Annotated in this window: 58 protein-coding genes (2 of these 58 running past the window's edge); 33 read left to right on the top strand and 25 right to left on the bottom strand. The window is 70.7% G+C overall.

Translation table 11 applies throughout. The annotated features are described in order from the left end of the window. The 3 genes in view from zwf to tkt are tightly spaced (at most 34 nt apart) and all read right to left on the bottom strand, a layout consistent with a single transcriptional unit that may run on beyond the window. On the bottom strand, window positions 1-402 hold the 5' end (the start) of the coding sequence (zwf, locus tag OG293_RS28015) for a glucose-6-phosphate dehydrogenase (RefSeq protein ID WP_406001548.1). 1,131 nt of this gene lie to the left of the window's left edge; 402 of the gene's 1,533 nt are visible here — the first part of the coding sequence; its start codon is at window positions 400-402; the stop codon falls past the left edge of the window. A gap of 5 nt (window positions 403-407) precedes the next feature. Continuing rightward, entirely contained in the window at window positions 408-1,526 is a 1,119-nt protein-coding gene (tal, locus tag OG293_RS28020; protein ID WP_406001549.1) for a transaldolase, read from the bottom strand. 34 nt (window positions 1,527-1,560) lie between these two features. Continuing rightward, window positions 1,561-3,648: a transketolase gene (gene tkt / locus OG293_RS28025; RefSeq protein WP_406001550.1), complete on the bottom strand. Its 2,088-nt coding sequence runs from the start codon at window positions 3,646-3,648 to the stop codon at window positions 1,561-1,563. A gap of 360 nt (window positions 3,649-4,008) precedes the next feature. Here tkt and OG293_RS28030 point away from each other — a divergent pair, with 360 nt between their 5' ends. From OG293_RS28030 to OG293_RS28040, 3 genes are all read left to right on the top strand, one after another. Continuing rightward, complete coding sequence (locus OG293_RS28030; RefSeq protein ID WP_406001551.1) at window positions 4,009-4,956, top strand: heme o synthase; 948 nt, start codon at window positions 4,009-4,011, stop codon at window positions 4,954-4,956. 115 nt (window positions 4,957-5,071) lie between these two features. After that, window positions 5,072-5,401, top strand: a complete 330-nt coding sequence (locus tag OG293_RS28035; RefSeq protein ID WP_406001552.1) for a hypothetical protein — start codon at window positions 5,072-5,074, stop codon at window positions 5,399-5,401. A 65-nt stretch (window positions 5,402-5,466) separates the two neighbouring features. Continuing rightward, entirely contained in the window at window positions 5,467-6,552 is a 1,086-nt protein-coding gene (locus tag OG293_RS28040) for an amidohydrolase family protein (protein ID WP_406001553.1), read from the top strand. Between the two features lie 33 nt (window positions 6,553-6,585). Here the strand turns inward: OG293_RS28040 and OG293_RS28045 are convergent, their stop codons facing one another. The 4 genes from OG293_RS28045 to OG293_RS28060 all read right to left on the bottom strand — a co-directional run bounded on the left by OG293_RS28045 (window position 6,586) and on the right by OG293_RS28060 (window position 10,473). After that, window positions 6,586-7,575: a COX15/CtaA family protein gene (locus OG293_RS28045; RefSeq protein ID WP_406001554.1), complete on the bottom strand. Its 990-nt coding sequence runs from the start codon at window positions 7,573-7,575 to the stop codon at window positions 6,586-6,588. 23 nt (window positions 7,576-7,598) lie between these two features. Further along, a complete protein-coding gene (locus OG293_RS28050; protein WP_406001555.1) occupies window positions 7,599-8,708 on the bottom strand; it encodes a hypothetical protein in 1,110 nt (369 codons plus the stop codon). A gap of 74 nt (window positions 8,709-8,782) precedes the next feature. Further along, window positions 8,783-9,550, bottom strand: a complete 768-nt coding sequence (locus OG293_RS28055) for an ABC transporter permease (RefSeq protein ID WP_406001556.1) — start codon at window positions 9,548-9,550, stop codon at window positions 8,783-8,785. Beyond that, window positions 9,550-10,473, bottom strand: a complete 924-nt coding sequence (locus OG293_RS28060; protein WP_406001557.1) for an ABC transporter ATP-binding protein — start codon at window positions 10,471-10,473, stop codon at window positions 9,550-9,552. Before OG293_RS28060 ends, OG293_RS28055 begins: the two co-directional genes overlap by 1 nt. 422 nt (window positions 10,474-10,895) lie before the next feature. Here OG293_RS28060 and OG293_RS28065 point away from each other — a divergent pair, with 422 nt between their 5' ends. The 8 genes from OG293_RS28065 to OG293_RS28100 all read left to right on the top strand — a co-directional run bounded on the left by OG293_RS28065 (window position 10,896) and on the right by OG293_RS28100 (window position 17,462). Next, complete coding sequence (locus tag OG293_RS28065) at window positions 10,896-11,636, top strand: helix-turn-helix transcriptional regulator (protein WP_406001558.1); 741 nt, start codon at window positions 10,896-10,898, stop codon at window positions 11,634-11,636. After that, window positions 11,633-13,054, top strand: a complete 1,422-nt coding sequence (sufB, locus tag OG293_RS28070; protein ID WP_406001559.1) for a Fe-S cluster assembly protein SufB — start codon at window positions 11,633-11,635, stop codon at window positions 13,052-13,054. The genes OG293_RS28065 and sufB overlap by 4 nt, the downstream gene beginning before the upstream one ends. Window positions 13,055-13,115: 61 nt before the next feature. Further along, window positions 13,116-14,297: a Fe-S cluster assembly protein SufD gene (gene sufD / locus OG293_RS28075; protein ID WP_406001560.1), complete on the top strand. Its 1,182-nt coding sequence runs from the start codon at window positions 13,116-13,118 to the stop codon at window positions 14,295-14,297. Next, window positions 14,297-14,614 carry a non-heme iron oxygenase ferredoxin subunit gene (locus OG293_RS28080; RefSeq protein ID WP_406001561.1) on the top strand — a complete coding sequence of 106 codons (318 nt, stop codon included), beginning with the start codon at window positions 14,297-14,299 and terminating at the stop codon, window positions 14,612-14,614. Before sufD ends, OG293_RS28080 begins: the two co-directional genes overlap by 1 nt. Before the next feature lie 7 nt (window positions 14,615-14,621). After that, on the top strand, window positions 14,622-15,386 hold the full coding sequence (gene sufC, locus OG293_RS28085; RefSeq protein WP_406001562.1) for a Fe-S cluster assembly ATPase SufC: 765 nt from the start codon (window positions 14,622-14,624) through the stop codon (window positions 15,384-15,386). After that, window positions 15,383-16,651: a cysteine desulfurase gene (locus OG293_RS28090; protein ID WP_406001563.1), complete on the top strand. Its 1,269-nt coding sequence runs from the start codon at window positions 15,383-15,385 to the stop codon at window positions 16,649-16,651. Before sufC ends, OG293_RS28090 begins: the two co-directional genes overlap by 4 nt. 11 nt (window positions 16,652-16,662) lie before the next feature. After that, on the top strand, window positions 16,663-17,127 hold the full coding sequence (gene sufU / locus OG293_RS28095) for a Fe-S cluster assembly sulfur transfer protein SufU (protein ID WP_406001564.1): 465 nt from the start codon (window positions 16,663-16,665) through the stop codon (window positions 17,125-17,127). Continuing rightward, the gene (locus OG293_RS28100) at window positions 17,124-17,462 is read left to right on the top strand and encodes a metal-sulfur cluster assembly factor (RefSeq protein ID WP_406001565.1); all 339 of its coding nucleotides are present in this window, start codon (window positions 17,124-17,126) and stop codon (window positions 17,460-17,462) included. The genes sufU and OG293_RS28100 overlap by 4 nt, the downstream gene beginning before the upstream one ends. A gap of 166 nt (window positions 17,463-17,628) precedes the next feature. Here the strand turns inward: OG293_RS28100 and OG293_RS28105 are convergent, their stop codons facing one another. Both OG293_RS28105 and OG293_RS28110 read right to left on the bottom strand, forming a co-directional pair. Further along, entirely contained in the window at window positions 17,629-18,648 is a 1,020-nt protein-coding gene (locus OG293_RS28105) for a hypothetical protein (RefSeq protein WP_406001566.1), read from the bottom strand. Window positions 18,649-18,800: 152 nt separating this feature from the next. Then, the gene (locus tag OG293_RS28110) at window positions 18,801-19,274 is read right to left on the bottom strand and encodes a MarR family winged helix-turn-helix transcriptional regulator (protein ID WP_406001567.1); all 474 of its coding nucleotides are present in this window, start codon (window positions 19,272-19,274) and stop codon (window positions 18,801-18,803) included. Window positions 19,275-19,384: 110 nt separating this feature from the next. Here OG293_RS28110 and OG293_RS28115 point away from each other — a divergent pair, with 110 nt between their 5' ends. The 4 genes from OG293_RS28115 (at window position 19,385) to dapD (ending at window position 21,575) form a co-directional block, all read left to right on the top strand. Beyond that, on the top strand, window positions 19,385-19,705 hold the full coding sequence (locus OG293_RS28115) for a DMT family transporter (RefSeq protein ID WP_406001568.1): 321 nt from the start codon (window positions 19,385-19,387) through the stop codon (window positions 19,703-19,705). Further along, window positions 19,705-20,256 (top strand): TetR/AcrR family transcriptional regulator, encoded by a 552-nt coding sequence (locus tag OG293_RS28120; RefSeq protein WP_406001569.1) that lies wholly within the window; start codon window positions 19,705-19,707, stop codon window positions 20,254-20,256. Before OG293_RS28115 ends, OG293_RS28120 begins: the two co-directional genes overlap by 1 nt. A gap of 80 nt (window positions 20,257-20,336) precedes the next feature. After that, on the top strand, window positions 20,337-20,564 hold the full coding sequence (locus OG293_RS28125; protein WP_406001570.1) for a hypothetical protein: 228 nt from the start codon (window positions 20,337-20,339) through the stop codon (window positions 20,562-20,564). A 9-nt stretch (window positions 20,565-20,573) separates the two neighbouring features. Continuing rightward, window positions 20,574-21,575, top strand: coding sequence for a 2,3,4,5-tetrahydropyridine-2,6-dicarboxylate N-succinyltransferase (gene dapD / locus OG293_RS28130; RefSeq protein WP_406001571.1), 1,002 nt, complete (start codon window positions 20,574-20,576; stop codon window positions 21,573-21,575). Window positions 21,576-21,652: 77 nt separating this feature from the next. Here the strand turns inward: dapD and dapA are convergent, their stop codons facing one another. After that, a complete protein-coding gene (gene dapA / locus OG293_RS28135) occupies window positions 21,653-22,546 on the bottom strand; it encodes a 4-hydroxy-tetrahydrodipicolinate synthase (RefSeq protein ID WP_406001572.1) in 894 nt (297 codons plus the stop codon). A 187-nt stretch (window positions 22,547-22,733) separates the two neighbouring features. On the opposite strand from dapA, the gene OG293_RS28140 reads away from it, so the two are divergent. Together OG293_RS28140 and OG293_RS28145 are read left to right on the top strand one after the other, a co-directional pair. Continuing rightward, window positions 22,734-22,910, top strand: a complete 177-nt coding sequence (locus tag OG293_RS28140; protein ID WP_406001573.1) for a hypothetical protein — start codon at window positions 22,734-22,736, stop codon at window positions 22,908-22,910. Further along, window positions 22,907-23,572, top strand: coding sequence for a hypothetical protein (locus OG293_RS28145; RefSeq protein WP_406001574.1), 666 nt, complete (start codon window positions 22,907-22,909; stop codon window positions 23,570-23,572). The genes OG293_RS28140 and OG293_RS28145 overlap by 4 nt, the downstream gene beginning before the upstream one ends. A gap of 104 nt (window positions 23,573-23,676) precedes the next feature. On the opposite strand, the gene OG293_RS28150 is transcribed toward OG293_RS28145, so the two are convergent. Beyond that, entirely contained in the window at window positions 23,677-25,518 is a 1,842-nt protein-coding gene (locus OG293_RS28150; RefSeq protein WP_406001575.1) for an endonuclease/exonuclease/phosphatase family protein, read from the bottom strand. Between the two features lie 345 nt (window positions 25,519-25,863). On the opposite strand from OG293_RS28150, the gene OG293_RS28155 reads away from it, so the two are divergent. The 6 genes from OG293_RS28155 to OG293_RS28180 all read left to right on the top strand — a co-directional run bounded on the left by OG293_RS28155 (window position 25,864) and on the right by OG293_RS28180 (window position 33,104). After that, on the top strand, window positions 25,864-27,312 hold the full coding sequence (locus OG293_RS28155) for a hypothetical protein (RefSeq protein WP_406001576.1): 1,449 nt from the start codon (window positions 25,864-25,866) through the stop codon (window positions 27,310-27,312). A 240-nt stretch (window positions 27,313-27,552) separates the two neighbouring features. Next, window positions 27,553-29,016, top strand: coding sequence for an alkaline phosphatase PhoX (locus OG293_RS28160; RefSeq protein ID WP_406001577.1), 1,464 nt, complete (start codon window positions 27,553-27,555; stop codon window positions 29,014-29,016). Window positions 29,017-29,429: 413 nt separating this feature from the next. Next, entirely contained in the window at window positions 29,430-31,007 is a 1,578-nt protein-coding gene (locus OG293_RS28165) for a TROVE domain-containing protein (protein WP_406001578.1), read from the top strand. 75 nt (window positions 31,008-31,082) lie between these two features. Further along, on the top strand, window positions 31,083-31,802 hold the full coding sequence (locus OG293_RS28170; protein ID WP_406001579.1) for a GntR family transcriptional regulator: 720 nt from the start codon (window positions 31,083-31,085) through the stop codon (window positions 31,800-31,802). A gap of 15 nt (window positions 31,803-31,817) precedes the next feature. Beyond that, window positions 31,818-32,834, top strand: a complete 1,017-nt coding sequence (locus OG293_RS28175; protein ID WP_406001580.1) for a 1-aminocyclopropane-1-carboxylate deaminase — start codon at window positions 31,818-31,820, stop codon at window positions 32,832-32,834. Between the two features lie 39 nt (window positions 32,835-32,873). Then, window positions 32,874-33,104 (top strand): hypothetical protein, encoded by a 231-nt coding sequence (locus OG293_RS28180; RefSeq protein ID WP_215093417.1) that lies wholly within the window; start codon window positions 32,874-32,876, stop codon window positions 33,102-33,104. A 58-nt stretch (window positions 33,105-33,162) separates the two neighbouring features. Here the strand turns inward: OG293_RS28180 and OG293_RS28185 are convergent, their stop codons facing one another. The 3 genes from OG293_RS28185 to OG293_RS28195 all read right to left on the bottom strand — a co-directional run bounded on the left by OG293_RS28185 (window position 33,163) and on the right by OG293_RS28195 (window position 35,601). After that, window positions 33,163-34,395, bottom strand: a complete 1,233-nt coding sequence (locus tag OG293_RS28185; protein WP_406001581.1) for a TerD family protein — start codon at window positions 34,393-34,395, stop codon at window positions 33,163-33,165. A 46-nt stretch (window positions 34,396-34,441) separates the two neighbouring features. Then, a complete protein-coding gene (locus OG293_RS28190) occupies window positions 34,442-34,660 on the bottom strand; it encodes a hypothetical protein (RefSeq protein ID WP_406001582.1) in 219 nt (72 codons plus the stop codon). Window positions 34,661-34,776: 116 nt separating this feature from the next. After that, entirely contained in the window at window positions 34,777-35,601 is an 825-nt protein-coding gene (locus tag OG293_RS28195) for an NAD-dependent epimerase/dehydratase family protein (RefSeq protein WP_406001583.1), read from the bottom strand. A 240-nt stretch (window positions 35,602-35,841) separates the two neighbouring features. Here OG293_RS28195 and OG293_RS28200 point away from each other — a divergent pair, with 240 nt between their 5' ends. Beyond that, window positions 35,842-36,786: a 5-dehydro-4-deoxyglucarate dehydratase gene (locus tag OG293_RS28200; protein WP_406001584.1), complete on the top strand. Its 945-nt coding sequence runs from the start codon at window positions 35,842-35,844 to the stop codon at window positions 36,784-36,786. Continuing rightward, a complete protein-coding gene (locus OG293_RS28205; protein WP_406001585.1) occupies window positions 36,783-36,971 on the top strand; it encodes a hypothetical protein in 189 nt (62 codons plus the stop codon). The genes OG293_RS28200 and OG293_RS28205 overlap by 4 nt, the downstream gene beginning before the upstream one ends. Before the next feature lie 79 nt (window positions 36,972-37,050). Here OG293_RS28205 and OG293_RS28210 read toward each other — a convergent pair whose 3' ends face one another. Next, window positions 37,051-37,527: a GNAT family N-acetyltransferase gene (locus OG293_RS28210; protein WP_406001586.1), complete on the bottom strand. Its 477-nt coding sequence runs from the start codon at window positions 37,525-37,527 to the stop codon at window positions 37,051-37,053. Continuing rightward, complete coding sequence (locus OG293_RS28215) at window positions 37,527-38,297, bottom strand: IclR family transcriptional regulator (protein WP_406001587.1); 771 nt, start codon at window positions 38,295-38,297, stop codon at window positions 37,527-37,529. The genes OG293_RS28210 and OG293_RS28215 overlap by 1 nt, the downstream gene beginning before the upstream one ends. A gap of 130 nt (window positions 38,298-38,427) precedes the next feature. Between OG293_RS28215 and OG293_RS28220 the strand changes: the two genes are divergently transcribed. The 4 genes from OG293_RS28220 (at window position 38,428) to OG293_RS28235 (ending at window position 42,498) form a co-directional block, all read left to right on the top strand. After that, entirely contained in the window at window positions 38,428-39,966 is a 1,539-nt protein-coding gene (locus tag OG293_RS28220; protein ID WP_406001588.1) for an aldehyde dehydrogenase (NADP(+)), read from the top strand. A gap of 14 nt (window positions 39,967-39,980) precedes the next feature. Then, window positions 39,981-40,586 (top strand): DUF1349 domain-containing protein, encoded by a 606-nt coding sequence (locus OG293_RS28225; RefSeq protein WP_406003738.1) that lies wholly within the window; start codon window positions 39,981-39,983, stop codon window positions 40,584-40,586. 113 nt (window positions 40,587-40,699) lie between these two features. Then, the gene (locus tag OG293_RS28230; protein ID WP_406001589.1) at window positions 40,700-41,176 is read left to right on the top strand and encodes a GNAT family N-acetyltransferase; all 477 of its coding nucleotides are present in this window, start codon (window positions 40,700-40,702) and stop codon (window positions 41,174-41,176) included. A gap of 275 nt (window positions 41,177-41,451) precedes the next feature. Next, window positions 41,452-42,498 carry an aminotransferase class V-fold PLP-dependent enzyme gene (locus OG293_RS28235; RefSeq protein ID WP_406001590.1) on the top strand — a complete coding sequence of 349 codons (1,047 nt, stop codon included), beginning with the start codon at window positions 41,452-41,454 and terminating at the stop codon, window positions 42,496-42,498. On the opposite strand, the gene OG293_RS28240 is transcribed toward OG293_RS28235, so the two are convergent. After that, window positions 42,447-42,995: a MarR family winged helix-turn-helix transcriptional regulator gene (locus OG293_RS28240; protein ID WP_406001591.1), complete on the bottom strand. Its 549-nt coding sequence runs from the start codon at window positions 42,993-42,995 to the stop codon at window positions 42,447-42,449. The two genes, OG293_RS28235 and OG293_RS28240, sit on opposite strands and share 52 nt — an antisense overlap. A 136-nt stretch (window positions 42,996-43,131) precedes the next feature. On the opposite strand from OG293_RS28240, the gene OG293_RS28245 reads away from it, so the two are divergent. Beyond that, the gene (locus OG293_RS28245; protein WP_406001592.1) at window positions 43,132-44,199 is read left to right on the top strand and encodes an alkene reductase; all 1,068 of its coding nucleotides are present in this window, start codon (window positions 43,132-43,134) and stop codon (window positions 44,197-44,199) included. Window positions 44,200-44,269: 70 nt separating this feature from the next. Here the strand turns inward: OG293_RS28245 and thpD are convergent, their stop codons facing one another. The 4 genes from thpD to ectA are packed head-to-tail and all read right to left on the bottom strand — an operon-like array spanning window position 44,270 to window position 47,430. Then, window positions 44,270-45,166, bottom strand: coding sequence for an ectoine hydroxylase (gene thpD / locus OG293_RS28250; RefSeq protein WP_406001593.1), 897 nt, complete (start codon window positions 45,164-45,166; stop codon window positions 44,270-44,272). A 3-nt stretch (window positions 45,167-45,169) separates the two neighbouring features. Then, window positions 45,170-45,568: an ectoine synthase gene (locus tag OG293_RS28255; RefSeq protein WP_406001594.1), complete on the bottom strand. Its 399-nt coding sequence runs from the start codon at window positions 45,566-45,568 to the stop codon at window positions 45,170-45,172. 35 nt (window positions 45,569-45,603) lie between these two features. Continuing rightward, entirely contained in the window at window positions 45,604-46,872 is a 1,269-nt protein-coding gene (gene ectB, locus OG293_RS28260; protein WP_406001595.1) for a diaminobutyrate--2-oxoglutarate transaminase, read from the bottom strand. Window positions 46,873-46,893: 21 nt separating this feature from the next. Beyond that, window positions 46,894-47,430 (bottom strand): diaminobutyrate acetyltransferase, encoded by a 537-nt coding sequence (gene ectA, locus OG293_RS28265; RefSeq protein WP_406001596.1) that lies wholly within the window; start codon window positions 47,428-47,430, stop codon window positions 46,894-46,896. Between the two features lie 602 nt (window positions 47,431-48,032). Between ectA and OG293_RS28270 the strand changes: the two genes are divergently transcribed. Next, on the top strand, window positions 48,033-49,118 hold the full coding sequence (locus OG293_RS28270; RefSeq protein WP_406001597.1) for an amidohydrolase family protein: 1,086 nt from the start codon (window positions 48,033-48,035) through the stop codon (window positions 49,116-49,118). A 319-nt stretch (window positions 49,119-49,437) separates the two neighbouring features. Next, window positions 49,438-50,349, top strand: coding sequence for an SCO1860 family LAETG-anchored protein (locus OG293_RS28275; protein ID WP_406001598.1), 912 nt, complete (start codon window positions 49,438-49,440; stop codon window positions 50,347-50,349). Between the two features lie 95 nt (window positions 50,350-50,444). Here OG293_RS28275 and cobC read toward each other — a convergent pair whose 3' ends face one another. Both cobC and OG293_RS28285 read right to left on the bottom strand, forming a co-directional pair. Then, a complete protein-coding gene (gene cobC, locus OG293_RS28280) occupies window positions 50,445-51,500 on the bottom strand; it encodes an Rv2231c family pyridoxal phosphate-dependent protein CobC (protein WP_406001599.1) in 1,056 nt (351 codons plus the stop codon). 69 nt (window positions 51,501-51,569) lie between these two features. Next, window positions 51,570-52,100, bottom strand: a complete 531-nt coding sequence (locus OG293_RS28285; protein ID WP_406001600.1) for a cobalamin biosynthesis protein — start codon at window positions 52,098-52,100, stop codon at window positions 51,570-51,572. A 117-nt stretch (window positions 52,101-52,217) separates the two neighbouring features. Between OG293_RS28285 and OG293_RS28290 the strand changes: the two genes are divergently transcribed. After that, window positions 52,218-52,937: a ZIP family metal transporter gene (locus OG293_RS28290; protein WP_406001601.1), complete on the top strand. Its 720-nt coding sequence runs from the start codon at window positions 52,218-52,220 to the stop codon at window positions 52,935-52,937. 5 nt (window positions 52,938-52,942) lie between these two features. Here the strand turns inward: OG293_RS28290 and OG293_RS28295 are convergent, their stop codons facing one another. Next, window positions 52,943-54,292: a cobyrinate a,c-diamide synthase gene (locus tag OG293_RS28295; protein WP_406001602.1), complete on the bottom strand. Its 1,350-nt coding sequence runs from the start codon at window positions 54,290-54,292 to the stop codon at window positions 52,943-52,945. After that, window positions 54,286-54,571, bottom strand: partial view of a cob(I)yrinic acid a,c-diamide adenosyltransferase gene (cobO, locus tag OG293_RS28300; RefSeq protein WP_406001603.1) — the end only. 323 nt of this gene lie beyond the right edge of the window; 286 of the gene's 609 nt are visible here — the last part of the coding sequence; its start codon lies beyond the right edge, outside the window; the stop codon is at window positions 54,286-54,288. The genes OG293_RS28295 and cobO overlap by 7 nt, the downstream gene beginning before the upstream one ends.

Consider the following 54,571-nt stretch of genomic DNA (forward strand, 5'->3'; position numbering starts at 1 on the left):
GAAGTTGCCGCCGGTGCCCTGCTTCTTGTCGAGGTCCTCGATGGTGTCCTTGAGCGTCTCGAACGCGTTGTCGTCGTCGAAGGTGCCCTGGACGAAGCGCATCCCCTGGATGAGCTGCTGCCACACCTCCTCGCGGAACGGCGTGCGGGAGTGGGCCTTGACGGCGTCGTGGACCTCCTGTGCGAAGTCCTCGTCCTTCCACTCGCGGCGGGCGAACCCGATGAGGGAGAAGCCCGGCGGCAGCAGACCGCGGTTGGCCAGGTCGTAGACCGCAGGCATCAACTTCTTACGTGACAAATCGCCTGTGACGCCAAAGATGACCAGGCCCGACGGCCCCGCGATACGCGGGAGCCGTCGGTCTGCGGGGTCACGAAGCGGATTGGATCCGCTAAGACCGGACAAGTTGGTCAGCCCTCCGAAGGAGCGAGGCGCTCAAGCTCGGCCTCGGTCGACTTGAGCAGATCGTTCCAGGACGCCTCGAACTTCTCGACGCCCTCGTCCTCGAGCAGCTGCACGACGTCGTCGTACGCGATACCGAGCTTCTCGACGGCTGCGAGCTCGGCGCGGGCCTGCTCGTACGTGCCGCGCACCGTGTCACCGGTGATCTGCCCGTGATCGCCGGTGGCCTCCAGGGTCGCCTCCGGCATGGTGTTCACCGTGCCGGGCGCGACCAGGTCGTCGACGTACAGCGTGTCCTTGTACGCCGGGTCCTTGACGCCGGTCGAGGCCCACAGCGGACGCTGCTTGTTGGCCTGCGCCTTGTCGAGGGCCGCCCAGCGGTCGCTGCCGAAGACCTCTTCGTACGCCTCGTATGCCAGCCGTGCGTTGGCCAGCGCCGCCTTGCCGCGCGCCTCCTTGGCCTCGGGGGTGCCCAGCGCGTCCAGGCGCTTGTCGATCTCGGTGTCCACGCGGGACACGAAGAAGGACGCCACGGACTGGATCTTGGAGAGGTCCAGGCCGGCGGCCTTCGCCTTCTCCAGACCGGCCAGGTAGGCGTCCATCACCTCGCGGTAGCGCTCCAGCGAGAAGATCAGCGTGACATTGACGCTGATGCCCTTGCCGATGACCTCGGTGATCGCCGGCAGGCCGGCCTTCGTCGCCGGGATCTTGATGAGCGTGTTCGGGCGGTCCACCAGCCAGGCCAGCTGCTTGGCCTCGGCGATGGTCGCCGTGGTGTTGTGCGCCAGGCGAGGGTCGACCTCGATGGAGACCCGGCCGTCCTGGCCGCCGGTCGCGTCGAAGACCGGACGCAGGATGTCGGCGGCGTCACGGACGTCCGCCGTCGTGATCATGCGGATCGCTTCCTCGACGGTCACCTTGCGGGCGGCGAGGTCGGCGAGCTGCTGCTCGTAGCCGTCGCCGCTGCTGATGGCCTTCTGGAAGATCGACGGGTTGGTGGTGACGCCCACGACGTGCTGCTGGTCGATCAGCTCGGCGAGGTTGCCGGAGGCGATCCGCTTGCGCGACAGGTCGTCCAGCCAGATCGCGACGCCTTCGTCGGAGAGGCGCTTGAGTGCGTCTGTCATGAGAATTGCATCTCCTACTTGTCGTATACCGGCGTCAGCGCGCGGCGGCTTCGAGAGATTCCCGGGCGGCGGCGGCCACGTTCTCGGCAGTGAAGCCGAACTCACGGAAGAGGACCTTGCCGTCGGCCGAAGCGCCGAAGTGCTCCAGAGAAACGATGCGTCCGGCGTCGCCGACGAAGCGGTGCCAGGTCAGACCGATACCGGCCTCGACCGCGACCCGCGCCTTCACCGACGGCGGCAGAACGCTGTCCTTGTACGCCTGGTCCTGCTCCTCGAACCACTCGACGGACGGCATCGAGACGACCCGGGTCGGGACACCCGAGGCCTGCAGCTGCTCACGCGCCTCGACGGCGAGCTGGACCTCGGAACCGGTGCCGATCAGGACGACCTCGGGCGCGCCGCCCTCGGCGTCGAACATCACGTAACCGCCCTTGGCGGCATCCTCGTTGCGCTCGTAGGTCGGCACGCCCTGGCGGGTCAGCGCGAGGCCGTGCGGGGCGCCCACGCCGAACTTCTTGGTGTAGCGGCGCATGATCTCGCGCCAGGCGATCGCCGTTTCGTTGGCGTCGGCCGGACGGACGATGTTCAGGCCCGGGATGGCGCGCAGCGAGGCCAGGTGCTCCACCGGCTGGTGGGTCGGGCCGTCCTCGCCGAGACCGACCGAGTCGTGCGTCCAGACGTACGTCACCGGCAGGTGCATCAGCGCCGAGAGCCGCACCGCGTTGCGCATGTAGTCGGAGAACACCAGGAAGGTGCCGCCGTAGACGCGGGTGTTGCCGTGCAGCGCGATGCCGTTCATGGTCGCGGCCATGGCGTGCTCGCGGATGCCGAAGTGGATCGTGCGGCCGTACTTGTCCGCACCGGGCAGCGGGTTGCCGTCGGGCAGGAACGACGACGTCTTGTCGATCGTGGTGTTGTTCGAGCCCGCGAGGTCGGCGGAGCCGCCCCACAGCTCGGGGATGACCGCGCCCAGCGCCTGGAGGATCTTGCCGGAGGCGGCGCGGGTGGCCACGCCCTTGCCCGTCTCGAACTCCGGCAGCTTGTCCTCCCAGCCCGCCGGCAGCTCGGTCGCGCGGATCCGGTCGAACTCGGCGGCGCGCCCGGGATTGGCGGTGCGCCAGGCGGCGAAGCGCTTCTCCCACTCGCCCTTGGCCTCGCGCCCGCGGTCGAGCGCCTCCCGGGTGTGCGCCAGGACGGCGTCGGAGACCTCGAAGCTCTGCTCCGGGTCGAAGCCGAGGACGCGCTTGGTGGCCGCGACCTCCTCGTCGCCGAGCGCCGAGCCGTGCGCGGCCTCGGTGTTCTGCGCGTTCGGGGCGGGCCAGGCGATGATCGAGCGGGCGGCGATGAAGGAGGGGCGCTCCGTCTCGGCCTGCGCCGCCTTGAAGGCCTGGCAGAGGCCCGCCGGGTCGAGGTCGCCGTTCGGCAGCTGCTCGACGCGCTGGACGTGCCAGCCGTACGCCTCGTACCGCTTGAGGGTGTCCTCGGAGACGGCCGTCTCCGTGTCGCCCTCGATGGAGATGTGGTTGTCGTCCCACAGCAGGACCAGGTTGCCCAGCTTCTGGTGCCCGGCCAGCGAGGACGCCTCGGCGGAGATGCCCTCCTGGAGGCAGCCGTCACCGGCGATGGCCCAGATCGTGTGGTCGAACGGGGAGGTACCGACGGGGGCGTCCGGGTCGAACAGACCCCGCTCGTAGCGGGAGGCCATGGCCATGCCCACCGCGTTGGCGACACCCTGGCCCAGCGGACCGGTCGTCGTCTCGACGCCCGCGGTGTGCCCGTACTCCGGGTGACCGGGGGTCTTGGAGCCCCAGGTCCGGAATGCCTTCAGGTCGTCGAGCTCCAGGCCGTACCCGGCCAGGTAGAGCTGGATGTAGAGGGTCAGCGACGAGTGGCCCGCGGACAGCACGAAGCGGTCGCGGCCGGTCCAGTCCGGGTCAGCCGGGTCGTGCTTCATCAGCTTCTGGAACAGGACGTACGCGGCGGGCGCGAGGCTCATGGCCGTACCGGGGTGGCCGTTGCCGACCTTCTGTACGGAATCCATGGCCAGGACGCGGGCGGTATCGACAGCCCGCTGGTCCAGATCGGTCCACTCGAGGTCTGTGGTCGTCGGCTTGGTGCTCACCCTGGGTCAGGGCTCCTCTCCACATGTTCGTATCCCGGTGACGACGGAAGCACCGGGCGTTGTCGAGCCTACCCCCGGAGCAGCACGCATCTTTTTTGAGTGCCCGCCTTTCCGCAAGGAGCCGAGTGCGGCCACAAGCGGTGTCGGGTCAGCCAAAAGATCCGACACTGCCAGGGTGCCGTCACAGCCGGGTGTCCGCCTGTCGGCCATGTATACGCGCCAGGTCCCGCTGTGGCTCAACACGAGCCCACCCCCGCGAAGATCGGTGTCTGGGCAACGTCTAGAGTGGCGTGGTACGCGCAAGTCTTTACCGGGTCTTCATGCCGGGAGCTTGCTGGGATTTCTCTGTCAGGGGTGTGCGTGACGGCCGTCGAGTCCCGACCCGCAGGGGTCGTCTTGACTCCCAGCCCGGGGGGCCACCGGCCGTTCGGGGCCCGCGTCAAGGCATTCGTGGCGCTGACGAAGCCGCGGATCATCGAGCTTCTGCTGATCACCACCGTCCCGGTGATGTTCCTTGCGGCGCAGGACGTCCCCGACCTCTGGCTCGTGCTCACGACGTGCGTCGGCGGCTACCTCTCCGCGGGCGGCGCCAACGCCCTCAACATGTACATCGACCGCGACATCGACGCCCTGATGGACCGTACGTCGCAGCGCCCCCTGGTCACCGGAATGGTGTCGCCGCGCGAGGGCCTGGTCTTCGGTCTCGTCCTGGCCGTCGTGTCCACCCTCTGGTTCGGGCTGCTCGTCAACTGGCTGTCCGCCGCGCTGTCGCTCGGTGCGCTGCTCTTCTACGTCGTGGTCTACACGATGATCCTCAAGCGCCGCACGGCGCAGAACATCGTCTGGGGCGGCATCGCCGGCTGCATGCCGGTGCTGATCGGCTGGTCGGCCGTCACCGACTCGATGTCCTGGGGCGCGGTCATCCTCTTCCTCGTCATCTTCTTCTGGACTCCGCCGCACTACTGGCCGCTGTCCATGAAGGTGAAGGAGGACTACGCGCGCGTGGGCGTGCCGATGCTCCCCGTAGTCGCCTCCAACAGGGTCGTCGCCCGCCAGATCGTCTTCTACAGCTGGGTGATGGTCGCCGTCTCGCTGCTGCTGACGCCGCTCGGCTACACCGGCTGGTTCTACACCGCGGTGGCGCTGGTGACGGGCGGCTGGTGGCTGTGGGAGGCGCACTCCCTGCAGAACCGCGCGAAGGCCGGCGAGACGGGCGGCAGGCTCAAGGAGATGCGGCTGTTCCACTGGTCCATCACCTATGTGTCGCTGCTCTTCGTGGCCGTCGCCGTGGACCCGTTCCTTCGCTAGGCCCCGTTCCTTCGCCAGGCCCGGATCTCCCCGTTCTCCCGCGCTCGGGCCAGTGGCCCACGCCACGCGAACCCGCCGTCGCGCCGGCGCTCTACCCACGAGTAGCATCGCCCGTATGGCAGACACCAAGCAGGCCAAGCAGGCAGAGCGCAAGGCGGCCAGGCTCGCCCAGCAGATCGGCGCCTTCGCCAAGGCGCACGGCGGCGCCGAGGGGCAGCTCGCGTACATCGGACAGATGGGTACGCGCATCGTGCTCGTCGGCGAGGACGGCGGCTGGGGCGACCTCGTCGCTCCGGACCACGCCACCGCCGAGGCCGCGGCCGAGAAGGCCGGGATCACACTGCACGAGTCGTTCGACGGCGAGTTCGCCGCGAAGGTCCGCACCGGCCCGTACGAATGGAGCCGTATGGCGGGCATCCAGGTCGGCGGCCCGTCGGGCGGCTGAGCAACACCTCGCCGGGGTGTGACCCGTTAGGACTGTGGAAGCACGGTCCATGACTGGGAGCCCGGATGATCGACACCCCGACCCTCGTGGACCAGTACTGCCACGGTGTGCTCCGCACGGAACTGGGTCTCGGCACTTTCGAGGCGCACCTGGGCAGGACGGCCCGCCCGCCCGCACCAGGCACCACCTTCTTCGACACCCAGACCGGCTTCGCCGTGCGGCGCTGGTGCCCGCCGCTGCTGGGGCTCGAGCCGCACTGCACGCCCGCCCGCTATCTCGCCCGCCGCCGTGAGCTCGGTGTACTGGAGGCGGGCAGACGGCTGCTGAGGGGCAGCGGCATTTCCACCTATCTGGTGGACACCGGGCTGCCCGGGGACCTCACCGGCCCGCCCGAGATCGCCGCCGCGGGCGATGCCGAAGCACGCGAGATCGTCCGGCTCGAACTGCTTGCCGAACAGGTCGCCGACACCTCGGGCACTGTCGAGAGCCTGCTGGCCAACCTCGCCGAGGCCGTGCACGGCGCCGCCGCGTCCGCCGTCGCGTTCACCTCGGTGGCCGCCGTGGGGCACGGTCTCGCGCTCGCCCCCGAGCCGCCGGGCCCGGGCGAGGTGCGCGGGGCAGCCGGGCGCTGGATGGCCGGACGGCAGGTCGGCGGCCGGCTCACCGATCCGGTGCTGGTACGGCATCTGCTGTGGATCGCCGTCGCGTCGGGACTGCCGATCCAACTGCACGTCGGCGTGGAGGACCCGATGCTGATCACCGGTTTCGCCGCCGCCACCGCCGGCCTCGGCATTGATCTGGTGCTGCTCCACGGCTATCCGTACCACCGCCACGCCGCCCATCTGGCGAGCGTGTTTCCGCATGTCTACGCCGACCTCGGACCCGCGCTCGTGCACACGGGGGCACGGGCGGCGGCCGTGCTCGCGGAGATCCTGGAACTCGCGCCGTTCGGGAAGCTGCTCTTCTCCAGCGGCGCCCGCGGGCTGCCCGAGCTGCACGTGGTGGGCGCGCGGATCTTCCGGGAGGCGCTGGCGCAGGTGCTCAGCGGCTGGGTACGCGACGGCGCCTGGTCCCGGGCCGACGCGGACCGGGTCGCCGGGATGATCGCGGCGGGCAATGCCCGCCGTGTCTATGCACTTCAGGCCGCCTGACCCGGCCGGACAGGCTTGCTCGGCAGCTCTCTCTCAGGCGTTCGACAGCGCGGGATCGCTCTGTGCCGGGATCCCGGCGCTCGCCCGCGGACGCTCCCGCAGGCTCAGGGCGAGCCGGACGACCGCGATCCACATCAGCGCGGAGCCGAGCATATGGACGGCGACCAGGAGCTCGGGGACGTGTGTGAAGAACTGGACGTAGCCGATCCCGCCCTGGGCGAGCAGCACGATCAACAGGTCGCGCGCGCGTGCCCGGGTGTCGTCGGGGGCGTCGACCACCCGTAGCACCAGCCACATCGCGACGGCCAGCGCGCACACGACCCAGGCGGCAGCCGCATGGACGTGCGCCGCGTCCACCCAGCTCCAGGGCATGCGGGGCACATCGCTGCTGTCGCCCGCGTGCTTGCCCGACCCGGTCACCGAGGTACCGAGGGCGATCAGGAGCGCTGAGCAGCCGACGATCGCCCAGCAGAGCTTGCGGACCGGGCGCGGGACACGCGGACGCGGTACGCCGTCGCCCTCGCGGGCGCGCTGCCAGGTGAGCACGGCGACCGTGAGCAGTGCGTTGGCCGCCAGGAAGTGGCCGGCCACGGTCCACGGGTTGAGGCCCGCCATGACGGTGATGCCGCCGATGACGGCGTTGCTGGCCACGATCCAGAACTGGGCCCAGCCGAGCCGGGTCAGCGAGCGCCGTACCGGCTCGGCCGCGCGCGCCGCGACGATCGTCCAGCCGACCGCGGCCGACAGGACGTACGTCAGCATCCGGTTGCCGAACTCGATCGCACCGTGGATGCCCTGTTCGGGTGTGGCGAAGAGGCTGTCGTCCGTGCACTTGGGCCAGGTGTCGCAGCCCAGTCCGGAGCTGGTCAGCCGGACCGCGCCGCCGGTGACGATGATGACCACGCTCATGACGACGGCACTGAGCGCGGCGCGCCGGACCGTCTCGGGGGCGGGCGTCCAGCGCTTGGCGATGTGGGCGAGGGGCGTTTGCACGGGCCTATGGTAGGCGGGGCCTTTGTGCATGTTTTCACGAGGGGTCGTTTCGGTCAGGACGGCTCGAACGTCCGTCGGAAGCGTGAGCCGTCGAGATGGTCCTCGTCCTCCCACCACACGGCGATCCGCCAGTGCGCGGACGGCGGCGGGCGGTCGGGCGAGTGCAGCAGCGCGTCGGCGAGCTCGGCCGCGACCGCCTCCGCGCTGCTGTCGGTCACCGCGTCATTGCCTCGCCAGGGGTACGTCATCGGCTTCCAGGACCCGTCGGTCGCGTCCCGTACGTCGAACCGCCACACCGCACGCCAGGACCTGGCCCGCAGAATCCGCCGCACCTCCTGGCCGTCCAGCCGCAGCCCCTCGGCGATCACGTCCGGTTCCACTCCCTCGATGCGGGCCGCGACCACCGCGAGGGGCAGCAGCCGCTCGGGCAGCAGATCCTGCGCGCGCAGCCGCGTCAGACCGCCGTCGAAAGGGCAGCGGCGCAACCTGCGTTCCAGCTGGTCGCCGAGGTGCTCCAGGGACGCCGTCCGGGTCGGCACGGGCACCTCGGGCGTCGACCACAGGGTATGGAACTCGCGCTCCGCCCGTACGGCCCAGGCCGCCGCGTCCGCCGGCCGCCCCAGCTCCTCCAGCCGGTCGCCCAGGAAGACATGGGCCTGGGCCAGGCCCTCACGGTTGCGCGGATCCGCCTGGTCGAGGCTCTCCCAGACCTCGATGGCCCGGTGGGTGGACGCGAGCGCGGCGAGCCCGTCCTCCAGATCGGCGGGCGGTGGCCGTTCGCCGTCCGGATGGAAGGCGTACCGCGGCATGCCCAGCTCGTCGCTGAGCGGCTCGGCGAGATAGACGGCCTGACTGATCAGGGCCCTGGCGTACCAGCGGGCGTGCTCGCCGTCGCGGCCGGCCGGCTCCGCACAGCGGCGGAGCGCCTCGCCCACGGCGTACAGCGCTTTGTCGCGCCGGCCGGTGTCGAAGTGGTGCCGCGCCAGATCCCCGTAGCGCAGGCCGAGCCGCGCGGTGAGCGCCGGATCGTCCTCCGCGTGCGGGGCCAGAGCGGCGATCAGCTCGGTCAGCACGCGCTCGCGTTCGCGGGGCGCGACACCGGCCCTGCCCGACCTGATCCTGGCCCATTCCGCGTCCAGGCGCAGTGCGGCAGTCCGCTCCATAGAGGCCTCCCACAAGGCGGATCTCGGCAGGCACATACTGGCCCGTGAGTCAGTCCCAGCGGAAGACGCGTGAGCTACTCCCAGCGGAAGAAACGGGTGGCCGCACCCAGTCCGAGCACCGCCCACACGGCGAGGACGCCGAGATCGCCCCACGGCACCGAGGCACCGGTGAGGAGCACATCGCGCAGTCCGTCGGAGAGCGCGGAGATCGGCAGCAGCTCAAGCACCGACCCTACGGCGTCCGGGAACCTGTCCAGCGGCACGATCACCCCGCCGCCCACCAGGAGCAGCAGAAACACCAGGTTGGCCGCGGCCAGTGTCGCCTCCGCCCTGAGCGTCCCCGCCATCAGCAGACCGAGGCCGGAGAAGGCGGCGGTCCCGAGGACCAGAAGCAGCAGTACGGACACAGGACTGCCCTGCGGCGACCAGCCGAGTGCGAACGCGATGCCCGTCAGAAGAACGATCTGCAGGACCTCGGTGACCAGCACGGAGAGTGTCTTGGCGGTCATCAGCGCCGAGCGGGGAAGCGGCGAGACGCCGAGCCGCTTCAGGACTCCGTAGCGGCGCTCGAAACCGGTCGCGATGGCCTGGCCGGTGAAGGCCGTGGACATCACGGCGAGTGCGAGGACGCCGGGAGCCAGGAAGCCGACGGGCTCGCCGCTGCCCGTGTCGATGATGTCGACCGTCGAGAACAGCACCAGGAGCAGTGACGGGATGACGACCGTGAGCAGCAGCTGTTCGCCGTTGCGCAGCAGCATCCTCGTCTCGAACACGGTCTGCGCCGCGACCATCCGCCCGACCGGAGCCGCACCGGGCTTCGGCGTGTATGTACCGGCGCTCATCAGCGCAGCTCCTTGCCGGTCAGTTCGAGGAAGACGTCCTCCAGCGTGTGGCGTTCGACGGAGATGCCGTCCGGCATCACCCCGTGCTGCGCACACCAGGACGTCACGGTCGCCAGCAGCTGCGGGTCGACCTGGCCGGTGATGCGGTACGCGCCGGTCGTGAGCTCCACCGCCTCCGTGCCGTCGGGCAGTGCCTTGAGAAGTGAGCCGACGTCGAGGCCGGGCCGTCCCGTGAACCGCAGGGTGTTCTCGGCGCCGCCCCGGCAGAGCTGCTCGGGGCTGCCCTGGGCGATGACCCGGCCCGCGTCGATGATCGCGACGTCGTCCGCGAGCTGTTCGGCCTCGTCCATGAAGTGGGTGGTCAGGACGGTGGAGACGCCGTCCCGGCGGAGTTCGCGCACCAGCTCCCAGGTGGAGCGGCGGGCCTGCGGGTCGAGGCCGGCGGTCGGCTCGTCGAGGAAGACCAGTTCGGGGCGGCCGACGACGGCCATGGCCAGGGCGAGCCGCTGCTGCTGGCCGCCGGAGAGCCGCCGGTAGGTCGTACGGCCGCAGCTGCCGAGGCCGAGGCGCTCGATCAGCGCGTCCACATCCAGTGGATGGGCGTGGAGCCTGGCGGTGTGGCGCAGCATCTCGTCGGCGCGGGCGCCGGAGTACACGCCGCCGGACTGGAGCATGACGCCGATTCTGGAGCGCAGCTTCGAGGCGTCGGCGACCGGGTCGAGACCGAGGACGCGCACGGTGCCGGCGTCGGCGCGGCGGTAGCCCTCGCAGGTCTCGACCGTGGTGGTCTTGCCGGCTCCATTGGGGCCGAGGACGGCGGTCACGGAGCCCCGGGGGACCTCCAGGTCGAGGCCGTCGACGGCCGTCCTGGATCCGTACCGCTTCACCAGGCCCCGGATCTGGACGACCGACTCGCTTCGCATGGCGGGAAGTCTAGGCGGGGAGCCTCGGGCTCCGAGGGGCGGGGCCGGGGCGCGTGGATGGCCGGGCGGCCCCCACCCGGTGCGCCCCCTCCGAGGCCACGCGCGAGTGCGCCGTCCACCGCTTGGCCCATGGTGAGCGCACCGAGCGGAAATAAACCGGTCCAAGGTCATGGACAGCCTGCTCAGCCACCAGTTTCGGGGCGAATTCCGTGCCGGGTCGCGTGCTGTGTGACCACCTGTGCCGCCCGCCCCGGAGGCGCCCGGCGATTTTCGGTGAATTCGCAGGTCGGAGCCTGTTCCGCAGAGGAAGGGCGAGCCCGGCTGCCCGCTCTGCTCTTAGGTAACCCTTAGTGATGAAGCGCACCGGCTCACGCCTCGGACGGCGGTTGTCAGGGCCAGAGGAATTACGCAACAATGGCGTTGTGAAAAACGTCGGCGAGGCTCCGCAGGAGGAACTCGCGACCGGTGAGCGCTCCACACGCAACCGTGTCGCGCGCTCCATCCTGGATCACGGCCCCTCGACCGTGGCCGAACTCGCCGGGCGCCTCGGCCTCACACAGGCCGCCGTCCGCAGACACCTGGACTCCCTGGTCTCCGAGAATGTCATCGAGCCCCGTGAGCAGCGGGTCTACGGTGCGCGTACGCGCGGGCGGCCCGCCAAGGTGTTCGTACTGACCGACTGCGGCCGGGATGCCTTCGACCAGTCGTACGACACGCTCGCCGCGGACGCGCTCCGCTGGATCGAGCGGACCGCGGGTGGAGGGACGGCGGGCGAGGCGGCCGTCGCCGCGTTCGCCCGCGACCGGATCGAGGCGCAGGCTGAGGCCTACCGCAAGGCGGTCGACGCCGCGCCCGCCGAGGAGCGCACCGAAGCGCTGGCCAAGGCCCTGAGTGTCGACGGGTACGCTGCTACGGCGCGTAGCGCACCGGTCGGCGAACAGCTCTGCCAGCACCACTGCCCGGTCGCCCATGTGGCCGAGCAGTACCCCCAGCTGTGCGAGGCGGAGACGGAAGTCTTCTCCCGTCTCTTGGGAACGCATGTGCAGCGTCTGGCCACCATCGCCCACGGCGACGGCGTCTGCACCACGTTCATCCCGCGCGGCGCACCACAGACCACCACACCATCAGCATCCACCAGCACGGCCGGGAGGAACCCCGCATGACTCTCCCCACGGAGACTGCCCACCCCGAACTCGAGGGCCTGGGTACGTACGAATTCGGCTGGGCCGACTCCGACGCGGCAGGCGCCGCGGCCAAGCGCGGTCTCTCCGAGGAAGTCGTCCGCGACATTTCGGCGAAGAAGAACGAGCCGGAGTGGATGCTGAAGCTGCGGCTGAAGGGCCTTCGTCTGTTCGGCAAGAAGCCGATGCCGAGCTGGGGATCCGACCTGTCGGGCATCGATTTCGACAACATCAAGTACTTCGTGCGGTCCACGGAGAAGCAGGCGGAGTCCTGGGAGGACCTGCCCGAGGACATCAAGAGCACCTACGACAAGCTCGGCATCCCCGAGGCGGAGAAGCAGCGCCTCGTCGCCGGTGTCGCCGCCCAGTACGAGTCCGAGGTCGTCTACCACCAGATCCGTGAGGACCTGGAGGAGCAGGGCGTCATCTTCCTCGACACGGACACCGCGCTGAAGCAGCACCCGGAGCTCTTCCAGGAGTACTTCGGCACCGTCATCCCGGTCGGCGACAACAAGTTCGCCTCGCTGAACAGCGCCGTGTGGTCGGGCGGATCGTTCATCTACGTGCCGAAGGGCGTGCACGTCGACATCCCGCTCCAGGCCTACTTCCGTATCAACACGGAGAACATGGGCCAGTTCGAGCGGACGCTGATCATCGTCGACGAGGACGCCTACGTCCACTACGTCGAGGGCTGCACCGCCCCGATCTACTCCTCGGACTCCCTGCACAGCGCCGTCGTCGAGATCATCGTCAAGAAGGGCGGCCGCTGCCGCTACACGACGATCCAGAACTGGTCGAACAACGTCTACAACCTGGTCACCAAGCGCGCCGTGGCGTACGAGGGCGCGACCATGGAGTGGGTCGACGGCAACATCGGCTCCAAGGTCACCATGAAGTACCCGGCCGTCTATCTGATGGGCGAGCACGCCAAGGGCGAGACCCTGTCCATCGCCTTCGCGGGCGAGGGCCAGCACCAGGACGCCGGCGCAAAGATGGTCCACATGGCCCCGAACACCTCGTCCAACATCGTCTCCAAGTCGGTGGCGCGAGGCGGCGGCCGTACCTCCTACCGGGGTCTGATCGAGATCGGCGAGGGCGCGCCGGGCGCGAAGTCCAACGTTCTCTGTGATGCGCTGCTGGTCGACACGATCTCCCGTTCCGACACGTACCCGTACGTGGACGTGCGTGAGGACGACGTCTCCATGGGGCACGAGGCCACCGTCTCCAAGGTCTCCGAGGACCAGCTCTTCTACCTGATGAGCCGCGGCATGACCGAGTTCGAGGCCATGGCGATGATCGTGCGCGGCTTCGTCGAGCCGATCGCCAAGGAACTCCCGATGGAGTACGCGCTGGAGCTCAACCGGCTGATCGAGCTGCAGATGGAGGGCTCGGTCGGCTGACGCCGCACCGGTCCCAGGCAGCGACAGATTTCTGACGTAGGAAGAGAGCAAGACGACAGCCATGGCTGAGGCTCAGAACATCCCGGCGGGATCCACCACTGCCGGCTCGATCGCGGTTGCCGCCGAGTCGACGGTCGCCACGCGCATGAGTGCGCCCCCGTCGTTCGACGTGGCGGACTTCCCGGTCCCGCACGGCCGCGAGGAGGAGTGGCGCTTCACTCCGCTGGAGCGCCTCGCCGGTCTGCACGACGGCACCGCCGTCGCGACCGGTACCGGCATCAAGGTCGAGATCGAGGCGCCCGAGGGCGTCGTCGTCGAGACCGTCGGCCGCGAGGACGCGCGGCTCGGCAAGGCCGGTACGCCCGTGGACCGGGTGGCCGCCCAGGCGTACTCCTCCTTCGAGAAGGCCTCGGTCGTCACCGTGCCCAAGGAGACCGTGCTCACCGAGCCGGTCCGGATCGCCGTCCACGGCGAGGGCGGCACCGCCTTCGCTCACCAGATCATCGAGCTCGGCGCGTTCGCCGAGGCGATCGTGGTCATCGACCACACCGGTGACGCGGTAGTCGCCGCCAACGTCGACTACCTGCTCGGCGACGGCGCCAAGCTCACCGTCGTCTCGGTCCAGGACTGGGACGACAAGGCCGTCCACGTCGCCCAGCACAATGCGCTGGTCGGCCGCGACGCCTCCTTCAAGTCGGTCGTGGTCACCTTCGGCGGCGACCTCGTACGCCTGCACCCCCGCGTCTCCTACGCGGGCACCGGCGGCGAGGCCGAGCTCCTCGGTCTGTACTTCACCGACCAGGGCCAGCACCAGGAGCACCGCCTTCTGGTCGACCACAACACCCCGCACTGCAAGTCCAACGCCGCCTACAAGGGCGCGCTGCAGGGCCAGGACGCGCACGCGGTGTGGATCGGTGACGTCCTCATCGAGGCGAAGGCCGAGGGCACGGACACATACGAGATGAACCGCAACCTCGTCCTCACGGACGGCGCGCGGGTCGACTCCGTGCCGAACCTGGAGATCGAGACCGGCGAGATCGTCGGCGCCGGGCACGCTTCGGCCACCGGTCGCTTCGACGACGAGCAGCTCTTCTATCTGCAGTCCCGCGGCATCCCCGCCGACGAGGCGCGCCGGCTCGTGGTCCGCGGTTTCTTCGCCGAGCTGGTCCAGCAGATCGGACTGCCGGACGTCGAAGAGCGTCTGCTCGCCAAGATCGACGCCGAGCTGGAGGCCTCCGTCTGATGGCCTTCGTCAAAGCCTGTGCGCTGAGCGAGCTGGACGAGGACACCCCGAAGCGGGTGGAACTCGACGGCACGCCGGTCTCGGTCGTCAGGACCGGGGGCGAGGTGTTCGCCATCCACGACATCTGCTCGCACGCGAATGTCTCGCTCTCCGAGGGCGAGGTGGAGGACTGCCAGATCGAGTGCTGGCTGCACGGCTCCAGCTTCGACCTCCGCACCGGCAAGCCGTCCGGCCTTCCCGCGACGCGCCCCGTCCCCGTATACCCCGTCAAGATCCAAGGGGACGATGTGCTCGTCTCCGTCACCCAGGAGTCCTGAGTCACCCATGGCAACGCTTGAAATCCGCGACCTGCACGTCTCCGTCGAGGCCGAGAACGGCCCCAGGGAGATCCTCAAGGGCGTCGACCTGACCGTGAAGCAGGGCGAGACCCACGCCATCATGGGCCCCAACGGCTCCGGCAAGTCGACCCTCGCGTACTCCATCGCGGGCCACCCCAAGTACACGATCACCTCCGGCACCGTGACGCTGGACGGCGAGGACGTGCTGGAGATGTCCGTCGACGAGCGCGCCCGCGCCGGCTTGTTCCTGGCCATGCAGTACCCGGTCGAGGTCCCCGGCGTGTCCGTCTCCAACTTCCTGCGGACGTCCGCGACGGCGATCCGCGGCGAGGCCCCCAAGCTGCGCACCTGGGTGAAGGAGGTCAAGTCCGCCATGGAGCAGCTCCAGATGGACCCGGCCTTCGCCGAGCGCAATGTGAACGAGGGCTTCTCCGGCGGTGAGAAGAAGCGCCACGAGATCCTTCAGCTGGAGCTCCTCAAGCCGAAGATCGCGATCCTCGACGAGACGGACTCCGGTCTGGACGTGGACGCGCTGCGTCAGGTCTCCGACGGCGTCAACCGCGTCCGGGAGACCGGCGAGGTCGGCACCCTGCTGATCACCCACTACACGCGCATCCTGCGCTACATCAAGCCCGACTTCGTTCACGTGTTCGCGAACGGCCGCATCGCCGAGTCCGGCGGCGCCGAGCTCGCCGACAAGCTTGAGGCCGAGGGCTACGAGGCATACACGAAGGGTGGCGTATCCGCGTGACTGTGGCCCGCCAGGGGCTCCCCGGCCTCCTCGACACCGAGGCGATCCGCAAGGACTTCCCGATCCTCGACCGGGTGCTCCACGACGGCAAGAAGCTCGTGTACCTGGACAACGCGGCGACGTCGCAGACTCCGCGCCAGGTGATCGATGTGCTGAGCGAGTACTACGAGCAGCACAACGCCAACGTCCACCGCGGTGTCCATGTGCTCGCCGAGGAGGCCACGGCGCTGTACGAGGGTGCCCGTGACAAGGTCGCCGCCTTCATCAACGCGCCGAGCCGCGACGAGGTGATCTTCACCAAGAACGCCTCGGAGTCGCTCAACCTCGTGGCCAACATGCTCGGCTGGGCGGACGAGCCCTACCGGGTCGACCGCGAGACCGAGATAGTCATCACCGAGATGGAGCACCACTCCAACATCGTCCCGTGGCAGCTGCTCTCGCAGCGCACCGGCGCGAAGCTGAAGTGGTTCGGCCTCACCGACGACGGCCGGCTCGACCTGTCCAATCTGGAAGAGATCATCACCGAGAAGACGAAGATCGTCTCCTTCACGCTGGTCTCCAACATCATGGGCACGGTCAACCCCGTCGACGCGATCGTCCGCCGTGCGCAGGACGTAGGCGCCCTGGTGCTGCTCGACGCCTCGCAGGCCGCGCCGCACATGCCGCTGGACGTCCAGGCGCTCGGCGCCGACTTCGTGGCCTTCACCGGCCACAAGATGTGCGGCCCGACCGGCATCGGTGTGCTGTGGGGCCGCCAGGAGCTCCTTGAGGACCTTCCGCCCTTCCTGGGCGGCGGCGAGATGATCGAAACCGTCTCGATGCACTCCTCGACCTACGCTCCGGCGCCGCACAAGTTCGAGGCCGGTACGCCCCCGATCGCCCAGGCCGTCGGCCTCGGCGCGGCCGTGGACTACCTGACCTCGATCGGCATGGACAAGGTCGCCGAGCATGAGCACATCCTCACCGAGTACGCGGTGAAGCGGCTGCTCGAAGTCCCCGACCTGCGGATCATCGGCCCGACCACGGCCGAGGAGCGCGGTGCGGCGATCTCCTTCACGCTGGGAGACATCCACCCGCACGACGTGGGCCAGGTCCTCGACGAGCAGGGCATCGCGGTCCGGGTCGGCCACCACTGCGCGCGGCCGGTCTGCCTCCGGTACGGAATTCCTGCGACCACGCGGGCGTCGTTCTATCTGTACTCCACGCCGGCCGAGGTCGATGCCCTGATCGACGGCTTGGAGCACGTCCGTAATTTCTTCGGATGAGGGACTGACGCGTGAAGCTGGATTCGATGTACCAGGAAGTCATCCTGGACCACTACAAGCACCCTCACGGGCGCGGTCTTCGCGATGGCGACGCCGAAGTGCACCACGTCAATCCGACGTGCGGTGACGAGATCACGCTTCGCGTGAAGTACGACGGTTCTCGTATCGAGGACGTGTCGTACGAGGGCCAGGGCTGCTCGATCAGCCAGGCCTCCGCCTCCGTGCTGAACGAACTGCTGGTCGGCAAGGACCTGGCCGAGGCGCAGAAGATCCAGGCGACGTTCCTGGAGCTGATGCAGTCCAAGGGCCAGATCGAGCCGGACGACGCGATGGAGGAGGTGCTGGAGGACGCGGTCGCGTTCGCCGGCGTCTCCAAGTACCCCGCCCGGGTGAAGTGTGCTCTGCTGAGCTGGATGGCGTGGAAGGACGCGACCGCCCAGGCGCTGGGCGAGGGCCCCGAGAGGAAGACGGCATGACCGAGAACGCAGGGGCCGCGCTGAAGCCGGCCACCGAGGAAGAGATCCGCGAGGCGCTGTACGACGTCGTCGACCCTGAGCTGGGCATCGACGTCGTGAACCTCGGCCTGATCTACGGCATCCACGTCGACGACTCCAATGTCGTGACCCTGGACATGACACTGACGTCGGCGGCATGCCCGCTGACCGATGTGATCGAGGACCAGGCGAAGGCGGCGACGGACGGCCTCGCCGCCGAGCTGAAGATCAACTGGGTCTGGATGCCGCCGTGGGGTCCGGACAAGATCACGGATGACGGGCGCGAGCAGCTGCGCGCGCTGGGCTTCAACGTCTGACCGGTCCGACCGGCGCCCTTTCGACGCTCTGATCGTCGTCCGGTTCCGAGCGCGGGTGAACGAGGCCCCCGGCATTTTGCCGGGGGCCTCGTCGTGGCCGGTGCTGTTCGTGTGCCGTACCCGCGGCGTGCGCCCGCGGCCGGCGCGGGGACCGGAGTCTGCTCGGTCAGACGCCCGGCCGCGGCACGGCGGCGGCCTCGGCGAGCGCCGCGGCCAGGTTCTCGGTGCGGATGCGACGGTCGACATAGAGCAGGCTCGTCACCAGCTGCGGGAAGGCGGCGACGGCGATCTGGGTGATCAGCTGGCCGGCCACCCCCACCGCCAGCGTCCCGCCGAGGGAGACCAGGACCTGGGAAACCGTCGCGCCGGAGCGGAGGTCGTCCGTGCCGAGCAGGCCGGGGATCACCTCCAGGACGCTGAGCGGAATCTGCATCACATAGCTCGTGACCGCCGCCGTCATCGCGGCGAGCACCGTGATGCCGAAGATCCGCCACCAGTCGCCGCGGACCAGCTGCGCGGAGCGGCGCATCGCGGCGACCGCACCCTGCCCCTCGAAGACCGCCGCGGCGGGGGCGAGCGAGAACTTCACCCACAGCCAGACGCCGAGCGGTGCGGTGGCGAGGGCGCCCAGGAAGGCCAGCGGGGGCAGGATGTATCCGCCGCCGTCGGAGGCGATGAGCGTGACCGTCAGGGAGACGAACGCCGTGACGAAGAGGGCGAGGGGCACCAGGAAGATCAGGCCGGTGAGGAACACGGTGCCGATCACCGCCGGTACGCGCGCGGCGGCCCGGCGCCAGACGACACCGAACGTGGCCGGCCTGCCCAGCACGGCGTCCTGGAGGATCGCGGGGCAGCTGGCGTACACCATCGCGGTGGCCAGCAGCATGGTGATCACGCCGATCAGCCAGACGGCGACGAACGCGAGGAGCAGAGGGCGGATGTCGTCCCACATCGGAGGAGTCTCGCGCGACGCGTCGGAGACGGCGCGCAGGTGGTCGTCGACGAGGGCGTACGCGATCGCGAGTGCTGCCCCGAAGGCGACGGTCGCCGCGCCGTACACGGCCAGGGCTATGCCGAACAGCGGTTTCCAGTAGCGGCCGATCGTGGTGAACGCCCCGCCCAGTATGTCGCCGAGGCCGAGCGGAGCCAGCGGTATCACCCCGGGTCTGGGCGGGGGCGGGGGCATCCAGCCGCCCCAGCCCGGAGGCGGTCCTGGCGGAGGCGTGTGTCCGTGTGCCACTGGGCTGTCTCCCGCGTGTTGTCAGCCCGGGGCGTCGAGCGCTCGGGCGTGAAGTGCCTGGTCGGCCGGGACAACTTAGCGAGCGGCACCGGGCCCGGTCACCCCCGGGCGGCGTTCCGCGTCTCGGTCGTCGCCGCGCGCAGGGCGGGGGCCGCCTGCTCGAAGTACCGGGACAGGACGCGCAGTTCGTCGGCGCTGAAGCCGTCGAAGACCTCGGCCATCCGGCGGCGGGCCGCGCCGAAGGCCTCTTCGTCCTGTTCCGGGGTGAGGGGCACGGCCTCGACCACGACCCGGCGGCGGTCGGCCGCGTCGGGTCCGCGGCGGACCCAGCCAGCCCGCTCCAGCCGGTCGACGAGCCGGGTGGTGGCGCTCTGGGAGAGGCCGATGCGCTCGGCGAGTGAGCCGGTGGTCAGCGGGCCGGCGAGCTCCAGCACGTTGAGGGCGTAGACGTCGGTCGGGTTCTGGCCGAGGGTCTCGGCGGCGGCCTGGCCGTGCAGGACGACGGCGGTCAGATAGTGGCGGTAGACGTCGGCGAGCTGCCCGAGCAGAGGCCCGTGTTCCTGGTCGGACATCGTCCGTCACCTTTCGCCGTGTCGTGTGGCTGGTTGCCTGCGGCCGTACACATAGTGCCCGATGTCGCTGTTGTGTACGGGCGTACGCAACGATATGTACACTCGTACGCATGGGATACGGACTGCTGGCCGCGGCCATCGCGGCGGAGGTGGCCGGCACGACGGCCATGAAGTACAGCGAGGGCTTCACCCGGCTGTGGCCCTCGCTGCTCACCGTCGCGGGCTATGTGCTCGCCTTCACCCTGCTCGCGCAGACGCTCAAGACCCTGTCGGTGGGCACCGCGTACGCGATCTGGGCGGGCGTCGGCACGGCCGCGATCGCCGCCATCGGCATGCTTTTCCTCGGCGAGTCGGCCAGTCCGGTCAAGCTCGCCGGCATTGCGCTGGTGATCGCCGGGGTCATCGTGCTCAACGTGGGGGGCGCGCACTGATGGGGCGGCGATACGACCCGGAGCGGCGCCAGCGCATCATCGACGCCGCGCTCCGCGTGGTGGCCCGCAGCGGGATCGCCGGGCTCAGTCATCGCACGGTCGCCGCGGAGGCGGATGTGCCGCTCGGCTCCACGACCTATCACTTCGCCTCACTGGACGAGCTGCTGGTCGCCGCGCTGCGCCAGGCCAACGAGGGCTTCGCGGCGGCGGTGAGGGACAGCGGCGCGCTCGCCGACCCGGCCGCCGACGTCGCGCAGGAGCTCGCGCGGCTGATGGGGGAGTGGCTCGCGGGGGAGCGCACGGGAGTGGAGCTGGAGTACGAGCTCTACCTGGCGGCCCTGCGGCGGCCCGCGCTGCGGCCGGTCGCTGCTCAGTGGTGCGAGGGGCTCGCGGACATCCTCGCCCGACGCACGGACCCGGTGACCGCGCGGGCGCTGGTGGCGCTGATGGACGGGATCTGTCTCCAGGTGCTGCTCACCGACGTGCGGTACGAGGCGGAATATGCGCGGGAGATGCTGAACAGGGTCCTGGCGGGGAACGGGGTGGACTGAGCTCGGAGCCCGGCGGCGAGCGGGCCGAGCGCCTCGGAGGCAGCCGAGGGGACGGTCCGACCGGGAGCGGATCCCCCCGGGTGGGCCCCAAGGCGGATGCCCGGAGCCTGTACGCGGGAGCCTCCGTCAGCGGCCGGGTGCTCGCCCCGCCGCTCGGCGGAGCGCTCTACTCCACCGCGCCCGCCCTGCTCTGGCCCGCCTGCGCCGTCCTCGCCGGAGCGGCAGGACTTGCCGTCCTCGCCGCCGGGCGGCTGCGCACCCGCCCGTCACCTGAGACCGGTTCGCTCCCGCGGGCCCTCGCCGGTTAGCGTTCGACCATGACTGACTCGCCCGACAGCACCACCGCTACGCGCACCACCGGCGCCGTCGCCGCCGGACTCGCCACCCTCGCCGCCGACGGCACGGTCCTCGACACCTGGTTCCCCGCCCCCGAGCTGACCGCCGGGCCCGGCCCGGCCGGGAGCGAGCGGCTGACCGCCGAGCGGGCCGCCGAGTTGCTCGGCGAGGGCGCCGCCAAGGCGATCGGCCCGGACGCCCGCCGAGGCGTCGAGGTCGTCGCCGTCCGTACCGTCATCGCCTCGCTCGACGACAAGCCGCTGGACGCCCACGACGCGTATCTGCGACTGCACCTGCTCAGCCACCGGCTGGTCCAGCCGCACGGCCAGAACCTGGACGGCCTCTTCGGGCTGCTCGCCAACGTCGCCTGGACGTCGCTCGGCCCTGTCGCCGTCGACCAGGTCGAGACCGTACGGCTGAACGCCCGTGCCGAGGGCCTGCATCTGGCCGTGACGAGCGTCGACAAGTTCCCGCGGATGACGGACTACGTCGCACCCAAGGGTGTGCGCATCGCCGACGCCGACCGGGTCCGCCTCGGCGCGCACCTCGCCGAGGGCACCACCGTCATGCACGAGGGCTTCGTCAACTTCAACGCCGGCACGCTCGGCACGTCGATGGTCGAGGGACGGATCTCCGCGGGCGTCGTCGTCGGCGACGGCTCCGACATCGGCGGCGGCGCGTCCACCATGGGCACCCTCTCCGGCGGCGGCAACGTCCGCATCGTCATCGGCGAGCGCTGCCTGATCGGCGCCGAGGCGGGCGTCGGCATCGCGCTGGGCGACGAGTGCGTCGTCGAGGCCGGGCTGTACGTCACGGCCGGCACGCGGGTCACCATGCCCGACGGGCAGATCGTCAAGGCCCGCGAGCTCTCCGGCGCGGGCAACATCCTCTTCCGCCGCAACTCCGTGACGGGTGCCGTCGAGGCGCGGCCGAACAACGCGGTCTGGGGCGGTCTCAACGACGTCCTGCACAGCCACAACTAGGGCCTTTTCCGGATCGGGCCGGGCACGATCCGAAACGCAGGCCCGGGCCGGACCCCGGCGAGCACAGGGCCCGCCCCTCAGCGGAGGGACGCGCCCGACCTCGCCAGCAGCTCCTCGTACGCCACGCGCAGCCCGTCCACCGCCCCGCGGTCGGCGGGCTGCAGTGGTTCACGGACCGGTCCCGCGTCCAGCAGCGCCTTCGCCGTCACCGTGCCCGGCAGGCCCGACGCCATCATCAGCTCCGCCAGCGGGAGCGTGAGCCCGTTGAGCCGGGCGGCCTCGCCGGTGTCCCCGCGGTCGAAGGCGTCCAGGACCGCGCGCAGCTGCCGCGGCGCCACATTCGCGACCGTGCTGACGTAACCCGCCGCGCCCACCGCGTACAGCGGCAGATTCAGCTCCTCGCAACCCGAGTAGTACGCCAGCGAGGTGCGGGCGATCACCGTGGACGAGCCGAGCAGGTCGTACGCGCAGTCCTTGACCGCCACGATGCGCGGGTGCTCGGCCAGCCGCAGAAGGGCCGCGGTCCCGATCCGGGCGCCGGTGCGGCCCGGGATGTCGTACAGCATCACGGGGAGGGCGGTGGCGTCCGCGACCGTGCGCATGTGCGCCTCGATCGCGTCCTGTGGCGGGCGGCTGTAGTACGGAGTGACCACGAGCAGGCCGTCCGCGCCCGCCCGTTCGGCGGCGCGGGCCAGCTCGACGGTGTGCCGGGTGGACGCGCTTCCCACCCCCGCGACGATGTGGGCGCGCCCGCCGGCGGCCCGGCGCACGGCCCGTACCAGCGCGGTCTTCTCCGCGTCGGTCGTGGTCGGGGACTCGCCGGTGGTGCCGCTGAGGACGAGCCCGTCGCAGCCGTCGGCGACCAGACGGGCCGCGTGGCGGGCAGCCGCCCCCAGGTCCAGCTCCCCGGTGCTGGTGAAGGGCGTGATCATGGCGCAGAGGGCGCGGCCGAAGGGGCGTGGTGTGGTCATGCTCCGCAGTGTCGGTCTCTCCAACCGTGAAGGTCCACTTAGTTCTTCTTGGAGTGAACAGCAAGCAATGCTGAACGGTTGGATGGGAGTGTGCTCTGGCAGGGCGGCCTCACATGGGTCACCATGGCGGAATCGCTGTCCGCATTCGTCCAGAGTTCGTCCAGGGCTCGTCCCTACGGAGGTCGTCATGAGGCTCGGCAAGGCACTCGCCACCGGCATCGCCGAAGAGCAGCCCCAGGAACACCTGCTGTCCGATCAGCACTCCGATCAGCACGTCGAGCGGCAGCACGTCCAGGCGCGGGAGCCCCAGACCGCACAGCAGCCCGCGGCCGAGCAGCCCGTCGGGGCGGCAGCGGCCCGATGAGACTGCGGCTCCCCGAGGAACGCCCGGAGGAGCCGCCCGTAGGCCACAAGGTCGCCCACCCTGTGCTGTCCCAGGACGGCACACGGGCCGCGTTTCTCGGCGTCTCGCTGGGCGGCCGTGAGCCGTACGGCGTGCTCGCCGAGGCGCGCTGCGCCTACGGGTGGCGCCATCGCGCCCCGTCCCGCTTCTGCGACTGCGGCTTCCACTGCCTCCACTCGCGCACCGAGGCTTCGGGGCTCGTCTGCACCGCCGAGCACCGTATGGCCGTGCTGCTGGACGTGGCCGTGCTCGGCGCGTACATCCGCTTCGAACGAGGCTTCCGCTACGGCCGCCAGCGCGTCCGCAGCATGACCGTCGGCCCCTGCCCCTGCCACCACGAGGCGACCCTGCTGGCCGATGCGGGATGGGGGCGGCCGGGCTGGCGCGCCCTGGAGGCGGCCTGCGCCGGATGCGTCCGCGAGCGTCCCGCCCTGTCGCCGACCGACTTCGGGGCCCGCGCCGGAGAGGGGCTCCGCGTCCTTGGCGCAGCGTCCGCCATCGCGCCGCCGCCGGAGCGTTCCGTGCCCGAACTGGTCGCCGAGGCCGCGCTGTTGCAGGCCAGGCTCGACTGGTTCCAGTCCCAACTGGCCCGTCTCACGGGGCCAGGGCGAAGCCAGGGCTAGCGCCCGGGGGCGCCCGAGCCTCGGCGCGGGCGTGCGGCAGGACACGCAGGCCCGGTTGAACCCGTCCGGCGGCCGGACGAACCGGACGGGTGAGGGCCGGGCGACTACGGGCGGAAGCGCAGCACCTGCGGGTCGTGGTCGCTGTTCTGGTCCGCGAACTCCGCGTTGATGTGCACGCTGTCGTACGTGAAGTCGTCGACTGCGGGGCTGGTCAGGATCTGGTCAAGCACCTGGGCGTTGCCCTGGTAGACGTACGAGTAACGCTCCGAGCGCGGCAGCGACTTGACCGCGGCGTTGAGCGCGCGGCCGTCGGTGAGCGCCTTCGTCGTCGCCGAGAACTCGAAGTCGTTGATGTCGCCCAGGACCAGGACGTCGGCGTGGCGGTCGGCCTTCAGGATGTCCTTGACGAAGGTGTTCACGGCCTGCGCCTGCAGCAGGCGCTTGGCCTCGGAGGAGCGGTTCGGCGGCTGGTGGACGGAGGTCAGGCCCTCGTCGCCGCCCTTGGAGCCGAAGTGGTTGGCGATCACGAAGACAGTGCGCCCGCGGAAGACGAACTCACCGGCCAGCGGCTTGCGGCTGTCGGCCCACGCCGCGTTGGACGGGTCGATCCGGCCGGGGGAGAGCGTCAGGGCCGCTTCCCCCTTCTCCCTGACGACGGCGGTCGCGGTCGTCGCGTCGCCGCCAGGGCGGTCGGTGAAGGAGACCCGCGCCGGGTTGAAGAGGAAGACCTGGCGGATGTTGCCGCCGGGCTCACCGCCGTCCTTGTTGTTCTCGGGGTTGATCGTCCGCCATTGGTACGCGGGACCGCCGGCCGCCACGATCGCCGTCGTGAACTTCTTCACCGTCTCCTCGGCGGAGACGGTGCCGTCGTTCTTGGCGCCGTTGTCGTCCTGGATCTCCTCCAGGGCGACGATGTCGGGCGAGGCGAGATTCTCGACGACGGCCTTGGCGAGCGCGTCGAACTTCGTCTGCGGGTCGCTCGGGTCGAGGTTCTCCACGTTGTACGTGGCGACCGCGAGCTCCCCGCGTCGCTGCGGGCGGGTCGTCTCGGGCTCAAGACCGCGGTCGACGACGGTGCCCAGGGTGCGGGCGACCAGCGTGTAGCCGCCGAACTGGTTGAAGTCCAGCGGTCCTTCGGTCGTGCCGGTCAGCCGGTCGCCGACGTTCGCCTTGGGGAAGGGCTGCTGGGCGATCGGGGCGAGCTGCTGGATCTGGAGCCGGCCAGTGTTCTGCGCGGTGTACGAGCCGTAGACCGTGCCGCCGCGGCGGTTGTCATTCTCGTGCGGCTTGACCGTCACCCACAGTTCGGAGTACGGGTCGGTCGCGCCGACGACGCGGGAGGAGCCGATGCGGACGTTCTCGCCCTCCAGCGACTCGTAGTAGTCCAGCGCGTACGTGCGCGGCTCAAGAGCCAGGCCGTTGATGCTGTTGGCAGCCGCGGGGTCACCGTCGGGCGCGTACGCGCGGGGGACGGACCGCGCGGTGATGGTGACGGTCGCGGGCAGGGCGTTGCCCGAGGAGACCACGGTCACGGTCGGCTTCGAGATCTGCGTGACCGACTGGTTGCCGGAGGAGGTGCCGCCGGGGATGTACTCGCCGACGAGGCCGGAGACCTTGACGGCGTCTCCCACGGCCACGGCCGGGTTGGAGCTGGTGAAGACGAAGACGCCCTCGCTGGTCGCGGAGTCGGCGTCGGCCTGCGGGTCCTGGAACCAGAAGCCCTTGGAGCCGTAGGTCCGTACACCCGTGACGATGCCGGGGACTTCGGTCACCTGCCGGCCGGCCAGCGGGGATATCCGGGTGGATCCCTGGATGTCATGGATCCGGACATCGGCGTCGGCGGAGGCGTCGGCGGAGGCGGAGGAGCCGGCGAGGAGGCCGGCGGCCAGCGCGGCGGACACGACGGCCGCGACGGCGGCCGTTCTCGGTACGACGGAGGAAGGCATCAAGGAACTCCGGAAGTGAGGGTGAGGGGTGCGTTCGATGGTTCTACGCGCGTCAATCTCTTGGTTGTACTGGGGAGTTGTCAAGGGTCGACGGGTGTACGGAGGGGGACGGACCGGTGAACCCGCCCTCGCGCCCGGGTGGTCGGGGCGCGAGGACGGGGCGGGCGTGCCTTCCGGGGCCGGGCGCGGGCCGTGCCGGGGGCCGACGCCGGGCGGGCCGGGCACACCCGCGCCCGCCGCCCGCACGGTGTCCGCGCGGGCGGCGAAACCCGGTGAAATACGTCTACGCTGGGGGCCGCCCACAGGGCCGCCCGCACCCCGTACGCCTCCGAGGAGAACCACCAGATGTCCGAAGACCGCCCCACCCTGCCGCCGGTGCGGCTGCACTCGGACGCGGAGCTGGCGCGGGACGCGCTCGCCACACCGCTGCTGACCCGGGCCGTCCGGCTCGCCCGCTGGGCGGGCCCGGACACACGGGTGGGAGCGGGCGGCGAGCTCGTCGACGAGCAGCTGACCGCGGCCGCCCAGGAGCTCGGCCTCGGGGCCGACGAGGACGGTCCTGCCTACGCGAGCGAGGCATGGCGTGCCGCCATCGACACCGGGCTCGTCGAGGTCGGCGACCCGGCCGACGACGCCGCGGAGCACGGAACCGCCAGGGCGGGCGAGAATCTCGCGGTGATCACCTCGGGTGGACCGCAGGACATCCTCGCTGTCTGGCTGGACGCCCTGGAGGCCGTGCACGCCGACGCGATCGCCCCGATCCTGGACGACCTCGCCAACGCGATCGGCGAGGACGGCGAGATCGACTACGAGGCGCTCGACTGGGACCCGGACGGCGAGGCCGACTTCCTCGACGGCGTCCTCGGGAACCTGTATCTGCTCACCGTCGCGGAGGGCGGCGCGGGCGAGGGCCCCGTGCCGCTGCCCGCGCTCGCGGCATCGATGATCGTGCCCGACGATATGGGCGATCCCACCGACGACGTGCTGGAGCAGGTGTCGGTGGCGATGATGCGGCTGGACGAGCAGTTCCGGCTGTTCGAAGGGGTCGGCCTGGTCGAATACCGGCCGGTGGACGAGGCGTTGATGGCGGAGGAGGGCGAGGAGCCGGCTCCGCCGGTGGACGACGAGGACGTCTCCCGTTACGGCATGGTCGAGCTCACCCCGCTCGGTCTGTACGGCATCAGGGCACGCATGCTGGAGGCGGGGATCGACGCGCCGGCAGTCGGCGACCTGGCCGACAAGGGCGCGGAGGTGCTCCTGGACGGGCTCGCGGGCTTCCCGGAGGTGGCGGCACGGGCCGAGACCGAACAGTGGCTGGCCCGGCGCGATCCCGTCGACGCGGCGCGCGAACTCCTTGCGGCGGCAAGGGGTGTGGACCGGCGCGCGCCACTGCGGCGCCTCAACGCCCAGCAGGCCCTGACCCTGGTGGGCCCCCAGGCGGAACCGGCGGTACGCGCGGTACTCGACGACAGGGAACTGGGCGGCCTGGCGCGGGTCTGGCTCGCGGAGCGCGGCGCGGGCGATGTGCCCGCACCGCCGGAGTCGATGATCTTCTGGCTGGCGATCGACACGATTGCCGCGCAGCTGGACGCGGAGGGGGACCTGGCGGAGCTCAAGGAACTGGTGGAAGGCCTGGTGGGCCAGCACAGGGGCTTCTTCGAGGCGGCGTGGCGGGTGGAGCACCCGGGGACGGCGGAGGTGCTGGAGGCGATGGGGAGGCTGCATCCGGACAAGCGGGTGGCGAAGGAGGCGCGCAAGGCCGCGTTCAAGGCACGGTCGCGGGTGAGTGGCTGAGGGGGTCTCCCCCCGGTCGTGAGGGCTCCGCCGAGGCGGGAGGGCGCTCCGCCGGACGGGTCGTCAGCCGCGTCGGCCGGTCCGTCCGTTGAGATTCGGCCATTCGCGGTCCTGCCCGCAGGGACATTCATGGACAGCGTGGCCTCTCGATGTCGGCGGGAGTTCAATTGCCGTTTGTGCGTCACCGAAAGTGTGTGCCTGTCATCGCCCCAGCCGGACGCGTATCTCCAGGAGTACTCGATGCCGCTCACCCGTAGGGAATTCGCCAGACAGTCCGCGCTCACCGGCGCGGGAGTCGCCCTCACCGGCGCCGTGGGCTCTCTCGCCACCGCGCCCGGCGCGCTTGCCGCAGAGGACACCGCCGGGACAGCCGAAACCGTCGGCGAGGAGCACGGTGACCACGGCCACCACGAGCCGGGCTACGGACCGCTGCTCCCCGACCCCAGGAAGATCCTCGCGCTGCCCGCCGGATTCTCGTACCGGATCATCACGCACAGCGGCGTCACCAAGCTGGACTCGGGGGAGTGGACTCCCTCCAACCACGACGGCACCGCCACCTTCGAGGGCCCCCGCGGAGTGACCCTCCTTGTCAACAACCACGAGCTCAAAGGCCCCCGCGCCAACTGGAAGTACCCGGTCCCGCTCACCGAGGGGCTCGTCTACGACCCGGCCGCGTCCGGTGGCTGCTCCGTCGTCGAGGTCCACCGCGGCGGCGAGGTCGCCCAGTGGGTCGGCATCGCGGGTACCTCGCAGAACTGCGCCGGCGGCCGCACGCCGTGGAGCACCTGGCTCACCTGCGAGGAGACCGAGGACCTGGCAGGCAAGAACGGCATGACCAAGGACCACGGCTACGTCTTCGAGGTCGACCCGTGCGACCGGCGGGCCAACCGTGCGCCCAAGCCCATCAAGGCCTTCGGCCGGTACGCCCACGAGGCCGTCGTCATCGACCCCAAGCGCGGCCACGCCTACCTCACCGAGGACGCCGACACCCCCAACGGCCTGCTCTACCGCTGGGTCCCGCCGCACGGCTTCAAGCACGGGCGCGGACACCTCCGGCAGCTCGCCGACGACGCGGGCGTCCTCCAGGCGACCAAGTGCTTCGACTCCGGCGGCCGATTCGTCGACGACCTGTCCCGCGCCACGCGGATCGGCACCGTCTACGGCGTCGACTGGGTCGACGTCCCCGACCGCGACGGCCGTACCAAGTCGGTGCGCAAGCAGTTCGCCGACACGGACATCACCCGCGCCCGCAAGCTCGAAGGCATGTGGTGGGGCGACGGAGGCGTCTACATCGTCTCCTCGTTCGCGCGCGCGGAGAGCCCGGTGCAGCACGACGGCCAGGTCTGGTTCTACGACCCCAAGCGGCGCACCCTCACCCTGAAGGTGCTGCTCGGCGTCAACGCGGACCCGTCGAAGGACGGCGCCTTCGACGGTCCCGACAACATCACGGTCTCCCCGTACGGCGGACTGATCATCGCCGAGGACGGCGAGGGCGTTCAGCACCTCTTCGGAGCGACCGAACGCGGGCGCACGTACCCGATCGCCCGCAACGAGCTGAACATCGGCACCGAAGAGGATCCGGAATTCAGCGAGTTCACCGGTGTCGTCTTCTCGCCGGACGGACGGACGCTGTACGCCAACATCCAGACCCCGGGCATCATGCTGGCGATCACGGGTCCCTGGAAGCGCCACTCGCACCGCTGAGGGCTGTCGGTGGTCCTGCGCCCGTGCCGCCCCGGCGGTACGGGCGTTCCGCTTCCCGGGAAAATCCTTGGCGCCGGCCGGCGTTGCGCTCCTAAAGTGATGCGTGTCCGAAGGGAAAGGCAGAGCCTTTCACGGGACACCACAACGACATGCACCTCCCGGTGCGCAGGCTGCGGCTACTTCTTTTCCAGAAATCACGCCGCCGCCACCTTTGATCTCGGGAGGCTCAGCATTCGGGAATGCCCGGTGCGCAGGCGACGGTTACTTCTCGGACCGGGAGGATGCGGGTTCAAATCCCGCCCGGCCACGGTTGGTGGAGCAATCAGGAAGCTCGCCCGGCTACAGTCCGTCGCCGACCTCTGATCTCGGGCGTTCCTCTGCTGCGCTTCCCCCAGGAATTCGGGGGAATTCACATGGCACGCTTCAATACGCGCAGGGCCCGCGCCGGAGCCCTCTCGCCCGTACGCTCGACCGGCCGCACCACACGAACCCACCAGGGCGGCACGGGCGCCGAGCGTGACGCCCGCTCCGAGCTCTTTCTGCTCGCCGTCGCCAACTTCGTTGCGCAGCAGACCTTTTACGAGTCCGGCGGCGCCCGCGACGACCGCTTCACCCGTCTCGTGCGCACCCTCGCCGTCGAGGACCCCGAGTGGACCGCGTCGCTGCTGGGCTGGCTGCGCGGCGAGGGCAATATGCGCACCGCCGCGATCGTGGGAGCCGCCGAATACGTGAAGGCGCGGCTCGACGCGTCGGTGACCGCGGGACCGACGAACCGCCAGGTCGTCGACTCCGTGCTGCGCCGCGCGGACGAGCCCGGCGAAATGCTCGGCTACTGGACCTCGCGGTACGGCCGTAATGTGCCCAAGCCCGTCAAGCGCGGCATCGCCGACGCCGTCGCGCGCCTCTACAGCGGAAAGTCGCTGCTGAAGTACGACACGGCTTCCAAGGGTTACCGCTTCGGCGACATTCTCAATCTGGTGCACGCCGCACCCGATCCCGCAAAGCCGTGGCAGGGCGCGCTGTTCCAGTACGCGCTCGACCGCCGGCACAATCCGGAGACGGCCGTGCCGCCCGCTTCGATCCGTACGCTCACCGCCCACCGGGCGCTGCTGGACATACCGGTGGACGAGCGGCGTGCGGTGATCGCCGCGCCTGGCGCCGCGGCGCGCCTCGCCGAGGCGGGCATGACATGGGAGGCGCTGGCGGGCTGGCTGCAGGGCCCGATGGACGCGACGGCCTGGGAGGCCGTCGTCCCGTCCATGGGAGCGATGGCGCTGCTGCGCAATCTGCGGAACTTCGACGAGGCGGGGGTCTCGGACGAGGTCGCGGCACAGGTCGCGGCGAAGATCTCGGACCCCGAGGTCGTCGCGGACGCACGGCAGTTCCCGTTCCGCTACCTCGCCGCGTACCGGCACGCCCCGTCGCTGCGCTGGTCGTACGCGCTGGAGCGGGCGCTCGGCCACTCGCTGGCCCATGTGCCCTCGCTGCCGGGCAAAACCCTGGTCCTGGTCGACCGCTCGGGCTCGATGTGGTCGCCGCTCTCGGACCGTTCCGAGCTCAACCGCGCTGATGCGGCAGCGGTGTTCGGCGCCGCGGTGGCCATCCGGGCCGAGCATGCGGACCTCGTCGAGTTCGGTACGGGCAGCGCGCCGGTGAGGTTCCGCTCGGGCGAGTCCGTGCTGAAGGTCCTCGGACGCTTCGGCGAGCTCGGCGGCACCAATACCACCGAGGCGGTCCGAAGGCACTACCGCGCGCACGACCGGGTGCTGATCGTCACCGACGAGCAGGCGGCGTACAGCTACCACGGCGACCCGACCGAGCAGATCCCGGAGCACATCCCCGTCTACACCTGGAACCTCGCCGGTTACCGGGCGGGCCATGCCCCGTCGGGCAGGCCGATGCGGCACACCTTCGGCGGCCTGAGCGACGCGGCCTTCAGGATGGTCCCCCTCCTCGAACGGGGCCGGGACGCCGACTGGCCCTGGGCGTAGCACCGGTCGCCCGTCGCGCGGCGGGGTGCTCGCGGCCGTTGTGCTCCCGTGGACTGGTATCTAACATGTCAGTCCATGGAAGCACTGCGGCCGGTACCCAGGACCCTGCTGCGCGACACCGCGTACGCGGCCATCCGCGACGCCATCGTGTGCGGTGAACTTCCCCCCGGGGACGCGGTCCGCGACGCCGACCTCGCCGAGCGGCTCGGGCTCTCCCGCGCCCCGGTGCGCGCGGCGCTTGCGCGGCTCGCCGAGGAGGGGCTCGTCGAGACCAAGCCGCAGAGCTACACGCGCGTGACCCGGCTCGATCCGCGGGCCGTGCGTGAGGCAGCCGTGGTGGTGCGCGCCATGCACGAGCTGGCCGCCCGCGCCGCCGTGCCCCGGCTCACCCCCGAGGACGTCACCGCCATGCGCCGGGCGAACGCCCGCTTCGAGGAGGCGACGCGCGGCGGTGACGTGGGGGAGGCCCTGCGGGCGGACGACGAGCTGCACGACGTGCTGGTACGGGTCTGCGGCAACCGTGCCGTCGCGGCCACCATCGCCCGCCACACCCCGCTGATCCGCCGCCTGGAGTGGCGGCAGTTCGCCGAGGCGAGCGCGCTGGAGTCGGCCGCCCTGCACGCCCGGCTCATCGACGCGTGCGCCGGTGCGGACGCCGAGGAGGCCGCCCGTATCACCGCGCGGATCTGGCGCGCACTCGAAGAACTCGCGGATGAGTCGCATGAACAAGACAAATCCGGCGAAGTGTTTCGATCGCGCACATCGGATGTGCGCGATGAATCCGGTATGAACTGACCCCGGGGAGCCCGTATGTCGATCACATCGTTCGAGCGGTTTCCGCTGCTCTTCGGCCCTTCGCCGGTGCATCGCCTCGACCGGCTGACCCGCCGTCTCGGCGGCGCGGAGCTGTGGGCCAAGCGCGAGGACTGCAATTCCGGCATCGCCTACGGCGGCAACAAGACGCGCAAGCTGGAGTACCTCCTCGCCGATGCCCTGGCCCGGGGCTGCGACACCCTGGTGTCGATCGGCGGCGTGCAGTCCAACCACACCCGGCAGGTCGCCGCGGTCGCCGCCCGCGCCGGGCTCGGCTGCGTGCTGGTGCAGGAGAGCTGGGTCGACTGGCCCGATCCGGGCTACGACAAGGTCGGGAACATCCTGATCAGCCGCCTCGCCGGGGCGGACGTCCGGCTGGTGCGCGCCGGGTTCGGGATCGGCGTCAAGGAGAGCTGGGAGCAGGCGCTGCGCGAGGTCGAGGAGCGCGGCGGCCGGCCCTACGCCGTCCCCGCCGGGGCCTCCGACCATCCGCTGGGCGGCCTCGGCTTTGCGAACTGGGCGTACGAGGTGGCCGAGCAGGAGCGGACGGCCGGTGTGTTCTTCGACACCGTCGTCGTGTGCTCCGTGACCGGCAGCACCCAGGCCGGGATGGTCGCGGGATTCGCGGCACTCGAAGAGGCGGGCGGCCGCCCGAGGCGGGTGATCGGCATCGACGCGTCCGCCGCGCCGGAGCGCACCAGGGAACAGATCGGGCGCATCGCTCGCAGTACCGCCTCACTCATCGGGGTGGAGCGAGAACTGCTGGACACCGACATCGAGCTGGACGAGCGGTACCACGCGGGGACGTACGGCATCGCGGACGAGGCGACGCTGGATGCCATGCGGCTGGCGGCCCACACCGAGGGGATGGTGACGGATCCGGTGTACGAGGGGAAGTCGATGGCGGGCCTCATCGACCTGGTGATACGGGGAGAAATCGGCTCCGGTTCGCGGGTGCTTTATGCCCATCTCGGCGGTCAGCCGGCGCTCAACGCGTACAGCGAGCTGTTCTGACGTGGCGAAGGTGGCCCCCGAGGGCCCATACTCCAGGTAATGACAAAGTCAGCCGGATCTCGCCGCTATTTGCCCTCCAGTCCCTTCAACAAACCGGCCGCGGCTGCCCCGCCGATTGAGCAGTACGAAGTGGGCGACCGGGTCTCGCACGACCAGTTCGGACTCGGAAGAGTCATCGCAGTCGAAGGCGACAATGCCGCAGTGCTTGTCGACTTCTCGGGGCGTCAGGGAAGAATCCTGAGCCCTTACTCCAAGCTGGCCAAACTCTGAGGACCGTGGCCGCCGGGCCCGCCATCACCTGAATCGGTGGCGGGCCCGGCAGCGTCGGTCACAGCGACTGGGCGGCGGGCTTGACCATGCCCCGCACCGTGCGGGACTTCACGAAGTCGCCCATCGCGGTCATCTCCCACTCACCGGAGAACTGCTTGATCAGCTTCGCCATCATCACGCCCGTCTGCGGCTCGGCGCCGGTCAGATCGAAGCGGACCAGTTCCTCGCCTGTCCCGGCGTCGATCAGCCGGCAGTAGGCCTTGGCGACCTCGGTGAACTTCTGTCCCGAGAACGAATTGACCGTGAAGACGAGCCCCGTGGCCTCCGCGGGCAGCCGGCCGAGATCCACGACGATCACCTCGTCGTCGCCCGCCCCCTCGCCCGTCAGATTGTCGCCGGAGTGCTTGATCGCGCCGTTCAGGATCGAGAGCTTGCCGAAGTAGCAGCTGTCCAGGTGGTTGCGGTTGGGGCCGTACGCGATCACGGAGGCGTCGAGGTCGATGTCCTTGCCGCGGAAGGCAGGCTCCCAGCCCAGGCCCATCTTGACCTGGGAGAGCAGCGGGCGGCCACCCTTGACCAGGGACACCGTCTGGTTCTTCTGGAGGCTGACCCGCCCCTTGTCCAGGTTGATCTTTCCGGCGCCCGGGGCGGGAGCGGCCGGGGGAGCGGCGGGCGGCGGTGGCATGGACGCGGCGAGACGCGGGTCGGCCGGTGCGGAGGGAGCAGGGGCGGGTGCGGGAGCCGGGGTGGGTGCGGGAGCAGGGGTGGCGGTGGGCGCTGCCGCGGGTTCCTCGTCGACCGAGACGCCGAAGTCGGTGGCGATGCCCGCGAGGCCGTTCGCATACCCCTGGCCGACCGCGCGGGCCTTCCAGGCGCCGTTGCGCAGATAGATCTCCACCACGACCAGCGCGGTCTCCGCGCCGAGCCGGGGCGGGGTGAAGGTGGCGAGCGCGCTGCCGTCGTCGGCATCGCGGATGGTGGCGGTCGGCTCGATGCCCTGGAAGCTCTGGCCCGCGGCGTCCGGGCTCGCCGTGACGACGATCTTCTCGATGCCGGGTGGGACCGCGGTGGTGTCCACCACGATCGCGTCGGGCGAGGAGCCGCCGCCGGAGCGGTAGCTGACGCCGGGGCCCGCCGGCTGGTTGTAGAAGATGAAGTCGTCGTCGGAGCGCACCTTGCCGTCGGCGGTGAGCAGCAGGCCCGATACGTCGAGCCGCACCGGGGCGGCGACGTCCACCGCGACTCGGGCGGCGGAGAGAGGGATGTTCGAGCCGGGGGTCATAGCTGTCATGCCAGACGTAACGAGCGAGGGCGCTTTACCGTTCCCTTACCTTCGGCTATCGGTTCCTCGGGTGGTCGCGGGCCGCGCGCTCGTTGCCGAACTTGTAGGCGCCGGTCCAGCGGGCCATGACGAGCTGGGAGTCGCCCGACTCCACCTCGGCCAGGAACTTCTCGGCCCGGCCGCCGCGCAGCGTCCCGGCCGCGCGGCCGCGGTGAGTGATGACGACGCTCCCGTCGCCGTGCTGGGCGTAGCTGAATCCGAAGGGTTTGGCCATGGCCGACATCCTGGCCTGGCACGGTCCCCGCCGCACGCCAATATTGTCCCCGAGCATCCCTTCACCACCGCTGACATGGACCTTCCTCGGGGCGTGCGCCATGCTGCGGGCATCGGTCAGTACGGCCACCGGGGCGGGTTGGTGGTGAAGTGGCCGCCCAGATGCGCGTGGTCCGGGTTGTCCGCGTCGAGTTCACCCTGTTCCGCGACGAGCTTCTCGGCGTACTGCTCCGAGTCGTCCTGCGGCTCGTACCCGAGGGCGCGCGCCGTTGTGAGGTCCCACCACAGGCGGGTGTTGGCGGAGGAGCCGTAGACGACGCTGTGGCCGACGTGCTCGGCGGTGAGCGCCGCGTGGAAGAGCCGGGCGCAGTCGCCAGGGCTCATCCAGACCGACAGCATCCGCACCGACGTCGGCTCCATGAAGCAGGAGCCGATGCGGACGGAGACGGTCTCCAGGCCGTGCAGGTCCCAGTAGAGCTGGGCCAGATCCTCGCCGAAGCACTTGGACAGGCCGTAGAAGGTGTCGGGGCGGCGCGGGGTGTCGATGGGGATCAGGTCCGCGGGGTCGTGCGGCGCGTGGCCGGGCGGGCGCGGGGTGAAGCCGACCGCGTGGTTGCTGGAGGCGAAGACGATCCGCTCGACGCCCTCCTCGCGTGCCGCCTCGTACAGGTTGTAGGTCCCTTCGATATTGGCCCGCAGGATCTTCTCGAAGGAGGCTTCCAGGGAGATGCCGGCGAGGTGGATGACCGCGTCGACGCCCTGCACCGCCTCGCGCAGTGCCGCCCTGTCGGCGAGGTCGGCGGTGATCGCGTCCGGCACTCCCCCGAGGGGGGTGGCGTCGAAGAGCCGGAGTTCGTAGCCGTACGCGGGCAGCAGCCCCCGCATCAGTGTGCCGAGGCCGCCGGCGGCGCCGGTGAGCAGGACGGTGTGGGGAGTGGGCATGGGCGGATCTCCTCGAATTGCTCAGGTTCGTAGACGATATTCACATGCATGGAAACGCTAGGGAGGCGGTCCTGGCACCGTCAAGTGTTGCGCGGAGGGGGTGAATCCGCGTCTGCGTTGCGGTTTTCCGTCTTGACCTGCCCTGTGTGGCCGTCTTAGCGTGGCGGCGTTCAGGAATGTGGACGTCGATCAGAATTGTGCACGGGTCCCTGGGCTCGCTGCACGGCCCAGGGAGCGCCCGTGACATCAGCCCCGCTCGCCGCCCGGCTCACCCGGGTCCAAGGACCGCTGTTCTTCCCCGTCACCGCGTACGGACCGGACGGTGCCCTCGACCTGGATGTCTTCCGTGCCCATGTGAGACGCGGCATCGACTCCGGCGCGGCGGCGGTCTTCGCCTGCTGCGGCACGGGGGAGTTCCCCGCCCTGACCCCCGAGGAGTTCGGGGTGTGCGTCGCCGCGGCCGTGGCGGAGACCGCGGGCGAGGTGCCCGTCGTCGCCGGCACCGGCTACGGCACCGCGCTCGCCGTCGAGTTCGCGAAGACCGCCGAGGCCGCGGGCGCGGACGGGCTGCTCGTCATGCCGCCCTATCTCGTCGCCGCCGACCAGTCCGGACTGCTGCGGCACTACACCGCCATCGCCCGCGCCACCTCCCTGGACGTCATCGTCTACCAGCGCGACAACGCCGTCTTCACCCCCGAGACCGTCGTCGAACTCGCCCGGGCCGACGGCATCATCGGACTCAAGGACGGACACGGCGACATCGATCTGATGCAGCGCATCGTCGGAGCCGTACGCCGCGAACTGCCCGGCGAGGACTTCCTCTACGTCAACGGCCTGCCCACCGCAGAACTCACCGGCCTCGCCTACCGCGGCATCGGCATCACGCTCTACTCCTCCGCCGTCTTCGCCTTCGCCCCCGACATCGCGCTCGCCTTCCACCGCGCGCTGGCCACCGGCGACGACAAGACCGCGGGCCGGCTGCTCGACGGCTTCTACGTACCGCTGGTCGAGCTGCGCAACCTCGGCCGTGGGTACGCCGTCTCGCTCGTCAAGGCGGGCGTACGGCTCGAAGGTCTCGACGTCGGCGAAGTGCGTCCACCGCTGAGCGAGCCCCTCGCCGTTCATGTCGAGGCCCTCGCCGCGCTGATCGAGCGCGGGCGCGCCCTGCTGGAGGACGGCGCATGATGGCCTCGGCCTTCCTCTACCTCTGGGACGTCGTCGGGGACCCGGACGCGGAGGCCGCCGTCGCCGCGGTGCGGGCAGCGGCACCGGACGCTCGGTCAGCCGGGCCGCCCACGGCGGCGAGTGAGCGTACGGCGGACGGGAAGAGCAGCGAGTCGCTGCGGGATCGGGCTCGGCGTCGAGAATGACCCGCAGGGCCGTGCGGACCATCAGCGCCGCGCACCTCGTGCGTGGCGACGAACCGTCTCCGCCGCAGAGGGAGAGCGCTCAGCCCGCCAGGGTGAGGAGCACCTCGTCGATCTCTGCTCCGCGGGCGTTCGCGTAGCCGCGGTCCGTGCCGGTGACCGTGAATCCGCACTTTTCGAGCACCCGGACCGAGCCGGCGTTGTCGGCGGCGGCGCGGGCGTGCAGGGGCCGGGTGGTCACGAGCGCGGTCAGGGTGCGCAGGGCGGCCGTGGCGATGCCCCGGCCCCAATGCGCCCGGTCGATGACATAGGTGACCTCGCGCTGTTCGGGGGGCCCGTACACCGCGGTGTGGCCGACGACCACGCCGTCGGCGAGGACGGTCCGTATGACGGCGTCGGAGACACGGATCCGGGCCCAGTGGGCGTCGAAGGCGGCCCGGTCGGTGGGGTCCTCGCTGGTGAAGGCGGCCATCCGGTTCGACTCCGGATCGCGCATGTGCCGGAAGAAGACCGGCAGATCGTCGTCGACGACCTCGCGCAAGGTGACGGCCGGGTCCATCAGAGCCTCCTCGTGGCGAGCGTCAGCCGGTCGCGCGCGTCGAAGAGCGCGTCCTTGATCAGCTGCTCGTGGGCGGGGGTCAGCCGCGCCACCGGCACCGAGCAGCTGATCGCGTCGCGTGCCGGGGTGCGGTACGGGATCGCGATGCCGAAGCAGCGCAGCCCGAGGGTGTTCTCCTCGCGGTCCACGGCATAGCCCTGCTCGCGGATCAGTCGGAGCTGCTCGATGAGCTTCTCGCGGTCGGTGATCGTGTGCTCGGTCAGCGACACCATGGTCTCCGGCAGCATCTTGCGCACCTGCTCGTCGCTGTGGGTGGCGAGCAGCGCCTTGCCCAGCGAGGTGGAGTGCGCGGGCAGCCGGCGGCCGACCCGGGTGAAGGGGCGCAGATAGTGCTGCGACTGGCGGGTGGCGAGATACACGACATTGGTGCCGTCGAGGCGGGCAAGGTGGATGGTCTCCGTGGTGTCGTCGGAGAGGCGGTCGAGGGTGGGACGGGCCGCCGCCACGACCTCGTCGCCGTCGATGTACGAGGTGCCGACGAGCAACGCCCGCACGCCGATGCCGTACCGGGTGCCGGTGGCGTCCGTCTCGACCCAGCCGAGTTCCACCAGGGTGCGCAGCAGCATGTAGAGACTGGACTTCGGATAGCCGACGGCCTCCTGCACGGCCGCGAGCGAGTGCATGCCGGGGCGTCCGGCGAAGTATTCGAGCAATTCGACCGTCCGCACTGCGGACTTGACCTGTGCCCCACCGGAATCCGCAGTTGACATTGCCCTTCGCCCTTCTTGACCGCGCAGAACGCCCGGAAATAGAGTCCCCACATATTCACCATCGGGAACACTGTTCAGAATACCGAACAAATCCCCTGATGGGTGGCAGTAGACCGGGAAGGAAGCCGCGGTGGCAGCAGCACCAGTCTGGAGTGTCGACCCCCGAACCGGGAACCCGCGCGAGCAAGTGGCGGTGGAGTCCACGGCCGACGAGATCGACCGCGCGGTCCGCGCGGCTCACGCCGCCCGCCCCACGCTTGCCGACCGGAGTGTACGCGCGCTCCTGCTGCGCAGCGCCGCCGACCTCCTCGACGAGGCGGGCGAGCACGTCATCGAGGCCGCCGACGCCGAGACCGCGCTCGGCCCCACCCGCCTCACCGGCGAACTCGCCCGCACCACCGCACAGTTGCGCGCCTTCGCCGCTGTCGTCGACGAGGGCGCCTTCCTCGACATCCACATCGACCACGCCGACGCCCGCCGTACGCCGCCCTGGCCCGACCTGCGCCGCTACAAGATCCCCCTCGGCGTCGTCGCCGTCTACGCCGCCGGCAACTTTCCGCTCGCCTTCTCGGTGCCCGGCGGCGACACCGCCAGCGCGCTCGCGGCGGGCTGCCCGGTCGTCGTCAAGGCGCACCCCGACCACCCCGGCACCTCCGAGCTGTGCGCGTCCGTACTGCGCCGGGCCGCGCAGCGCGTCGGCCTGCCCGAGGACGTCGTGACCGTCGTCCACGGCTTCGAGGCGGGCGTCGAGCTGGTGAAGCACCCGCTGGTCGCCGCCGCAGGCTTCACCGGATCCGTGCGCGGCGGCCGGGCCCTGTTCGACGCCGCGGCCGCCCGGCCCACGCCCATCCCCTTCCACGGCGAACTGGGCTCCCTCAACCCCGTCGTCGTCACCGAGGGGGCCGCCGGCGAGAAGGCCGAGCAGCTCGGGGCCGGACTCGCGGGCTCGATGACCCTCGGGGAGGGGCAGTTCTGCACCAAGCCCGGCTTCGTCCTGGCCCCCGCCTCGGAAGCCGGCGACCGGCTGCTCAAGGCCCTGACGGCCGCCGTCAGCGAGACCGAGCCCGGTGTGATGCTCGACCACCGGATGCGCTCGGCCTTCGTCGAGGGCGTACGGGAGCGGGCCGCGCTGCCCGACGTGGAGGCGCCGATCACCCCGGGCGCGGGCGGCGAACACACCGTCAGCGCGGGATTCCTGTCCGTACCGGCCCGGCTGCTGGCCGCCGAGGGCCCGCACGACCTGCTCCTGGAGGAGTGTTTCGGCCCGGTCACCGTCGTCGCGCGCTATGAGTCCGACGCCGAGATCACTGCCGTGCTCGGCCGACTGCCCGGCAACCTCACCGCCACCCTCCAGCTCTCCGACGGCGAGAGCGCGGGCGAGGGTCGGGGCGCGGAGCTGCTCGCCGAACTCACCCCCCTCGCCGGACGCGTCCTGGTCGGCGGCTGGCCCACCGGCGTCGCCGTGGCCCCCGCGCAGCACCACGGCGGCCCCTACCCGGCCACCACCTCCACCTCCACCTCGGTCGGAGCGACCGCGATCGAGCGCTGGCTGCGCCCGGTCACGTACCAGACGACGCCCGAGGCCCTGCTCCCGCCCGAGCTGCGCGAGGCGAATCCGCTCGGTCTGCCGCGTCGGGTGGACGGCCGCCAGGAGACTGGGCGAAGCTGAGGACCGTGACCGACCTGTTCGAACTGCCCGAACTCCCCTTCCCGCTGCGCCCGTACGGCCCCGAGGCCAACTGGTCGTACGAGAAGGGGGCACTGACCGGCTGGGCCGGCGCCCGGCAGGACCGCTTCGTCCCGCCCGCCGACGAGTCCCTGGACCCCGTGTCCGACGCACCGCGCCTGCTCGGCGCTCCGAAGGGCGACTTCCAGCTCATCGCACGGGTCACCGTCGGCTTCGCCGCGGCCTTCGACGCCGGCGTGCTCTATCTGCACGTCGGCGAGCGTGAGTGGGCCAAGCTCTGCCTGGAGCTCTGCCCGGACAAGCCCACCGTCTGCACGGTCGTCACCCGCGGCCACTCCGACGACGCCAACTCCTTCGTGGTGGACGGCGACAGCGCCTGGCTGCGGATCAGCCGCACCGGCAAGGCGTTCGCCTTCCACGCGTCGACGGACGGCGAGCGGTGGACATTCGTACGGATCTTCGCGCTGGGCACCGAGGAGGAGGCCGGTGCCGCCCTCGTCGGCTTCCTCGCCCAGTCGCCGGTGGGCGAGGGCTGTGTGGCGACCTTCGACCGGATCGAGTTCCGCGAGGGCTGGCCGGAGGGACTGCGCGACGGCTCGTGAGCGGACCGCACCGGATGCCGCAACCGAGGGCGGCCCGTACGGGATGCCGCAACCGAGGGCGGATCGCACCGGATGCCGCAACCGCGGGCCGGCAGCCGGACGTCCTCACTGTCATGATCAGAACAGCGCTCCCCGCCGACCTCGACGCCATCGCCGCACTCCACGCCGAGGCACGCGCCACCTACTACCGCGGCCACATCCCGGACGAGGCCTTCGACAGCCCGGCCGAACACGCGCAGACCCGGGAGAACTGGGCCGCGGCCATCGGGCGGGGAGCGGTGCTGTGCGCCGAGAAGGGGGGCACGGTGGTCGGCGTGGCGGCCTTCCGCGAGGTCGAGGCGTTCATGACCCTCACCCAGCTGCATGTCGCCCCCGACCACTGGCGCGAAGGCATCGGCACCGCGCTCCATGCGGCCTGCGTCGAGAGCTGGCGGGGCGCGGGAGTGAGTGACGTACGGCTGACGGTCTTCCAGCACAACGCCCGTGCGCAGTCCTTCTACGCACGCCGGGGCTGGATTCCCGACCCGGACGAGCCACGCGCGGGCGACCACCTCGTGCTGCGCCTCACGGTGCCGCCCGCGGCACAATGAGTGGGCCCCGCGTCACGGCGAGAGCAGGCGTGGCAGGGCAGGGTGCTCACTCCGGTCGGCGGCGCGGACGCGGCGGCCTGCGGCGCTGACGGCAGCTGCGACGTACCGCAGCCGGGCGGCGCCGGCGCCTGAGCGCCGCCGGGTGACGCCGCCGGGTGACGCCGCCGGCGGGAGTGGCTGACGGGAGCCTGTGCGCGGGTCGCGGAGAGACGTCTTCGAGGCGCGCTCAACGATTCGCGATTGACCCGGCGTTGACCGCACCGCAGGGTGATCTCATGGAGACCTTGGGCGGCGCCGAATTCGCGCCGGACACGACGTATCTGAACACCTCCAGCTGCGGGCTGCTGCCGCGCCGGAGTGTCGCGGCCGTCAAGCGGCTGGTCGACGAGCTCGCGGCCGGGCGGGCCGGCGGCGCCGGAGAGTTCTCGGAGGTGACCGCCGCCCGCCGCTCGTTCGCCCGGCTGACCGGGGTGGACGCCGGGCGGGTGGCCGTCGGCGGCTCGGTGTCGGTCCACGTCGGACTGATCGCCTCCTCGCTGCCGCCCGGCGCGGAGGTCCTCTTCCCGGAGGGGGAGTACGCCTCGGTCATCACGCCGTTCACCGTGCGCGGTGACCTCAAGCTGCGGTACGCGCCGCTGGAGGGGCTGGCCGATGCGGTGCGGCCGGGCACCTCGCTGGTGGCGTTCTCGTCGGTGCAGTCCGCGGACGGCCGGATCGCCGACCTGGCGGCGATCCGGGCCGCGGCGGTCGGGCACGGCGCGCGTACGCTCGTCGACGCCAGCCAGTCCGCGGGCTGGCTCCCGCTGGACGCGGGTGCCTGGGACTTCACGGTCACGGGCGGGTTCAAGTTTCTGCTCTGCCCGCGCGGGGTCTCGTTCCTCACGGTGACCGAGGACGCCCAGCGGAGTCTGGTGCCGATCCACGCGGGCACGTTCGCCGCCGAGAAGCTGTGGGACACCACCTACGGGCCGATCAGCGAACTGGCCGGCTCGGCCCGCCGGTTCGACGAGCCGCCGGCTTTCCTCTCGTACCACGGGGCCAAGGAGTCGCTCGCGCTCCTGGAGGAGGTGGGCATCGATGCCGTGCACGCGCACGACACGGCGCTCGCCCGGCGATTCAGGGAGGGACTGTCCGCTCTCGGCCACCGGCCGGTGCCCGGCGACTCCGCCATCGTGGCCGTGCCGGGTCTCGGCCACCGGGTCCCCTCAGTGGCCGAGGCGGGTGTGATCCTCTCGGAGCGGGCGGGCCATCTGCGCGCCGCGTTCCACCTCTACAACTCGGCGGCGGAGGTGGACCGGGTGCTGGACGTGCTGTCCGGCTGAGCGAGGGCCGGGCAGTCACCGGACTGGATGCAGAGGTTCTCCTCCACCTTTCCCAGCAGCCGGGTCAGCTCACGGCGCTCCTCGGGGTCGAGCCCGGCGAGCGTGTACTCCTCCAGACTCGCCCAGGCCGCCTCGACCGCGGAGTGCAGGGCACAGCTCTCCGCGGTTGCCTCGACGAGCACCGCGCGCCGGTCGCCGGGGTCGGGGCTGCGGCGGACATGCCCGGCCTGCTCCAGTCGCTGGAGCATCTTCGTCACGGTGGACGGGTCGAGCTCAACGGCCTTGATCAGCTCGGACTGGCGCACCGGGCCCCCGTCCCACAGATGCATCATCAGCAGTTCCTGCCCGGGGTAGAGCCCGGCTCCGCGCAGCAGCTTCCCCGCGGCCATGCGATGCAGCCGGGCGAGCCGGGACACGGCAAGGCTCACGGGTCCGCCGAGCGCGGCGGCCGGCATCGCCTCGGTACAGACGGGATCGGCCGCGGTCTCGGGCGTCATCGGGGCCTCCTCGGGCAGGGTGCGACTGTCTCGCGGACAGTGTCTCCGATAATTTTACCTTGGTCGGCCAATTAATGGTCTACAGTGGCACTCGGCGTAAATGCTTGGCCGACCACATAACTCTTTGGGAGTACCCATGACCACCGCGTTCGACCCCATCGAACTGTCCGGCTCGCAGCTCGCGAACCGTATCGCCATGGCGCCCATGACCCGCAGCCGCGCATACGGCGAGGGTCTGACCGTCACCGAGTCCACCGTCGAGTACTACAGCCAGCGCGCCTCCGCCGGTCTGATCGTCACCGAGGGCATCCAGCCCTCCGTCATCGGCCGGGGCTACCCGGACACCCCCGGGCTGCACACCGCCGAGCAGGTCGCCGCCTGGCGCAAGGTCACCGACGCCGTGCACGCCAAGGGCGGCCGGATCTTCGCCCAGATCATGCACGCCGGACGCATCGGCCACCCCGTGCTGTTCGAGGACGGGCAGGTCAGCGTGGCGCCCTCGTCCGTAGCCGCCGCCGGCCAGCTCTTCACGCAGGCGGGGCCCAAGGACTTCCTGCCTCCGCGTGAGCTGGAAGCCGCCGAAATCCCCGCCATCGTCGAGGAGTTCGCGGAGGCGGCCCGTAACGCCGTCGCGGCCGGCTTCGACGGTGTCGAGCTGCACGGCGCCAACGGCTATCTGATCCACCAGTTCCTCGCCCCCAACACCAACCTGCGCACCGACGACTGGGGCGGCTCCGTCGAGAACCGCATCCGCTTCGCCGTCGAGGTGACCAAGGCGGTGGCCGCGGCGATCGGCGCCGAGCGGACCGGACTGCGGGTCTCGCCCGGCAACACGTACAACGACATCGCCGAGACCGACCCCGAGGTGACCTACCCGGCCCTGATCAAGGAGCTCGAGCCGCTGGGCCTCGGCTATCTGCACGTCGTCGAGATGGTGCCGGGCTTCCGGGACATCACGCTGGAGCTGCGCAAGCAGTTCGGCGGCACCTTCATCCTCAATCCGGCGACCGAGGGCCCCACCGATCACCGGGCGCTCACTCTCGTCGAGGACGGCACCACGGACGTCCTCGCCTTCGGCTCGCTGTTCCTGGCCAACCCGGACCTGCCCGCGAGGCTCGCGTCCGAAGGCCCGTACAACACCCCGGACACGTCCTCGTTCTTCGGCGGCGACGACAAGGGCTACACCGACTACCCGACCCTGTAGGGCAGGTGCGTCAGAAGGCCGGGCGGCTCCTCTATATAGAGGAGCCGCCCGGCCTTCTGAGGGGCGGGCCTCAGCGCACCGGAGTGAAGTCCCGCGCCCCGATGAAGTCCGGACGCGGCACCGGAGCCGCGAACGGCTGAACGGCCGCGTTCTCCACGCTGTTGAAGACGATGAAGACATTGCTGCGCGGATACGGGGTGATGTTGTCCCCGGAGCCGTGCATGCAGTTGCAGTCGAACCAGGTCGCGGAGCCCGCCGGGCCGGTGAACAGGCGGATGCCGTGCCGGTCGGCGTACCGGGTCAGCGCCTCGTCCGAAGGGGTGCCGGCGTCCTGCATCTGCAGCGACTTCTTGTAGTTGTCCTTCGGCGTCTCGCCCGCGCAGCCCAGGAACGTCCTGTGCGAACCGGGCATGATCATCAGACCGCCGTTGGTGTCACGGTTCTCGGTCAGCGCGATCGAGACCGAGACAGCGCGCATGTTCGCCAGGCCGTCCTCGGCGTGCCAGGTCTCGAAGTCCGAGTGCCAGTAGAACCCCGAGGCGCCGAAGCCCGGCTTCACATTGATCCGGGACTGGTGGACGTAGACGTCCGACCCGAGGATCTGCCGGGCCCGGCCCACCACCCGCTCGTCGCGCACCAGGGCGGCGAACACCTCGCTCAGTCTGTGCACCTCGAAGACCGAGCGTACGTCCTGGGACCTGGGCTCGATGATCGAGCGCTCGTCGGCCCGTACCGCCGGATCGGCGATCAGCCGGTCCAGTTCGGCACGGTAGAGCGCGACCTCGTCCTGCGAGATCAGCTCCTCGACGGCGAGGAAGCCGTCCCGCTCGTAGCCCATCAGCTCCGACGGCTTGATGGGCCCGGGTGACCCCGGCGCGGACCACACGACCGGGTCCTGGCGGGGAGTCAGCACCTCACCCACGCCTCGGGTCGGGTAGAGGTCGGTGCGTACAGGGGCGGTGGTCATGGTTCAGCCCTCCTCGGTGAGCAGCGGATAGACGCCGTTCTCGTCGTGGTCCTCCCGTCCGGTGACGGGCGGGTTGAAGACGCAGACACAGCGGAAATCGGTCTTGGGACGCATGGTGTGGCGCTCATGGCCGTCCAGCAGATACATCGTTCCGGGCTCGATCCAGTGGGTCTCGCCGGTCTCGTCGTCGGTGAGCTCGGCCTCGCCCTCCACGCAGAGCACGGCCTCGATGTGGTTCGCGTACCACATCGAGGTCTCCGTACCCGCGTACAGCACGGTCTCGTGGAGCGAGAAGCCGACGTTCTCCTTGGCGAGCACGATGCGCTTGCTCTCCCAGGTGCCGGATGCGGCCTTCACATGGCGCTCGGTGTTCTCGATGTCCTTGAACGATCGGACGATCACGGTGAGTCGATGCCTTTCCTTCGTGTACGGGAGTGTCAGGCGGTCTCGCGGACCGCGCGGGCCAGGATGCGCAGGCCCTCGTCGAGCTCGTCGCGGGAGATGGTGAGCGCGGGCAGGAGTTTCACCACTTCGCCCTCGGGGCCGGAGGTCTCCAGCAGCATCCCCAGCTCGAAGGCTCGGGTGCACACGGCAGCGGCACGTGGCTTGTCCTCGAACTCCAGGCCCCACACGAGGCCGCGGCCCCGGAAGCTCAGCCCGGTGTCGGCGCTCTCGGCGACGATGGCCAGCAACGCCTGCTCGACCTGCCCGCCGCGCGCGAGGGTCTGCTTCTCCATCTGCCCGTCGGCCCAGTAGGTGTCCAGCGCCGCGGTGGCGGTGACGAATGCGGGGTTGTTGCCGCGGAAGGTGCCGTTGTGCTCGCCCGGCTCCCAGATGTCCAGCTCCGGCTTGAACAGGCAGAGCGACATGGGCAGTCCGTAACCGCTGATGGACTTGGACAGGGTGACGATGTCGGGCGTGATGCCCGCCTCCTCGAAGGAGAAGAAACCGCCGGTGCGGCCGCAGCCCATCTGGATGTCGTCGACGATCAGCAGCATGTCCTGGCGGTGGCACAGCTCCTGGAGCGCGCGCAGCCACTCCGGACGGGCCACATTGATGCCGCCCTCGCCCTGCACGGTCTCCACGATGACGGCTGCGGGCTTGTTGAGCCCGGAGCCCTGGTCCTCCAGCAGGCGCTCGAACCAGAGGAAGTCCGGGACCTGGCCGTCGAAGTAGTTGTCGAAGGGCATCGGTGTGCCGTGCACCAGCGGGATGCCGGCGCCCGCCCGCTTGAAGGCGTTGCCGGTCACGGCGAGCGATCCGAGCGACATGCCGTGGAAGGCGTTGGTGAAGGAGACGACGGACTCGCGGCTCTTCACCTTCCGTGCCAGCTTGAGCGCGGACTCCACGGCGTTGGTGCCCGTCGGGCCCGGGAACATGACCTTGTACGGCAGATCGCGCGGACGCAGGATCACGTTCTGGAACGACTCCAGGAAGGCGCGTTTGGCCGTGGTGGCCATGTCCAGGCCGTGGGTGATGCCGTCGCGTTCGATGTAGTCGATCAGCGCGCGTTTCAGCACCGGGTTGTTGTGCCCGTAGTTGAGTGATCCGGCGCCGGCGAAGAAGTCGAGGTAGGTGTGGCCGTCCTCGTCGTGGAGGTGGCTGCCCTGCGCGCGGTCGAACACGGCGGGCCATCCGCGGCAGTAGCTGCGCACCTCCGACTCCAGGGTCTCGAAGACGCTCAGGGCGGGCGGGGTGATGGTCACAGCAGTCTCCTGAAGTGAGGGTCAGGCGGAGAAGGGGCCGATGCGGTACAGGACTTCCGGCTGGTGCGTTCCCTCGGGGAACAGCGGGCCGTCGAAGAGGACCTCGCGTGCGAGCGGGGCGCCGTGGCGCTCCGCGTACGAGGTGAACAGCCGGTCGGACGCGGTGTTGTCGGGGGTGACGGTCGTCTCGATCTCGCGCACCCCCTGCCCGCCGGTGACCTTGGCGGTCAGCGTGTCGAGCAGCACACCGGCCAGGCCCCGGCCGCGGTGCGCGTGGTCGACGGCGACCTGCCAGACGACCAGGGCCTCGGGCCGGGCGGGGCGTACATAGCCGGTGACGAAGGCGATGGGCTCGCCGTCGGCGTCGCGTGCCACCAGGGAGGTGGCTGCGAAGTCACGGCACCACAGCAGATAGCTGTACGAGGAGTTCAGGTCCAGGACCTCGGAGTCGCGGGCGATGCGCCAGATCGCGGCTCCGTCCTCCACTCGTGGGGTGCCGATCTCGGTGAATTCGTTCTGGGGGGTGGCTTGTACAAGGTCTTCCTGTGCGGCGGTCATGCAGAGGAAATTTACCGAGCAATTTCGGAAAATGCATGGAGGGGAGGGGTTGGGTGAAGTGCTCTTCTGTGTTATCGCGCGAGCGCGGGCGCCAGGCAAATCGGGCGATAGTTTGGGTGATTTGCGCGGGAAATAAGGCGCAAATCAGGCGCGCTGTGGAGTCGATCACATACGCGTAACCGCGGTGAGATCTGCCCGAATTATGGCTCTCGATCCTGATGAAATCTTGGCGTTTAGGATCGGAGGATGGGGGAACAAGATTATGGGAAACTGCCCGCAGTAAAGCGTCTCCTGGATTTATTGATTAACGCAGATTTTAGCGCCCGGAGAAATGCCGTTCACCCTATTCGATTTGCCCTGGTCGGCCAAAGGGCGCCCGTGGCGTCCACGCCGTAGTGATGGGCCGGACCATCTCCCTGGCCGGCGATCCGCCACCCCGGCGATCAGTGGCAGCGACGGGTCGGTCGCGAGCGCCCGCGTGACCGGCTCGGTGGTCGGCGGGGCGAGATCCGGGAAGGGGTGCGTCGCCCCGGTGCTCTCTTGCCGAAGGTGTGTCCGGGCTCTCCGGCCGAGGGCGCCGAGGGCCTCGTACAGTGCTGGACATGAGCGATCGCGTGGTGCTGCATGTGAAGGGGCGGGTGCTCGTCGGGCCCGAAGAGGTGAGGGACGAGCTGTGGGTGGTGGACGGCCGCATCTCCTACGAGCGGCCACGCGCCGAGGCCGTGACGGTCCAGGGGTGGGCACTGCCCGGACTCGTCGACGCGCACTGCCATGTGGGGCTGGACCGTCACGGCGCGGTGGACGAGGCGACCAGCGAGAAGCAGGCGCTCACCGACCGGGACGCGGGCACACTGCTCATCCGGGACGCGGGTTCCCCGGCGGACACCCGTTGGATCGACGACCGCGAGGATCTGCCGAAGATCATCCGCGCGGGCCGGCACATCGCGCGCACCCGCCGCTACATCCGCAACTTCGCCCATGAGATCGAACCCGACGACCTCGTCGCCTACGTCGCCCGGGAGGCCCGGCGGGGAGACGGCTGGGTCAAGCTCGTGGGCGACTGGATCGACCGGGACGCCGGGGACCTGACCGCCTGCTGGCCGCGGGGCGCGGTCGAGGCGGCGATCGCCGAGGCGCACCGGCTCGGTGCGCGGGTCACGGCGCACTGCTTCGCCGAGGAGAGCCTGCAAGACCTCGTCGAAGCGGGCATCGACTGCGTCGAGCACGCCACCGGACTCACCGAGGACACGATCCCGCTCTTCGCGGAGCGCGGGGTCGCCATCGTGCCGACCCTCGTCAACATCGCCACGTTCCCGGACCTCGCCGCGGGCGGCGAGTCCAGGTTCCCCCGGTGGTCCGCCCATATGCGGCGGCTGTACGAGGGCAGGTACGACACGGTGGGCGCCGCGTACGACGCCGGCATCCCCGTCTTCGTCGGCACGGACGCGGGCGGATCGCTCCCCCACGGCCTTGTCGCCGCGGAGGTGGCCGAGCTCGTGAAGGCCGGTGTTCCGCCGCTCCAGGCGCTGTCGGCGACCACGTGGGGCGCACGCCGGTGGCTGGGCCGCCCGGCGCTGGAGGAAGGCGCCCCGGCGGATCTCGTGGTGTACGACGAGGACCCGCGGGCGGACGTCCGGCTGCTCGCGGCACCGCACCGGGTGGTCCTCGACGGCCGGGTGATCGGCTGACCGGAAGTCGGCCTGAAATCGCCCCTGTGTTGACCGGGCGTGACGCGATACGGCCACCGTTCGTTGAACTCTTTTACGCGCGATCCGGTGAAGTCGACCGGCGCACCACCCGGTTTCCGCGACACGCGGGGCCAAGGGGAACGCCCGTACCCACAGAATCGAATGCGGGCGCGGAAACCGCACTTTGGGGTGAACTCACGCCGGGTGTCTGTCGGTTCACTCTTGGTGCGTAAAGATTCCGGTGTCTCAAGCCGCCGCCGTCCCCGAGTCCCCGTGGGACGGCCGGCAGCGCCGTGTCTCCCGTGGGGGTTCCACTGCCGTGAACAGCAACGCCTTCCGCATGCCCGCACGCCGCTGTGCCGCAGCGACAGCCGCCGCCGCACTGGTCGCGGGACCCGTGCTCCTGGCCGCCCCGGCGCACGCCACCGGGGGCGGTGAGGGAAGGGCCGGCGCGGTCGTGCTCCGTACCGGGCTGGGTGTGTCCCTGCTCGACAAGACCGTCGACGTCCCGCTCAAAGCCACGCTCAACGAGGTCCAGGCGCCCGCGAGCGCCGAGAAGACCGCGCTGAGCGTGCGGTTGGACGGCGTCGACCGGGGCAGGCCGTTCCAGGTGCTGCGCGCCGACGTGGCCACCGCGAAAGCGACCGCCGACCGGCAGCGGGCCGAGGGGTACAGCAATCTCGCCCATGCGCGCGTCCATGTGCCCGGCCTTCCGCTGCTCTCCCTCGTCGAAGTCGAGCAGGTCACGTCCAAGGCGGTCTGCGAGGCGGGGAAGCAGCCCGTCGCCGAATCGAATCTGCTGGGCCGTGTCTCCGTGCTCGGCGAGCGGACCACGCTCACCACCGGCGGCACCACCCGGGTCGAGGTGCCCGGAGTCGGCGAGGTGACGCTCGATCTGTCGAAGACGCGCACCACGTCCCGCACCGCCGCGGCCACCGCGCTGGAGCTCAAGGTCTCGGTGAACCCGCTCAAACTGAACGTCGCCGAGGTGGGCGGCACGGTCACCCTCGCGGAGGCGACATGCGAGGCGCCCGAGGCGCCCGTCGAGCAGGAGCCGTCCACCGTGCCCGGCTCCGTCGTCGAGGCGCAGTCCGGCGCCGAGGAGGCCAAGGAGGACCTGGCCGCGACCGGCGGCAGCGGAGCGACGTCCTATGTGGTGGGCGGGGCGGCGCTGTTGCTCGCAGTCGGGGGCGGCGCGATGGTGCTGGCCCGCGTCCGCGCCCGCGACTGACCGGGCACCCGGCGCTGACCGGGAACAGCCGCGAACCGGTCGCGACGACGGCCGGACGTGCTCCTGGGAGCACGTCCGGCCGCGTCGGGGACGGTCTACTCGCCGACCATCGTCAGAGCCTGGTCCAGCGCCTGCAGAAAGCGGTTGGTCGTCACCCTGTCCCGTACCGCCAGGCGCAGCCAGCCCGGACCGAGCCCCGGGAACGTGTCGCCGCGGCGGGCCGCGAAGCCCAGCGAGCGCAGCCGCTCCCGCACCTCGGCGCCGCGCCGGACATGGACCAGGACGAACGGGCCCTCGGCGGCCGAGACCACCCGTACCTCGTCGAACTCCGCCAGTCCCGCCAGCAGATGGGTCCGCTCCGCCGCCATCAGCAGCGCCGCCTGCGTGGCCTCCTTGAGCGCGGACGGCTCCATGCACGCCTCGGCCGCCGCCAGCGCCGGAGTCGACACCGGCCACAGCGGCTGGGCCCGCTGCAGTGCCGTCACCGTCTGCGGCTCGGCCAGTACGTAACCGATGCGCAGACCGGCAAGTCCCCAGGTCTTGGTGAGGCTGCGCAGCACCACCAGGCCTGGGATGTCGGTCCGGCCCGCCAGCGCCTCCGGCTCGTCCGGCACGGCATCCATGAAGGCCTCGTCGACCACCAGCAGCCGCCCCGGACGGGCCAGCGCCGCGATGGCCCCGGCCGAATGCAGCACGGACGTCGGGTTGGTGGGATTGCCGATCACCACCAGGTCCGCCTCCTCGGGCACGGCACCCGGGTCCAGCCGGAAACCGTCCTCCTCCCGCAGCAGCAGCCGGGCCACCCGGTGCCCCGCGTCCCGCAGGGCCGCCTCGGGCTCCGTGAACTGCGGGTGCACGACGAGAGGGTGACGCACCGGCAAGCCACGGGCCAGCAGTACGAAGGCCTCGGCCGCCCCGGCGGTCAGCAGGACCCGCTCCACCGGCAGACCGTGCCGCTGCGCGACCGCCTCCCGGGCCGCCCGCCCGTCGGGATAGGTGGCGAGCCCGCTCAGCGACGCGGCGATGCGCTCCCGGAGCCACTCGGGCGGAGTCCCGGTGCGGACATTGACCGCGAGGTCGGTGAGAGCGACGTCCAGTACCTCCGCGTCACCGTGGTGACGCAGGTCGTGTGGGTCAGTGTGCGTGTGCATGGCAGCTGTGGTGGCGTGGAAGACCGACGCGGGTTCTGTGACCGTCGGCGGTATCGGTGAGGGGGGTTGTCACGGGTACTCCTTGAAGTGGGGGTGGCACGGCCGAGCTTCGCGCTGGGCGAGGACCGAGGCGAGAGTGGTGCGGGGATTCGCCCTGGTGGCCGTGGCGCCGGCCGTCACGACGGACATCATGTCCACCGTGGCCGGATCCACTCCGCCCCGTGCGCTCACACGGCCGGATCCGTCCGTCCGCTGTGCGGTACGGGCCACGGCGCACGTGGCCCTGGAGGGCCCCTTTGCGGGCCGCGAGGCACGCTTGGGCACCAGGAGCTCCCCGCCCTCGGCGAGCGCCGCGGCTTCGGCGACCGACGGCGTGCCCAGGGCGGCGGCCGGAGCCGCGGACGGGTTCGGCACGGCGATCCCGGCGAGGCGCTCGGCGGGGTGGCACACCAGCGGCACGCCCAGCCGCCGGGCCGTCTCCACAAGGCCCGGCTCGTCCGCCTTGGTGTCGACGGTCGCCAGCGCCCTCACCCTCCGTACCGCGAGTCCCGCCTCCCGCAGCGTCGTCACGACGAGCCCGAGCACCTCCTCGACGGACACGCCCCGGGACGCCCCGACCCCCACGACGAGCGGCGCGGTGCCGTCCGGAGCCTGCCATTCGGGTGGCTCTGGCTTCCGGACGTACACAGAGTCGGGCCGATCCGCTAGCAAGGGCGCATGGCGGTGTTCGTCGCGCTCGGCGCGTTTTTGATGACGCTGTTCGGCGGCTGGACGGCGCAACGCGTCACCGACCGCCGCCACCTCGTGCTGGGCCTGGCCGGCGGGCTGATGCTCGGCGTCGTCGGCCTGGATCTGTTGCCGGAAGCCCTGGAGGCGGCGGGCGAGAAGGTGTTCGGGGTGCCGCAGGCACTGCTTCTGTTCGTCGGCGGCTTCCTCGTCGCGCACCTGGTCGAACGGCTGCTGGCCGTCCGGCAGGCGGCACACGGCGCCGACGAGCGCATGCCGCAGGTGGGGCTGACGGCCGCCGCCGCCATGGTGGGCCACAGCCTGATGGACGGCATCGCGATCGGCGCGGCCTTCCAGGTCGGCGGCGGCATGGGCGCGACCGTGGCCCTCGCCGTCATCACCCATGACTTCGCCGACGGCTTCAACACGTACACGATCACCAGCCTGTACGGGAACACCCGCGGCAAGGCGATCGCGATGCTCGTGGCCGACGCGCTGGCGCCCGTGGTCGGAGCCGCGTCCACCCTGCTGTTCACGATTCCACCGGAACTCCTCGGCAGCTACCTGGGGTTCTTCGGCGGAGCCCTGCTCTATCTCGCCGCGGCCGAGATCCTTCCGGAGGCCCACCACACGCACCCGGCCCGCTCCACCCTCCTGTGCACGGCCGGGGGAGTGGGCTTCATCTGGCTGGTGGTGGGCCTCGGACAGTGAGGTGCTCACCGCGCGCACCGCTCCACGAATCTGCGGGCCACACCGGGCTCGGCGGCCCAGTGGGTGTGCAGATAGCTCGCGTGCACGCCCCGCTGCACGAATCCCTCCACCCGCCGCTCGGGCAGATGCATTCCCCACGCGGGGGCCGGACCGGCGCCCGGTTCGACGGCGGTGCGATGGAACTCGTGGCCACGCAGACGCGTGCCGACCGCCGCGAGCGCGCTGTCGCTCACCGCGACGGCCTCGCGGTAGCCGAGCGTCAGCCGCTCCGTCATCCGCGCCTTGGCGTCGAGCACACCACACATCGGCTGCCCGTCCAGCGTGCGCGCGAGATACAGCAGCCCGGCACACTCAGCCGCCACGGGAGCCCCGGAGAGCGCCAGCTCGGCGACGGCCTTGCGGAGCGGCTCGTTGGCGGACAGCTCGGGCGCGTACATCTCCGGGAAGCCGCCGCCGACGACCAGGCCCGCGGTGCCGTCGGGCAGCTGTTCGTCCCGCAGCGGATCGAAGGTCACCACATCGGCGCCCGCGGCGGTCAGGAGCTCGGTGTTCTCGGCGTACGAGAACGTGAAAGCGGGGCCGCCCGCGACGGCGACGACAGGACGGGCCCGCGACACGGGACCGCCGCGGACAGCCATCGGCGTCCACGGCTCGTCCGGCAGCCCCGGAGCCGACCGCGCCAGCGTCAGCAGAGCCGGAAGGTCGCACCCCTGGCGCACCACCTCCGCCATCTCCGCCACCGAGCCCACCGCGTCCGTGCGCCGCTCCGCCACCGGGACGAGCCCCAGGTGCCGGCTCGGCGTCCCGACCGCCGGGGCCCGGCGCAGGACGCCCATGACCGGGACGCCCGACTCCTCCAGCGCCTCCCGCAGCAGCGCCTCGTGACGGTCGGAGGCGACCTTGTTCAGGATCACGCCCCCGATCCGTACCAGCGGATCCCACGAGGCGAAGCCGTGCACGAGCGCCGCCACCGACCGTGACTGGGACGAGGCGTCCACCACCAGCACCACCGGCGCCCGGAGCAGCTTCGCCACCTGGGCCGTGGACGCCAGCTCGCCCGCGCCCGCGGCACCGTCGTACAGCCCCATCACACCCTCGACCACGGCCAGGTCGCAGCCCGCCGAACCGTGTGCGAACAGCGGTGCGACCAGCTCCGTACCGCACATGTACGCGTCCAGATTGCGTCCCGGGCGGCCCGTCGCCAGCGAGTGGTAGCCCGGGTCGATGTAGTCCGGGCCGACCTTGTGCGGGGACACGGTGAGCCCCGCCGCGACGAAGGCCGCCATCAGGCCCGTCGCGACGGTGGTCTTGCCGCTGCCGGAGGCCGGAGCGGCGATGACGAGACGTGCTACCACTCGATGCCCCGCTGGCCCTTCTGACCCGCGTCCATCGGGTGCTTGACCTTGGACATGTCGGTGACGAGGTCGGCGAAGTCGACCAGCTCCGCGGGCGCGTTGCGGCCCGTGATCACCACATGCTGGTGGCCGGGACGCTCCCGCAGCACCTGGACCACCTCTGCGGGGTCCACCCAGCCCCAGTGCATCGGATAGGCGAACTCGTCGAGGACGTACAGCTTGTAGCTCTCCGCGGCCAGATCGCGCTTGACCTGCTCCCAGCCCTCGCGCGCCTTGTCC

Origin of the sequence: Streptomyces sp. NBC_00829 (assembly GCF_045161795.1) — a bacterium.
Lineage (GTDB): Bacteria > Actinomycetota > Actinomycetes > Streptomycetales > Streptomycetaceae > Streptomyces.

Excerpts from the sequence above, each read along its gene's own strand:
- OG293_RS28150 (WP_406001575.1), bottom strand. The coding sequence starts at position 25,518 with ATGCCTTCCTCCGTCGTACCGAGAACGGCCGCCGTCGCGGCCGTCGTG.
- OG293_RS28180 (WP_215093417.1), top strand. The coding sequence starts at position 32,874 with ATGACAAAGTCAGCCGGATCTCGCCGCTATTTGCCCTCCAGTCCCTTC.
- OG293_RS28185 (WP_406001581.1), bottom strand. The coding sequence starts at position 34,395 with ATGACAGCTATGACCCCCGGCTCGAACATCCCTCTCTCCGCCGCCCGA.
- ectA (WP_406001596.1), bottom strand. The coding sequence starts at position 47,430 with ATGACCGCCGCACAGGAAGACCTTGTACAAGCCACCCCCCAGAACGAA.
- OG293_RS28230 (WP_406001589.1), top strand. The coding sequence starts at position 40,700 with ATGATCAGAACAGCGCTCCCCGCCGACCTCGACGCCATCGCCGCACTC.
- OG293_RS28105 (WP_406001566.1), bottom strand. The coding sequence starts at position 18,648 with ATGCCCCCGCCCCCGCCCAGACCCGGGGTGATACCGCTGGCTCCGCTC.
- OG293_RS28050 (WP_406001555.1), bottom strand. The coding sequence starts at position 8,708 with ATGGAGCGGACTGCCGCACTGCGCCTGGACGCGGAATGGGCCAGGATC.
- OG293_RS28215 (WP_406001587.1), bottom strand. The coding sequence starts at position 38,297 with ATGTCAACTGCGGATTCCGGTGGGGCACAGGTCAAGTCCGCAGTGCGG.
- OG293_RS28170 (WP_406001579.1), top strand. The coding sequence starts at position 31,083 with ATGGAAGCACTGCGGCCGGTACCCAGGACCCTGCTGCGCGACACCGCG.
- dapA (WP_406001572.1), bottom strand. The coding sequence starts at position 22,546 with ATGACCACACCACGCCCCTTCGGCCGCGCCCTCTGCGCCATGATCACG.
- cobC (WP_406001599.1), bottom strand. The coding sequence starts at position 51,500 with ATGCACACGCACACTGACCCACACGACCTGCGTCACCACGGTGACGCG.
- OG293_RS28140 (WP_406001573.1), top strand. The coding sequence starts at position 22,734 with ATGAGGCTCGGCAAGGCACTCGCCACCGGCATCGCCGAAGAGCAGCCC.
- OG293_RS28235 (WP_406001590.1), top strand. The coding sequence starts at position 41,452 with ATGGAGACCTTGGGCGGCGCCGAATTCGCGCCGGACACGACGTATCTG.
- OG293_RS28165 (WP_406001578.1), top strand. The coding sequence starts at position 29,430 with ATGGCACGCTTCAATACGCGCAGGGCCCGCGCCGGAGCCCTCTCGCCC.
- OG293_RS28155 (WP_406001576.1), top strand. The coding sequence starts at position 25,864 with ATGTCCGAAGACCGCCCCACCCTGCCGCCGGTGCGGCTGCACTCGGAC.
- OG293_RS28035 (WP_406001552.1), top strand. The coding sequence starts at position 5,072 with ATGGCAGACACCAAGCAGGCCAAGCAGGCAGAGCGCAAGGCGGCCAGG.
- OG293_RS28100 (WP_406001565.1), top strand. The coding sequence starts at position 17,124 with ATGACCGAGAACGCAGGGGCCGCGCTGAAGCCGGCCACCGAGGAAGAG.
- OG293_RS28175 (WP_406001580.1), top strand. The coding sequence starts at position 31,818 with ATGTCGATCACATCGTTCGAGCGGTTTCCGCTGCTCTTCGGCCCTTCG.
- OG293_RS28195 (WP_406001583.1), bottom strand. The coding sequence starts at position 35,601 with ATGCCCACTCCCCACACCGTCCTGCTCACCGGCGCCGCCGGCGGCCTC.
- OG293_RS28205 (WP_406001585.1), top strand. The coding sequence starts at position 36,783 with ATGATGGCCTCGGCCTTCCTCTACCTCTGGGACGTCGTCGGGGACCCG.
- sufD (WP_406001560.1), top strand. The coding sequence starts at position 13,116 with ATGGCTGAGGCTCAGAACATCCCGGCGGGATCCACCACTGCCGGCTCG.
- tal (WP_406001549.1), bottom strand. The coding sequence starts at position 1,526 with ATGACAGACGCACTCAAGCGCCTCTCCGACGAAGGCGTCGCGATCTGG.
- sufC (WP_406001562.1), top strand. The coding sequence starts at position 14,622 with ATGGCAACGCTTGAAATCCGCGACCTGCACGTCTCCGTCGAGGCCGAG.
- OG293_RS28055 (WP_406001556.1), bottom strand. The coding sequence starts at position 9,550 with ATGAGCGCCGGTACATACACGCCGAAGCCCGGTGCGGCTCCGGTCGGG.
- OG293_RS28080 (WP_406001561.1), top strand. The coding sequence starts at position 14,297 with ATGGCCTTCGTCAAAGCCTGTGCGCTGAGCGAGCTGGACGAGGACACC.
- OG293_RS28240 (WP_406001591.1), bottom strand. The coding sequence starts at position 42,995 with ATGACGCCCGAGACCGCGGCCGATCCCGTCTGTACCGAGGCGATGCCG.
- OG293_RS28115 (WP_406001568.1), top strand. The coding sequence starts at position 19,385 with ATGGGATACGGACTGCTGGCCGCGGCCATCGCGGCGGAGGTGGCCGGC.
- OG293_RS28040 (WP_406001553.1), top strand. The coding sequence starts at position 5,467 with ATGATCGACACCCCGACCCTCGTGGACCAGTACTGCCACGGTGTGCTC.
- dapD (WP_406001571.1), top strand. The coding sequence starts at position 20,574 with ATGACTGACTCGCCCGACAGCACCACCGCTACGCGCACCACCGGCGCC.
- OG293_RS28045 (WP_406001554.1), bottom strand. The coding sequence starts at position 7,575 with ATGCACAAAGGCCCCGCCTACCATAGGCCCGTGCAAACGCCCCTCGCC.
- thpD (WP_406001593.1), bottom strand. The coding sequence starts at position 45,166 with ATGACCACCGCCCCTGTACGCACCGACCTCTACCCGACCCGAGGCGTG.
- OG293_RS28160 (WP_406001577.1), top strand. The coding sequence starts at position 27,553 with ATGCCGCTCACCCGTAGGGAATTCGCCAGACAGTCCGCGCTCACCGGC.
- OG293_RS28120 (WP_406001569.1), top strand. The coding sequence starts at position 19,705 with ATGGGGCGGCGATACGACCCGGAGCGGCGCCAGCGCATCATCGACGCC.
- OG293_RS28270 (WP_406001597.1), top strand. The coding sequence starts at position 48,033 with ATGAGCGATCGCGTGGTGCTGCATGTGAAGGGGCGGGTGCTCGTCGGG.
- OG293_RS28245 (WP_406001592.1), top strand. The coding sequence starts at position 43,132 with ATGACCACCGCGTTCGACCCCATCGAACTGTCCGGCTCGCAGCTCGCG.
- OG293_RS28190 (WP_406001582.1), bottom strand. The coding sequence starts at position 34,660 with ATGGCCAAACCCTTCGGATTCAGCTACGCCCAGCACGGCGACGGGAGC.
- OG293_RS28290 (WP_406001601.1), top strand. The coding sequence starts at position 52,218 with ATGGCGGTGTTCGTCGCGCTCGGCGCGTTTTTGATGACGCTGTTCGGC.
- sufB (WP_406001559.1), top strand. The coding sequence starts at position 11,633 with ATGACTCTCCCCACGGAGACTGCCCACCCCGAACTCGAGGGCCTGGGT.
- OG293_RS28060 (WP_406001557.1), bottom strand. The coding sequence starts at position 10,473 with ATGCGAAGCGAGTCGGTCGTCCAGATCCGGGGCCTGGTGAAGCGGTAC.
- OG293_RS28210 (WP_406001586.1), bottom strand. The coding sequence starts at position 37,527 with ATGGACCCGGCCGTCACCTTGCGCGAGGTCGTCGACGACGATCTGCCG.
- OG293_RS28145 (WP_406001574.1), top strand. The coding sequence starts at position 22,907 with ATGAGACTGCGGCTCCCCGAGGAACGCCCGGAGGAGCCGCCCGTAGGC.
- OG293_RS28110 (WP_406001567.1), bottom strand. The coding sequence starts at position 19,274 with ATGTCCGACCAGGAACACGGGCCTCTGCTCGGGCAGCTCGCCGACGTC.